The following is a 56,190-nucleotide window of genomic DNA, read 5'->3' on the forward strand; positions in this document are numbered from 1 at the left end:
CAAGGTTCGGATGGGTGGCTTTGCGCCGACGCTCGCCACGGTCCGTTAATTCGGCGGGCACACGCCGAGCGCTATCGGACGCGTTGCGCTATAAGGTGACAGACCGAGCCCTTGGCCGGTCTGTTTGGTTGTTCGCACCCCTCGAGGATCTGTTGTCGTGAATAAACCCACACCGTCCGATGCAGCCGCCGAACAGGCGACCGCCAAGCCGAAACTGATTACGTTCCATCGTATGATTCCAACCGCCCGGATGCCGCAACGGGCCGACCGCTCGGCTGCCGGATCGCTGCCGACGCGGGCGTTTCGGTACTGTGAAGCCGCTACCTCGGCCGCGGCTTTCGGCTACTACCTGTTTCCGCCCATTGGCTTTTCGGTCCAATGGGACGGGCATGACATCATGTGGACGTTCGAGGGGGCGGGCGACTGGTTTCCACTCAATTCAGCCGTCCAGTTTCCCGGGTTCCGCGATCATTTCGATTCGATCGCCCCGGACGAAATCAAGGAGTTTTCACCGCCGTTCCTGGGTGCGTTGCAGGAGCCCGGGCTGATCCAGCTTTGGATGGGACTGGTTGTCCGCACCGCGCCCGGGTGGAGCCTGTTGGTCAGAGCCCCCGCCAACCTTCCGCGCAGCGGCGGGTGGGAGCCGTTCGAAGGCATCATTGAGACCGATCGCTGGTTCGGTCCGCTGATCACCAACCTGCGGCTCACCAAGACCAACGTGCCGATCGACTTCAAGCCGGATTATCCGCTGCTGCAAGTGCAGCCGATCCCTCGGCATGTTTATGAGGACTCGACTCTCAACAACTACGAAATCGTGCCTGATCTGGCGCAATTCGGTCCCGAGGATTGGGACGATTACTATGACACGGTCGTCCGTCCGAACTCCCAGGTTGTTCGCCCGCGCGGTCAGTATGCGGCGGCGGCGCGGAAGCGGCGCAATGCCGAGGGTGCGCCGGGTGAGAAATCGTCTGGAAATTAATCCTGGACTCGCCGCTCGCTTTCGATCAAAAATCCGTGATGACAAAGCGCTTTCTGAAGGGCGGCCGAGGCGGACGCCGGTTTTTATCGATCGTTTGTTGTGCGGCCGGCCTGCTGCTGCCTGGCGCCAGCCAAGCGGCGCTTACGTGTCCGGCCGACCCGGTGATGGGCACGCTGCACTTGCCGCACCTGCACGCCGCCATCGGCACCCAAATCCAGGGGGTGATCGTTGCGCTTGGTTCTTCCTCGACCGCAGGTGCGATGGCGTCTGACAGTGCCCACACCTATCCCGCGGTCCTTCAGGTGGCATTGAACAAGGCGCTTCCCAGCGCGGATTTCGCCGTGATCAACCGTGGTATCGGCGGCCAGGATGCGCCGGAGGAATTGGCCCGTCTCGACACCGATGTCATCGCCATACGCCCGCAACTGGTGATCTGGCAGGTCGGGGCCAACGGGGCCATGCACCATGCCGATCCGATGGTGTTTCAAGCCATGGTGGAAGAGGGTGTGAAGCGGCTGCTGAAGGCCGGGATCGACGTGATCCTGATGGACAATCAGCGTTCCCCGAGGGTGTTGGCGGCCGCGGACCACAGCGCCCTGGAAGCTTCGCTGCGCGAGGTCGCCCAGGAAACCGGGGTGAACCTGTTTTCCCGTGGGCAACTGATGGATGCGTGGTCTGATGAGGGGGACAAGCCCAGCCTGTTCATCGCCGCCGACGGACTGCATCACAATGACCTGGGCTATCTGTGCGTCAGTCAGACGCTCGCCCGTGAAATCGCCTCCGCAGTCAGAGGACCGTTGGCCGTTTCGGCAAGTCGCTGAGCGGGGTCAGAGGGGCCTGGTCGCCGGCCCATGGTGGGGGTCGAGGGCCGGGGCCCTCGGCTTGCCTTACCGGAAGATCGTGTGTGGGCGCGATGACGTGAGCATCCCGCCGTTCAGTGGCCAACCGGCCGGGGTGGTATCTTCCCGCACCAGGCCGGCCGGGGCCGGTTTGCTGGCGGCACCCAGCGCCTGCGACAGTTTCGCCGCTGCTTCCATCACTTGCGGCAGCAGATTGCGCGGGCGCGGGGGGCGCATCCGCATGGAGGGCGAACTGATATACAGCACCGCGACGATCGCGCCGGCGGCATCCCGCACGGGGGCGGCGATGCCGACAGCACCGGCGACGACCTCATCCGAGGTGATCAGGTAGCCGCGGGTGCGGATGCGTTGCAGGTCGGCGGCGATCCATGTCGCGTCGATGCGGGTGGCGGGTGTGTAGCGGTTGAGGCGTTGGGCGAGGAGCTGGGTTTGCACCGCTTCCGGCGCGAAGGCGAGCAGGATGCGGCTGCTGCCGGCGTGCAGCGGGCCGCGTTTGCCGATTTCCGAATACATGCGGAGGGTCGGATCGGTCTGGTAGATGGCGACGGTCTCGCTCTCCATGCCGTCGCGGACCTTCAGATAGACGTTTTCGCCCGTTGCTTTCCCGAGTGCGGAGAGGAACGGCATTGCCGTTGCCGCCAATGCCCCTTGTTCCGACGCGGCTCGGCCGAGCGCGCTCCATCGCGCACCCAGGCGCCACAGGCCGCGGGCTTCGTCTTGGATGGTAAAACCGCGTCCTTGCAGCGTCCGCAACAGGCGGAAGGCCGCGGTGCGGGTACATCCCGCGCTCTCGGCCAGTGCGGCTAACGAGGCGGGACCGAGCCGGGACAGGGCTTCCAGCAGATCGAGGGTCCGGTCGACCGCGGCAATGTTGTAGTCCCGAGGGCCGGAACTGACGAATGGATCCGTGATGGTGGGAGGCGCCTTAAGCTTTGGCTTTGATGTTCCATTGCTGCTTTTGGCTAATCCCATTGTCCGATCCCTCTGCTCAAGATTGGGTACTCACCACAAGCGCGCGTGAATTTACGCGAATGCCGGATCGCCCCATCAAATTTACTTATCGGTAGAGTACACCCTCCAAACTCCGTCACAAAAGGCAGATGCGCATGGGTGCTATGCAAGACGGCATTCGTGATTAAAATAAATGCAAGGTTGGCGGCGGTGGTTTTGCCCGTCCGCTTGTCGGTTGGCGAAGCAAGGCGCAAATTACCTGCAAATAAAGGAGGAAGCGTGTGATGGCTGAGTTGTTGTCCCGTCCGCCGGAGCGTCTTCACCATCACGCCTATGTGGTGAAAGATCAGGAACGCAATCGTCAATTCTTCGAGGATGTTCTGGGTATTCCGCTGACCGCCACGTGGTGCGAGCGGCATTTCAGTCCTTGGGTCAAGCGCGAGGTGGCGTTCTGTCACACGTTCTACAGCCTGGGTGACGGCGGGGCGTTGGCGTTCTTCGCGTTCGCCGACGATGAGGTCTATCAGAAATGCCAGGCGGAGCGGCCGCCCGAGATACGCAGTTTCGACCACATCGCGTTCAAGGTGGATGACGGCGTGTATGACGAACTGATTGTTCGGGTGAAGGCGGCGGGCGAGGCGGTGCGGGAAACCGACCACGGTTATTGCCGCTCTATGTACTGCACGTCACCCGACGGGCTGATCGTCGAATTCACCGTCGATCTGCCGAATGCGGCCGAGATCGATGCGTTGCGCCGGGCCGACGCGCACTCGGAACTGGCTCGCTGGATGGCCGGGGATCACCGGACCAACAACGAGCTGCGGGACCGCGAAGCGGCCTGAGCCAGCCGCCGGGTCGGAAAATCCGGCGACCGGTGCGGGTGAACGTATCGCTTGTTGCTTGTCGTGCCGCGATGCCTGGGGTAAAGCGCCGCGTTCGGGTCGCGTCAGGCGGGATCCGAACCGTTGGCGCGCGGGCGTGGTGAAATGGTAGACACGCCAGATTTAGGTTCTGGTGGCGAAAGCCGTGGGGGTTCAAGTCCCTTCGCCCGCACCATGCCGCGTGCGTGTGCTTCCCGGGTTGATGCCCGGTGGGGGCTGGCTGGGTTTGAACGAGATTTTGTTAGGATTGGCTGGGACAATGCAGGTTACCGAGACGCTCTCTGACGGTCTGAAGCGTAATTACACGGTGGTTCTACCCGTCGCGGACCTGGAATCGCGCCGGACCGAGCGTCTGACGACTCTGGGGAAGACGCTGCGGTTGCCGGGGTTCCGTCCTGGCAAGGTGCCGATGCCGATCGTCAAGCAGCGCTACGGCAGTGCGGTGTCCGCGGAGGTACTGGAGGAGTCGGTCAACGAGGCCACCCAGAAAGTGCTGAGCGAGCGTGGCCTGCGCCCGGCGCAGCAGCCCAAGGTCGATCTGGTGACCGAAAATCCGACGGCGCTGACCAGCGACCTGGAATTCACCGTCGTGCTGGAACTGCTGCCCGACATCACCCTGCCGGATTTCGGCACGATCGAACTGACCCGCTTCAAGGCCGAGGTGACGCCGGACGCGGTGGACAAGGCGCTGGAACAGATCGCCAAGTACAACCATACGCTGGACCCGATTCCGGCGGAGGTTCTGGCGGCCAGGGAAACCGGCGCGATGGCCGGAGAGGTCCTGACGATCGATTATGCCGGCAAGATCGACGACGTGCTGTTCGAGGGTGGCACCGGGACCGATACGCCTGTTGAGATCGGCGGCACCGGGTTTATTCCGGGCTTCGCGGAACAGCTTGAGGGCGCTCGGCCCGGCGAGACGCGGACGATCAACGTCACCTTCCCGGAGAATTACGGCAAGGCGGAGCTATCGGGGAAGGCGGCGACGTTCGATATCACCGTCAAGCAGCTCAGCACGCAGATCATCCCGCCGATCGACGACGACCTGGCGAAGAAGCTGGGAGCCGACGATCTGGCCGCGGTGCGGGAGATGGTGACGAGCCGGCAGCAGCAGGAATTCGACGGCATGTCGCGTATCCGGCTGAAGAAGGAATTGCTGGACGCGTTGACCGGGCTGGCTGATTTCCCGGTGCCGGCGTCGATTGCCGATCAGGAATTCGAGCAGATTTGGCAGCAGTTCGAGGCGGCTCGCACGGCTGGCACGCAGGACGAGGAAGACAAGAGCAAGGACGACGAGACGCTGCGGCGGGAATACCGGGCGATTGCCGAACGGCGCGTCCGGTTGGGCCTGCTGTTGGCGGAAATCGGCCGGATCAACAACATCGTCGTCACCGACCAGGAACTGGACCGGGCGCTGTACCAGCGCGCGATGCAGTATCCGGGGCAGGAGGCGCAGATGCTGGAATTCTTCCGGAAGTACCCGCAACTGACCAACAGCGTCCGCGGTCCCCTGCTGGAGGACAAGGTCGTCGATTTCGTGCTGGAACTGGCGAAGGTCACCGATACGGTCGTGACTCCGGAGGAGCTGGCGAAGGAACCGGACGTCGAAGGGGCGGTTGCCTGAGCGGTTGCGCCCGTACTTGATGATTCCGACTGGCCGATCGTCCGGGTTGCTGGAATCCCTGAACGGCGCACTTACTTATGAACGGCTTCTTTCTTCGACCCTGAACCTTAGGTGATCACCATGTGGGACCGCGACCCTGTCGAGGTATACGGCAACAACCTTGTTCCGATGGTGGTGGAACAGTCCGCCCGTGGCGAGCGGGCGTACGACATCTATTCGCGCCTGTTGAAGGAGCGAATCATTTTCCTCACCGGGCAGGTCTACGATCAGGTCAGCGCGCTGATCTGCGCGCAGCTTTTGTTCCTGGAGTCGGAAAATCCGTCGAAGGACATCTCTTTCTACATCAACAGCCCGGGTGGCGTGGTGTCGGCTGGCCTCGCGATCTATGACACGATGCAGTACATCCGCAGCCCGGTCAGCACCGTGTGCATCGGCCAGGCGGCGTCCATGGGCAGCCTGCTCTTGACCGCCGGCGCCAAGGGCAAGCGTTACGCCCTGCCGAATGCGCGCGTGATGGTGCATCAGCCGTCCGGCGGCGCGCAGGGCCAGGCAACCGACATCGAGATCCAGGCGCGTGAGATCCTGACGCTGCGCAAGCGGCTGAACGAGATCTATGTGAAACACACGGGGCAGCCGATCGAAGCGATCGAGCGTAAGCTGGAGCGCGACACCTATATGTCCGCCGAGGAAAGCCGCGATTTCGGTTTGGTGGATGAAGTGGTGGACACCCGTCCGCTGCCCGAATCGGGTGAGTCGTCGAAGCCCTGATCGAGTTTTTTCCCATGGATCCACGGTGCGGGGCGGTTAATTGCCGTCCTGCAATCGTGTGTCCGTTCAATTCATTGTGGTCTGCGCGACACGGTTCACCGTATGATTTGACGCGTTTCCAGGGTCTGGCTACCGCGGTTCTTGTCCCTGCCGCCTATCGGGAGTTATCATTCCCCATTGTGCCCCTGTGTGCGGGGGAGGAGTACGTATGAGCAAGTCCGGCGATTCGAAAAATACCCTCTACTGCTCGTTCTGCGGCAAGTCGCAGCACGAGGTTCGAAAGCTCATCGCCGGTCCGACGGTCTTCATCTGCGACGAGTGCGTCGAGCTTTGCATGGATATCATCCGTGAGGAGCATAAGACCCACCTGGTGAAGTCCCGGGACGGGGTTCCGACCCCGCGAGAGATCTGCAAGGTGCTGGACGACTACGTGATCGGCCAGGATCATGCGAAGAAGGTTCTCTCGGTGGCGGTGCATAACCACTACAAGCGGTTGGCGCACGGTCAGAAGAACAACGACATCGAGATCGCGAAATCCAATATTTTGCTCGTTGGTCCCACCGGATCGGGCAAGACTTTATTGGCGCAGACCTTGGCGCGGATTCTGGACGTGCCCTTCACGATGGCCGATGCGACCACGCTGACCGAAGCCGGTTACGTGGGTGAGGATGTGGAGAACATCATCCTCAAGCTGCTGCAATCGGCCGACTACAATGTCGAGCGGGCGCAGCGCGGCATCGTCTACATCGACGAGGTGGATAAGATATCCCGCAAGTCGGACAATCCCTCGATCACCAGGGATGTATCGGGCGAAGGGGTCCAGCAGGCGCTGCTGAAGATCATGGAGGGCACGGTTGCCTCGGTGCCGCCGCAGGGCGGGCGGAAGCATCCGCAGCAGGAGTTCCTGCAGGTCGACACGACCAACATCCTGTTCATCTGCGGCGGTGCGTTCTCGGGCCTCGAGCGGATTATCGGCGCGCGTGGCAAGGGGTCGGGCATCGGCTACGGCGCCGAGGTACGTTCGCCGGATGAGCGGCGGATGGGTGCGATCCTGCGTGAAGTCGAGCCGGAAGATCTGCTGAAGTTCGGGTTGATCCCGGAGTTCATCGGCCGTCTGCCGGTGGTGGCGACGCTGGAGGATCTCGACGAAGGTGCCCTGATGGAAATCCTCACCAAGCCGAAAAACGCGCTGGTGAAGCAGTATGGGCGGCTGTTCGAGATGGAGGGCGTGAAGCTGTCCTTCACCGAGGACGCGCTGAAATCGGTCTCCACCCGAGCGATCGCGCGGAAAACGGGGGCTCGGGGTCTGCGGTCGATCATGGAGCAGATTTTGCTCACAACCATGTTCGACCTGCCGGGTCTGGATGGGGTGGAGGAGGTCGTTATCAACCGCGAAGTGGCGGAGGCGCGGGCCAATCCGCTGTATCTTTATGGGAAAGAAAGGGCGGAAAACTCCGCCTGATTTAAATGCAACCCGGAAATGCGGCTCGCGGGCGCGATCGCGGATTTCAAGGGCTTGCGGCACCCCGTTCGGCCGCCATATCGGAGCGAACGGGTTGTGACAGACCCGAGAAAGCGTTTTCCGTGCCGCTCGCGGGCGGAACTTTCCGCACGCTGTTGGGCGGAAATTGACGCTGACTGTCCTTTAGGAGGTCAATTATGACGGAACAGGATCGGCCCTCTGACAAATCGGGGCCTTCGGATAAAGCCCCAAGCGACGTGATGGCTGTGCTACCGCTGCGGGATATTGTGGTTTTCCCGCACATGATCGTCCCGCTGTTCGTCGGGCGCGAAAAGTCGGTGCGGGCGCTGGAAGCGGTGATGAAGGAAGACAAGCAGATTCTGCTGGTCGCCCAGAAGAACGCGTCCCAGGACGACCCATCGGTCGAGGATATTTTCCGGATCGGCACGGTGTCGACGATCCTGCAGTTGCTGAAGCTGCCGGACGGCACGGTGAAGGTGCTGGTGGAAGGCGGCCGGCGCGCGAAGATCGTCCGGTTCAAGGAAACCGAGGCGTATTTCGAGGCGGTCACCGAACCGCTGCCGGACGTAACGGGCGAGAAGAAGGACCTGGAGGCGCTGGGCCGGACCGTCGTCTCGCAGTTCGAGCAGTACATCAAGCTGAACAAGAAGATCGCCCCCGAGGTGCTGGTTTCGCTGAACCAGATCGAGGAGCCGTCGAAGCTGGCCGACACGGTCGCCAGCCATCTGAACCTGAAGATCCCCGAAAAGCAGGACCTGCTGGAGATTTCCAAGGTCAGTGAGCGGCTGGAACGCGTGTTTGGCCACATGGAGTCGGAAATCGGCGTCCTGCAGGTGGAAAAGCGCATCCGCAACCGCGTGAAGCGGCAGATGGAGAAGACGCAGCGCGAGTACTACCTGAATGAGCAGCTGAAGGCGATCCAGAAGGAGCTGGGCGAGGGCGAGGACGGCAAGGACGAGAACGCCGAACTCGAGGCTCGTATCAAGAAGACCAAGTTCTCCAAGGAAGCCCGCGAAAAGGCGATGGCGGAACTGAAGAAGCTGCGCACCATGAGCCCGATGAGCGCGGAAGCCACGGTGGTGCGCAACTACCTGGATTGGATGCTGTCCATCCCCTGGAAGAAGCGCAGCAAGATCAACAATGACGTGGTGGCGGCGGAGAAGATCCTCGAATCCGATCACTACGGCCTGGAGAAGGTCAAGGAGCGGATCATCGAGTACCTGGCGGTGCAAGCGCGTTCGCCGAAGGTGCGGGGACCGATCCTGTGCCTGGTTGGGCCTCCCGGTGTCGGCAAGACGTCGCTTGGAAAGTCGATCGCCAAGGCGACGGGGCGGAATTTCGTCCGGATGTCGCTGGGCGGCGTGCGGGATGAGGCCGAGGTGCGTGGCCATCGGCGGACCTATATCGGCTCCATGCCGGGCAAGGTCATCCAGGGCATGAAGAAGGCCAAGACCTCCAACCCGCTGTTCCTGCTGGATGAGGTGGACAAGTTGGGCCAGGACTGGCGCGGCGATCCGTCCTCGGCGCTGCTGGAGGTGCTGGATCCCGAACAGAACAGCACGTTCGCCGATCACTACCTGGAGGTCGATTACGATCTGTCGGACGTGATGTTCGTCACCACGGCCAACAGCCTGCGGATGCCGCAGCCGCTGCTGGACCGGATGGAGATCATCCGCATCCCCGGCTACACCGAGGATGAGAAGGTCGAGATCGCCAAGCGCCACCTGATCAACAAGCAGGGCGAGGCGCACGGGCTGAAGAAGGACGAGTGGAGCATCAGCGAAGATGCGGTGCGCGACCTGATTCGGTACTACTCGCGGGAAGCCGGTGTTCGGAATCTGGAGCGTGAACTCGCCAACCTGGCCCGGAAATCGGTGAAGGAGATCGTCACCAAGAAGGTCACCAAGATCGCGATCACGCGGAAGAACCTGGAAAAGTTCGCCGGGGTGAAGAAGTACCGCTATGGCGAGACGGAAGCCGAGGACATGGTCGGTGTCGTCACCGGTCTGGCCTGGACCGAGGTGGGCGGTGAAATCCTGACCATCGAGTCGGTGCTGCTGCCCGGCAAGGGCAACGTCAAGCAGACCGGTAAGCTGGGCGACGTGATGCAGGAGAGCGTATCGGCGGCATTGAGTTATGTGCGGAGCCGCAGCCTGCGGTTCGGCATCAAGCCAACGCTGTTCGAAAAGCGCGACATCCACGTGCATGTGCCGGAAGGGGCGACTCCGAAGGACGGGCCGTCGGCCGGCGTGGCGATGGCGACGTCGATCGTGTCGATCCTGACCGGCATCCCGGTGCGGCGCGACGTGGCGATGACTGGGGAGATCACGTTGCGCGGCCGTGTGCTACCGATCGGCGGGTTGAAGGAGAAGCTGCTGGCGGCGCTGCGGGCGGGTATCACGACGGTGTTCATCCCGAAGGAGAACGAGAAGGACCTCGCCGAAATCCCTGATAACGTGAAGAAGCATCTGAAGCTGATTCCCGTTGCCGAGGTAGATGAGGTCATCGCTCAGGCGCTGGCGCGTCGCCCGATCGCGATCGAGTGGGAAGAGCCGGCGGAGGCGCTGGTGCCAGCACCGGTGGCGCAGCCGGTGCAGGCGTCGCTGCCGCATTAAGGCGGTTGTTGCCGGGTCCCGGGGCTTAAGGCAGTCCCGGGGCCTGTCCTATGCGTCAGGCGCATCGTGGAAGGGGCGGATAGCCTCTTTTAACTTAGGTTTATCCTTGATTGTCAGGGTGCGCGGCGCTTGGCTGGGTGTCGGGGGTGTTTAGGCGCTCACTTATCGCGCAGCCGCCGCCTGTGAGGCCGGTTTTCCCCAGAAATCCGCGGTCTGAGCATTGACGGGGCGGAAATCACGCCAGTAGTGTCCGCCCGCTCTTCCGGGCACCTGTCCGGAAGACCTTCGATTCGTGATCTTCCACATTGAGAGGAAATGCCGTGAACAAATTGGACCTCGTCGCAGCGGTCGCTGACGGAACCGACCTCTCGCGCGCCAAGGCGGGTGAAGTTGTCGATGCCCTGTTCGGCGCCATCAGTGGCGCCCTGAAGAAGAAGGAAGAGGTCCGGCTTGTCGGCTTCGGCACCTTCGTCGCGGCGGTTCGGAAGGCCAGCACGGGCCGCAACCCGCGCACCGGCGAAGAGATGGCTATCCCTGAGTCGACCACTGTGCGCTTCAAGGCCGGCAAAGGCCTGAAGGACGCCGTGGGCTGATTTTGCCGCGGGTGGCGCCTTCGGGGGCCACCCGGTTGCCTGCCGGGCGGTTAGCTCAGCGGTAGAGCGTCTCGTTTACACCGAGAGGGCCGGCGGTTCGAATCCGTCACCGCCCACCATCCTGCTTCGCGCGCTGCGCTTCGCAGGACTTGTTTTGATCCTGAATTTGATAGGATGTTTCCCCTCTCTTCGAGGCTTCGGCGTTCAAGAGGGAGGAACTTCATGTGCGGTGTGTGTACGTGTCGGAGAGCGTCGGCGTAGCCGGCAAGCGTTGTGCCAGCACAACGTCGGACCCAAAGCGGCGGCTGGCCGAGCACAATGCGGGATAATCGCCCCATACGTCGAAATTCATGCCCTGGCGCGTCGTTAGCTACGTCGCCTTTTCCGATCCCGACAAGGCAGATGCCTTCGAGCGCTACTTGAAGTCCGGCTCAGGACACGCATTCGCAAACAAACACCTGAGATAATCCATCCTATTGCGCGCTACGCGCTTCGTAGGATCCGTCCTGTCTCGCGCGCCCGCGCTTCGCAGAATGCAGGGCCGCGGGTGAAACCCTTCGAAGCTTTAGCGAAGAAGGGTTGACGCCTGTTTCGCCCCAGCCTAAACGCTGCCCCCTGCCGCTGCGGGAGTAGCTCAGTTGGTTAGAGCGCCGGCCTGTCACGCCGGAGGTCGCGGGTTCGAGCCCCGTCTCTCGCGCCAGCAGCGGTTCCATCCATTTACAATCGTTTCGTCAAACTTAGGGCAGATTTCTGTTCCGTCCCCCTATGGCGGTGGTAGCGGGATGGGTTTAGTGTCTCCGGGTGCTGCATCGCGGGAGGGGACAGGCTGGCGCCAACGGCGTTGGCTGGTCCTATGCTGCGGTAGCAGCTACTCGACTTAGTGCGGATCCGTCATGCAGCCAGTTCTCTTTGGGTATCTGCCGATCCTGGTGTTCCTTGTGATCGCAGGGGGCATCGCCATCGCCATGGTGGCCGGATCACTCCTTGCCGCCCGCCAGAAGCCCTATCCAGAAAAATTGTCCGCCTACGAATGCGGGTTCGAGGCGTTTGACGATGCACGCCGCCGGTTCGATGTGCGGTATTACCTCGTCGCCATCCTTTTCATCATCTTCGATCTGGAGGTCGCGTTTCTGTTCCCCTGGGCGGTTGCCCTGAAGGGAATCGGCGCATTCGGCTTCTGGTCGATGATCGCGTTCCTTGGCGTTCTCACCGTGGGCTTCGTCTACGAGTGGTGCAAAGGCGCCCTCGAGTGGGAGTGATGGGGAGTGGGAGTAGCAGCATGAGCGACGTCACCGCATTGGCCTGGAACCGCGATCATCTGCCGCCGGGGCCGGAGCAGGATGCCGTCATCAAGGGCATCACCGGGGAAATCGCCGATAAAGGGTTTCTGGTCGCCAATCTCGACAAGGTGGTGAACTGGGCGCGAACCGGTAGCCTGTGGCCGATGACCTTCGGCTTGGCCTGCTGCGCGGTGGAGATGATCCACGCCTACATGCCTCGGTACGATCTGGACCGGCTGGGAATCATCCCGCGGGCGTCGCCTCGGCAGAGCGACGTGATGATCGTGGCCGGCACGCTGACCAACAAGATGGCCCCGGCGCTGCGCAAGGTCTACGACCAGATGCCGGAGCCGCGCTGGGTGATCAGCATGGGTAGCTGCGCCAATGGCGGCGGCTACTACCATTACTCCTACTCGATCGTGCGCGGCTGTGACCGCATCGTGCCGGTCGATATCTATGTCCCGGGTTGCCCGCCGACGGCGGAGGCCCTGGTTTACGGGATCATGCAGTTGCAGAAGAAGATTCGCCGCACGGGGACGATCCTCCGTGGCTGAGGAAGCGAAACCGGCGGAAGCCGTCCCACCGCCCCCTCCGTCCGCTCAGGAACTGCTGTCCCAGGCTGTCGGGTCGGTTCGTGGCGTCTATGGCAGCCGCGTCGAGGGCGGCGAAGTGGTGGCCCGAGCGGCACGCGACTCGCTGGTTGGGGTGATGACGGCGCTGCGCGACGATCCGCGCCTGGCGTTCGAGCAGATGATGGATCTGTGCGGTGTCGACTGGCCGGAGCGCGGCGAGCGGTTTGATGTCGTCTACAACCTGCTGTCTGTCTCGCTGAACCAGCGCGTGCGGGTGATCGTCACCACCGATGCCGTGACGCCGGTGCCGTCGATCCACACCGTATGGCCGGTGGCGACGTGGTGGGAGCGCGAGGCGTGGGATCTGTTCGGGATCGTGTTCTCCGGCCAGCCCGACCTGCGGCGCATCCTGACGGATTACGGGTTCGAGGGGCATCCGCTGCGTAAGGACTTTCCTCTGACCGGCTATGTCGAGGTCCGCTACGACGAGGACCGCAAGCAGGTGGTCAACGAGCCGGTGCGGCTGACCCAGGATTTCCGCAGCTTCGACTTCCTGTCGCCGTGGGAAGCCATGACGACATTGCCGGGCGACGAGAAGGTGTTCACCGAACGCGCCGCCGAACAGGCGAAAGGCTAGGATATGAGCGAGACGGTCGTTACCGAAATCACACCGTCCGGCCGGACGGTCGAGATCGACAGCCACTCGATCAATTTCGGTCCGCAGCATCCGGCCGCGCATGGTGTGCTGCGGCTGATCCTGGAGTTGGACGGGGAGATCGTGGAGCGAGCCGATCCGCATATCGGGTTGCTGCATCGCGGCACCGAGAAGCTGATCGAGTACAAGACGTATATGCAGGCGGTGCCGTATTTCGACCGGCTCGATTACGTGTCGCCGATGTGCGAGGAGCATGCGTTCGCGCTGGCGGTGGAAAAGCTGCTGGGTATCACCGCACCGGATCGGGCGCAGTGGATTCGGGTGCTGTTCGCGGAAATCACCCGCGTGCTCAATCATCTGCTGAACCTCACGACCTACGCGCTGGACGTCGGCGCGATCACACCGAGCCTTTGGGGGTTCGAGGAACGTGAGAAGCTGATGGAGTTTCATGAGGCGGCGTCGGGCGCGCGCCTGCATGCGAATTACTTCCGGCCGGGTGGGGTGGCGAAGGATCTGCCGGCGGGGCTGACCGACAAGATAGCGGCGTGGGCCGAGACGTTTCCGAAGTTCCTTGATGAGCTGGAAGAACTGCTGACCAACAACCGGATCTGGAAGCAGCGGACTGTCGATATCGGGGTATTCTCGGCGGAGCAGGCGCTGGCCTGGGGGTTCAGCGGGCCGCCGCTGCGGGCATCCGGCGTGCCGTGGGATCTGCGGCGGTCGCAGCCGTACGACAAATACGCCGAGGTGGATTTTCAAATTCCGGTGGGCCGCAATGGCGACTGTTACGACCGGTATCTGATGCGGATCTACGAGACTCGGGAAAGCGTGAAAATCATCAAGCAGGCTCTGGCGAAGATGAAGCCGGGGCCGGTGAAGGTGCAGGACCGCAAGTTCACGCCGCCGACGCGCGGCGAAATGAAACGCTCGATGGAGGCGTTGATCCATCACTTCAAGCTTTACACCGAGGGGTATCACGTGCCGGCCGGCGCGACCTATACGGCGGTGGAAAGCCCGAAGGGGGAATTCGGCGTGTATCTGGTCGCGGACGGCACCAACAAGCCGTATCGGTGCAAAATCCGCTCGACCGGGTTTGCCTTCCTGCAGGCGACGGATGTGATGACCAAACGGCACATGCTGGCGGATGTCTGCGCGATCGTCGGATCGCTGGATGTCGTGTTCGGCGAGATCGACAGGTAAGTGATGGCAGCCACCAACGGATCGGCGTTCGAACAGCCGGCCAGCTTCGCGTTCGATGCCGAAAGCGACGCTGAAATCGCGAAGATCGTGTCGAGGTATCCCGCGGGCAAGCAGGCCAGCGCGGTCATTCCGGTGTTGTACGTCGTGCAGCATCAGATGAAGCGGCAGACCGGCAGCGCCTGGGTGCCACTGAAGGGAATGGATGCGGTGGCGGAACGCCTGAGCATGGCGCCAATCCGCGTATACGAAGTCGCGACGTTCTATTTCATGTTCAACATGAAGCCGATCGGCAAATACCATTTGCAGGTCTGCACCACGACGCCGTGCTGGCTGCGCGGATCGGATGAAGTGACCGAGGCGTGTCGCAAGGCCACCGGCATCAAGGGCTGGGGCGAGACCAGCGAGGACAAGATGTTCAGCATGACCGAGGTCGAATGCCTCGGGGCCTGCGTGAATGCGCCGATCCTGCAAGTGGACGACGATTTTTACGAAGATATGGACGCCGAGAAGGTGACCGCCCTGCTGGCCGCGCTGCGGCGTGGCGAGCGGCCGACTCCGGGGTCCATGAGCGGGCGGCAGACCTCGGCGCCCGATGGCGGGCCGACGACGTTGACCACCCTGCAATTCGCTCCGGAGGGTTGAGATGCTGCAAGATAAGGACCGCATCTTCACCAATCTGTACGGCCAGCACGATCCGTTCCTGAACGGCGCTCGGGCGCGCGGTGATTGGGACAACACCGCGGCGATCCTGGCGCGCGGGCGTGATGCGATCGTGCAGGAGATGAAGGATTCCGGGCTGCGCGGGCGCGGCGGGGCGGGGTTTCCGACCGGGCTGAAATGGTCGTTCATGCCGAAGCAGGCGGATCGGCCGTGTTACCTAGTGGTGAACGCCGACGAGTCGGAGCCTGGCACCTGTAAGGATCGCGATATCCTGCGGCACGATCCGCACAAACTGGTGGAAGGGTGCCTGGTCGCCGGTTTCGCGATGGGCGCGACGGCCGCCTACATCTACGTCCGCGGTGAGTTCTACAACGAGACTGTAAACCTCAAACGGGCAATCGATGAGGCTTACGAGGCCGGGTTGATCGGCAAGAATGCGTGCGGGTCTGGTTACGACTACGATGTGTTTTTCCACCGTGGCGCCGGCGCGTATATCTGCGGCGAAGAAACGGCGCTGATCGAAAGCCTCGAAGGCAAGAAGGGGATGCCGCGGATGAAGCCGCCGTTCCCGGCCGGCGTCGGTCTGTACGGCTGCCCATCCACGGTGAACAATGTCGAATCGATTGCGGTGGCGCCGACGATCCTGCGGCGCGGGGCGTCGTGGTTCACCAGTCTCGGGCGGCAGAACAACACGGGGCAGAAACTGTTCTGCATCTCGGGCCACGTGAACAAGCCGTGCAATGTCGAGGAAGAACTCGGCATTCCGCTGAAGGAACTGATCGAGAAATATGCCGGCGGCGTGCGTGGCGGGTGGGACAACCTGCTGGCGGTCATTCCGGGCGGTGCGTCGGTGCCGCTGATCCCGAAATCGATCTGCGACACCGTGCTGATGGATTTCGACAGCCTGCGCGCGGTGACCAGCGGACTGGGCACGGCGGCCGTCATCGTCATGGACAAATCCACCGACGTGATCAAGGCGATCACCCGGTTGTCGAAGTTCTACATGCATGAAAGCTGTGGCCAGTGCACGCCGTGCCGTGAGGGTACCGGCTGGATGTGGCGCGTCATGACCCGCATGACCGAGGGGCGGGCGACGGTGGACGAAATCGATACGTTGCAGAAGGTCACCAAGCAGGTCGAAGGGCACACGATCTGTGCGCTGGGCGATGCGGCGGCGTGGCCGATCCAGGGCCTGATCCGGCATTTCCGCCCGGTGATGGAAGAACGTATCGCCGCGTATAAGAGAAGTGCGAAGTCCATGCCCATGGCGGCGGAGTAGGGGATGACCGAGACACTCAACTTACCGTCATGGCCGGGCTTGTTCCGCCCATCCGCGCACGAACGCCTGGGGGTGGATGGCCGGGACAAGCCGGGCCATGACGACGGACGTGTCATGCCGAACGCAGAGAAAGCCTAGACCATGGCCAAAGTCACCATCGACGGAATCGTTGTCGACGTCGCCAACGGGTCGACCATTCTGCAGGCGGCGGAGCAGGCCGGGATCGAAGTGCCTCGCTTCTGCTATCACGAGCGGCTGTCGATCGCCGGCAACTGCCGGATGTGCCTGGTGGAAGTCGAGAAGGCGCCGCCCAAGCCGATCGCCTCGTGCTCCTATCCTGTCGCCGACGGCATGATCGTCCATACCGACAGCCCGATGGTACGCAACGGCCGCCGTGGGGTGATGGAATTCCTGCTGATCAACCACCCGTTGGATTGCCCGATCTGCGACCAGGGCGGCGAGTGCGATCTGCAGGACCAGGCGATGGGGTTTGGCGCCGATCATTCGCGCTACGCGGAAAACAAGCGGGCGGTGCCGGACAAGAACCTGGGGCCGCTGGTGAAGACGTCGATGAACCGGTGCATTCACTGCACGCGGTGCATCCGGTTCATTACCGAAGTGGCTGGGGTGCCCGACCTGGGCGCCACGGCGCGCGGCGAGCACATGGAAGTCGGCACCTATGTCGAAAAGGCGCTGGGTTCGGAACTATCGGGCAACATCATCGATCTTTGCCCGGTCGGTGCGCTGACCTCGAAGCCCTACGCGTTCGTCGCTCGGCCGTGGGAACTGGCGAAGGTGGACAGCATCGACGTGCTGGACGCGGTTGGCGCGAATATCCGTATCGATGCGCGCGGCACCGAGGTTCTGCGCATCCTGCCGCGCATCAATGAGGACGTGAACGAGGAATGGCTGGGCGACAAGTCTCGCTTCGCCATTGATGGGTTGAAGCGGCGGCGGCTGGACCGGCCCTGGGTGCGGGAAAACGGCAAGCTGCGTGCGGCGACGTGGGATGAGGCGTTCGCAACGATCGCGGCGAAGCTGAAACCGCTGTCTGGCGACCGGATCGGCGCCGTCGCCGGCGATTTGGTTGATGCCGAGAGCGTCCTGGCTCTGAAGGACCTGTTGGCCAGTCTTGGGTCGGGGAATATCGATTGCCGGCAGGATGGCGCCAAGTTGGATGCCTCACGGCGCGATTTTTATTGCTTCAACACCTCGATCGTTGGGATCGAGGAGGCGGACGCGATCCTGATCGTGGGTGCCAACCCGCGCAAGGAAGCGCCGGTGCTGAATGCGCGCATCCGCAAGGCTCGGTTGGCGAGCGGACTGCCGATTGGGGTGATCGGCAGCGAAACGGACCTGACCTACGCGGTGACGCATCTGGGGACGTCGCCTTCGCTGCTGACGGATCTGCATGGCGACCAGCACGACTTTGCGAAAGTGCTGGCGGACGCGAAGAAGCCGATGATCATTGTCGGGCAGGGCGCCCTGGCGCGTCCCGATGGCAGCGCGATCCTGGCGGCGGCGTGGCGGTTGGCCGCGCATGTCGGAGCGTTGTCGGCTGACTGGCACGGCTTCAACGTGCTGCATACGGCGGCGGGGCGTGTGGGCGCACTGGACCTGGGTTTCGTGCCGGGGCCGCAGGACAAGACGGCCGATGTGATGCTGGGCGGCGGGGTCGACTTGCTGTGGCTGCTGGGTGCGGACGGGTTCGATCCGGCGCGCATCGCGGCGGGGACATTCGTCGTCTACCAGGGGCATCACGGTGATGCCGGCGCCCAGCGGGCGGATGTGATCCTGCCAGGCGCGGCCTACACGGAAAAGTCCGGCACCTACGTGAACACCGAAGGCCGCGTGCAGCGGGGCTTCCGGGCGGTGTATCCGCCCGGGGATGCTCGGGAGGACTGGACGATTTTGCGGGCGTTCAGCGCGGTGATCGGCAAGACCCTGCCGTATGACACGATTGAGGCGCTGCGCGCGCGTTTGGAGCAGGTCAATCCGGTGTTCGGCCGCGTCGGGCACCTGCCGCGGTTCGGTTGCTCCGACCACACCGGCCCCACAGGCGATCCGGCGGTGCTGAGCGACGAGCCGTTGGTGTCGGCGGTGGCGAACTACTACGTGACCGATCCGATCAGCCGGTCCAGCCCGACCATGGCGGCGTGCGTTGCCGCGCAAACCGAGCCCCTGATGGCGGCGGAGTAGGGTGATGGTCGATTTTCTCTACAACAACGACCTCGGCATCGTCATCCGGACGTTCCTGGAGGCGCTGGCGGTGCTGGTGCCGCTGCTGATCGGCGTCGCCTATCTGACCTATGCGGAACGTAAGGTCCTGGCCGCGATGCAGTTGCGCAGGGGGCCGAATGTCGTCGGGCCGTTCGGTCTGTGGCAGCCGTTCGCCGATGCGCTGAAGATGCTGATGAAGGAAACCATCATCCCGACGGGGTCGAACCGGCTGCTGTTCCTGATGGCGCCGATGCTGACCTTCGCCCTTGCGATGCTGGCCTGGGCGGTCATTCCGGTGGACCAGGGGTGGGTGGGCGCCGATATCAATGTCGGCATCCTGTACCTGTTCGCGATTTCCTCGCTTGGCGTCTACGGGATCATCATCGCGGGCTGGGCGTCGAACTCGAAATACGCGTTCCTCGGTGCGATGCGGTCGGCGGCGCAGATGGTCAGCTATGAAGTCTCGATGGGCTTCGTGCTGGTGACCGTGCTGCTGTGCGTCGGCAGCCTGAACCTGACGGATATCGTCAACGCGCAGCGGCATCTGTGGTTCTGCATCCCGCTGTTCCCGATGTTCATCGTGTTCTTCATCTCGGCGCTGGCGGAGACCAACCGGTCGCCGTTCGATTTGCCGGAAGGTGAGTCGGAGATCGTGGCCGGGTTCTTCGTCGAATACTCGTCGATGAGCTTCGCGCTGTTCTTCCTCGGCGAATACGCGAACATGATCCTGATGAGCGCGCTGACCACCATCTTGTTCCTGGGTGGTTGGCAGGCACCGTTCGGCGTGGAGCCGTTCACCTGGATACCGGGCGTGATCTGGTTCGTGCTGAAGATCTGCGCGGTGCTGTTCGTGTTCCTGTGGGTGCGTGCGACGTTCCCGCGCTATCGCTACGACCAGTTGATGCGCCTGGGCTGGAAGGTGTTCCTGCCGCTGTCGCTGCTGTGGCTGGTGATCACCGCCGGCGCGCTGATGGCCTTCGGATGGCTTCCCAATGTTTAATTCAATCCGCTCTGTCATAGCGGCCGGCTGGTCGCCGTTGTCTCTGATCACGGTGGGCGAAGGTCCACTATGTTCGGATATCGGTGCCGGGATCGGCCAAGGCGTGGATGGTGGGCCTTCGCCCACCATGACGCTTCGGAAGGAGTTCCCGTAGATGGCGTTCCTCGACCGTACCGCGCGCAACCTGCTGCTGGGCGAACTCGTCGCCGGGCTGGGGCTGACGCTGCGCTACTTCTTCCGCCCCAAGGTGACGATCAACTACCCTTACGAGAAGGGTCCGATCAGTCCGCGCTTCAAGGGAGAGCACGCGCTGCGCCGCTACCCCAACGGCGAGGAGCGCTGCATCGCCTGCAAGCTGTGCGAGGCGATCTGCCCGGCGCAGGCGATCACCATCGAGGCGGAGCCGCGGGACGACGGGTCCAGGCGCACCACCCGCTATGACATCGACATGACCAAGTGCATCTATTGCGGGCTGTGTGAGGAAGCCTGCCCGGTGGATGCGATCGTCGAAGGGCCGAACTTCGAGTTCGCCACCGAGACGCGCGAGGAACTGATGTACAACAAGGACAAGCTGCTGGCGAACGGCGACCGGTGGGAACCGGAACTCGCTCGGCGGCTGGAACTGGACGCGCCCTACAGATGATCACCGCGATCCTCTTTTACATTTTCGCCGCGATCCTGCTGGTGTCGGCCGCCATGGTGGTCAGTGCCCGCAATCCGGTGCACTCGGTGCTGTTCCTGATCCTGGCGTTCTTCAACGCCGCGGCGCTGTTCCTGATCGCGGGTGCCGAGTTCCTGGCGATGATCCTGGTCATCGTCTATGTCGGCGCCGTCGCAGTGCTGTTCCTGTTCGTCGTGATGATGCTGGATGTGGATTTTGCTCAGTTGCGCGGCGGAATCCAGCGCTACTGGCTGGTTGGCGCGGCAGTGGGCACGGTGTTGTTCATCGAACTGGCCGCGGTGGTGGGCGGTTGGACGCTGGCGCCGGCCGCGGTGAAGTTGCGGATGTCGCCGGTGCCCACAGGGGTGTCGAACACCGACGCGCTGGGGCGGATTCTCTACACGGATTACGTGTTCCTGTTCCAGACGGCCGGGCTGATCCTGATGGTGGCGATGATCGGCGCGATCGTGCTGACGCTGCGCGACCGGAAGACGTCGCGGCATCAGAATATCCGCCGGCAGACCGAACGGACGGTGGCCGAGACGCTGGAGATGATGTCGGTGTCGCTGGGCGCGGGGACGACTCAGTCGGGTGGGTATCTGCTGCCGAAGCCGCCGGAGGTCGAGCCGGTCGAGGAACATGCCGACGCGGGGGGGCATGGACATGGGCATTAGCAACTCCCCGTCGTGGCCGGGGCGGCACACTTTCACCGTCATGGCCGGGTGTGTCCCGGCCATCTTCGCACCGGCGGACGAAGCGCGGATGGCCGGGACAGGCCCGGCCATGACGGATGGGCTGCAGCCAACCTCTTATCCTGATGCCTGCACGCCCGACCACAAGGGTAGCGGCAAGGAGTGCCATCCATGATGGACGTCGGTCTGGGCCACTACCTGGTGGTCTCCGCCATCCTGCTCGTTCTGGGCATTTTCGGCATCTTCCTGAACCGCAAGAACGTCATCGTCATCCTGATGTCGATCGAGTTGATCCTGCTGGCCGTCAACCTGAACTTCGTCGCTTTTTCGGCCGCGCTGAATGATTTGGCGGGGCAGGTGATGGCGATGCTGGTGCTGACGGTCGCGGCGGCCGAGGCGGCGATCGGGCTGGCTATTGTCGTCATCTACTTCCGCAACCGCGGGTCGATTCAGGTTGAAGACGTCAACCTGATGAAGGGTTGAACATGCTGTTCGGAATTGCCGTTTTCGCGCCATTGGCGGGCGCCCTGGTGTCCGGCCTGCTGGGCAAGGCGATCGGCGACAAGGGCGCCATGGGCGCGTCCGTCCTGGGCATGGTGATCGCCGCCATCTGCGGGCCGGTGGCGTTCTTCCAGCTCACAGGCGGCGCCGATCCCGCGGTGCTGGACCTGGGCAGTTGGATCGAGTCCGGCCGGTTCCACGTCGACTGGGCACTGCGCTACGACACGCTGTCGGCCGTCATGGTGGCCATGGTCTCGTTTGTGTCGATGCTGATCCATGTCTACTCCATCGGCTACATGGGGCACGAGGCTCGGCCGCGGTACCGGTTCTTCGCGTACCTGTCGCTGTTCACCTTCGCCATGCTGATGTTGGTTACTGCCGACAACCTGACGCAGTTGTTCTTCGGCTGGGAAGGCGTCGGCCTGTGCTCCTATTTGCTGATCGGCTACTGGTATGACCGGCCGTCCGCCAACGCGGCGGCGATCAAGGCGTTCGTGGTCAACCGCGTCGCCGACCTGCCGTTCGCGGTTGGCCTCGCGCTGATCTTCTTCAAGTTCGGTTCGGTCGAGTTCTCCACCATCTTCCCGGCGGTGGCGCAGCACGGTGCGGACACCTATTCGCTGTTCGGCTCGACATTCTCTGCCATCGAGGTGATCGGCTTCCTGCTGTTCATCGGCGCCATGGGCAAGTCGGCGCAGCTTGGGTTCCATGTGTGGCTGCCGGACGCGATGGAGGGGCCGACGCCGGTCTCCGCACTGATCCATGCGGCGACGATGGTGACGGCGGGCGTGTTCCTGATGGCGCGGATGTCGCCGCTGATGGAATACGCGCCGTATGCGCTGGGGTTTGTGACGTTCGTTGGCGCCTCGACGGCGTTGTTCGCGGCGACGGTCGGGTGCTGCCAGACAGATATCAAGCGGGTGATCGCGTATTCAACGTGTTCGCAGCTTGGCTACATGTTCGCTGCGGCAGGCGTCGGCGCCTATCAGGCGTCGGTGTTCCATCTGATCACGCACGCCTTCTTCAAGGCGCTGCTGTTCCTGTCGGCCGGGTCGGTGATCCATGCGATGTCGGATGAGCAGGACATGCGCAAGATGGGCGGGCTGGCGAAGATTATCCCGATCACCTGCATCGTGATGTGGATCGGCAATCTGGCGCTGGCCGGTATTCCATGGTTCGCCGGGTACTACTCCAAGGACGCGATCATCTCCGCCACCTATGCGGCGGGGACGGGCATCGGCATGTATGCCTTCATCTGCACGGTGCTGGCCGCGTTCCTGACGGCATTCTACTCCTGGCGGCTGCTGTTCATGACCTTCCACGGCACGTCGCGGGCCGACCACCACGTGCTGGAGCACGCCCATGAAAGCCCGTGGGTGATGCTCGGGCCGCTGGTCGTGCTGGCCACGGGCGCGGTGTTTGCGGGCTGGGCGCTGCATGGCTGGTTCATCGGTTCGGATTGGCCGCATTTCTGGAACGGCGCGATCTTCAACGGGCCGCATAACCAGGTGATTGAACATCTCGAGGATGTTCCGGGTTGGGTTGAACTCGCCCCCTTGGTCGTCGGCCTGCTGGGGATTGGGGTGGCGTATGTGATGTATATCGCCAATCCGCTGCTGCCGATGCGCCTGGCGCAGCAGTTCGGGCCGATCTACCGGTTCGTGCTGAACAAGTGGTATTTCGACGAGCTGTACAACGTGATCTTCGTGCAGCCGGCAATCCGCCTGGCACGCCTGTTCTGGCAGGTCGGCGACGTCACCATCATCGACGGGGTGCCGAACGGGCTGGCGGAGCTGACCAGCGACGGGTCGCGCGAGGTCGTCAAAATCCAGACCGGCTCCCTGGCGGTCTATGCCTTTGCCATGCTGATCGGCGTCGTCGTGCTGATCGGCATCTTCATGCTGAGCCGGTGATAGAATGAACGCTGTAGCCAACGCCGCCGGTTTCCCGATCCTGTCGCTGATCACATGGCTGCCGCTGGTCGGCTGCCTGGTGATCATGATGGTGCGCGGCGACGAACAGACTGTCGCGTCCAATGCTCGGTGGACGGCGCTGTGGACCAGCCTGCTGGTGCTGGTGCTGTCGCTGGTCCTGTGGGTGAAGTTCGACCCGTCGGACGGCGGGTTCCAGTTCAACGAACACGTCACCTGGCTGCCGGAATACAAGGTTGGCTACAGCATGGGCGTGGACGGCATTTCCGTGCTGTTCGTTCTGCTGTCCACGGTGCTGACGCCGATCTGCATCCTGGCGAGCTGGGAAGCGATCCACACCCGCGTCCGGGAATTCATGATCAGCTTCCTGATCCTGGAAACCATGATGGTGGGCATGTTCTGCGCGACGGATTTCGTCGTGTTCTACATGTTCTTCGAGGGCGTGCTGATCCCGATGTACCTGATCATCGGCGTCTGGGGCGGGCCGCGCCGGGTCTATGCGGCGGTAAAATTCTTCCTCTACACGCTGACCGGGTCGGTGCTGATGCTGCTGGCGCTGATCGCCATGTGGGTGCATGCCGGCACCACCGATATCCCCGTGCTGATGCACACGATGTTTCCGGCGGGGATGCAGAACTGGCTGTTCCTGGCGTTTTTCGCCTCCTTCGCGGTGAAGGTTCCGATGTGGCCGGTGCATACCTGGCTGCCGGACGCGCATGTGGAGGCACCGACCGCGGGGTCCGTCATCCTGGCGGGCGTGCTGTTGAAAATGGGCGCGTACGGGTTCCTGCGGTTCTCGGTGCCGATGCTGCCGCAGGCGGCGGCGCATTTCGCGCCCTTCATGTTCACCCTGTCGGTGGTGGCGGTGATCTACACGTCACTGGTCGCGCTGGCGCAGGAGGATATGAAGAAGCTGATCGCCTATTCCTCGGTCGCCCATATGGGCGTCGTGACGATCGGCATTTTCACCTTCAACGTGCAGGGGATTTCCGGCGCGCTGTTCCAGATGCTGTCGCACGGGGTGGTGTCGGCTGCTTTGTTCCTTGTCGTCGGGGTGGTTTACGACCGGATCCATACGCGGGAGATCGCGCGTTACGGGGGTCTGGCCGACCGGATGCCTGGCTACTCGCTGGTGTTCATGCTGTTCATGATGGCCTCGATCGGGCTGCCCGGCACCGCTGGGTTCGTGGGTGAGTTCCTGGTCATCATCGGCTCTTTGCAGGTGAATTTCTGGCTGGCGCTGCTGGGCGGCATGGGGATGATCCTGGGGGCAGCCTATATGCTGTACATGTATCGCCGGGTTATCTTCGGCCGGATTACCAAGGACGATCTGCGGCACATTCTGGACCTGAGCCCGCGTGAATGGGCGGTGTTCGCGCCGCTGGTCGTGCTGACCCTGTGGATGGGGATCTACCCGTCCAGCTTCACCAGCTTCTTCGATGCCAGCGTGGGGGCGATGGTGCAGCAACATACCGCCGCACTTGCGGCCACAACCAAGCTCGCCGGGATCATGCACTGATGAACTGGACCCTCGCCCTTCCCGAGATCGTCCTGGCCTGCGTCGGCATGGCGACCTTGATTTTCGGCGTGCTGCGCAAGCAGGACAGCACCCTGCTGTGCTCGATGTTCGTGATCGGCGGCTTCCTGATCTCCGGGCTGCTGGTGCTGACGCGGGCCAACGGCTTCGGTTTCCATGGCCAGTTCGTGGCCGATCCTTTCAGCGCCTTCAACCAGATCCTCATCATCTCCGGCGCGACTCTGTCGTTGATCCTGGCATTGGATTGGAACCGTTCCCAAGGGATCGCCCGGTTCGAATTCCCGGTGCTGATGCTGTTCTCCACCGTCGGCATGATGATCATGGCCGGCGCGTCCAACCTGATGACGCTGTATCTGGGGTTGGAGCTGATGTCGCTGGCGCTTTACGTGCTGGCGGCGTTCGCTCGGGATGATCTGCGGTCGTCGGAAGCGGGGCTGAAGTATTTCGTGCTGAGCGGCCTGGCGTCCGGCCTGCTGCTGTATGGCATTTCGCTGGTGTACGGATTCTCCGGCACCATGGACCTCGGGTCGCTGCATGAATTGTTGCTGAAGCCGGAAAGCGCTTCGCCGGGCCTGGTTGTGGGCATCGTGTTCGTTCTGGTCGGACTGGCGTTCAAGGTTTCCGCCGTGCCGTTCCATATGTGGACGCCGGATGTGTATGAGGGCGCACCGACACCGGTGACGGTGTTCTTCGCAACCGGGCCGAAGGTGGCGGCAATGGCACTGCTGCTGCGGGTGATGGGCACGTCGTTCGCGTCCCTTGTGGGGGCGTGGCAGATCCTGGTGGTGATCGTGTCAATTGCGTCGATGGTGCTGGGTGCGTTCGCGGCGATCGGGCAGACCAACATCAAGCGGCTGATGGCGTATTCGTCGATCGGGCATATGGGCTACGCGCTGATCGGCCTGGCCGTGGGCACCGCCAGCGGGATACGCGGCACGCTGGTCTACATGGTGATCTACGTGTTCATGACGGCGGGCACTTTCGGCTGCATCCTGGCGATGCGGCGTAAGGGCAAGGCGGTGGAGCAGATTTCCGACCTGGCCGGCTTGGCGACGAACGATCCGGCGCTGGCATTGGTGTGGGCGCTGTTCCTGTTCAGCTTGGCCGGTATTCCGCCGATGTCCGGATTCTTCGGCAAGCTGTACATCTTCCTGGCGGCCGTGCAGGGCGGTTTGTGGACGCTGGCGATAATCGGCGTGCTGACCAGCGTGGTGGGTGCGTTCTATTATATCCGCGTCATCAAGGTCATGTACTTCGATGCGGCGACCGAACCCTTCGATGCCAAGCCGGCGTCGCTGTCGTTCGTGGTGGCGGCAACAGGGCTGTTCACCGGGTTCTTCTTTCTGTTCCCCGCCCCGATTGTCGCCGCGGCCCAGGCGGCGGCGGGCGTGCTGTTCCGCTAGCGTCATCGTTATTGGGTGGCGGCGTATCCGAACGGTATGACCGCACCATCCACTTGGAGCGAAGTCCGCTGAATGGACGCTGATCCGAACACCGCTTCCGCCCTGTCCGATGGCGAACTGGTGCTGCGGTTCGAAAGCATTGGCGACAACTGCGAACTCGGGCTGGTGCAACGGCGGGCGGGGGCGGAGCCGCTGGGCCTGCTGCGCTTTGCCGGCGTTCCGCTGCGCAATCTGGTCAGGGGCCTGAACGCCAGGTTCGCGAATATCGCCGATCCAAGCCATATCCGGATCAACGTCGAGCACGACGAGTATATGGTCAAGCTGACCAAATACGATTTCACCTTCCATGCGCAGGTGAAAGCCGGCGAAATCGCGCCGGAAGTGCTGCATCAGCAGCAAGTCCGCACGATCGGTTTTCTCGCCGGGAAGTTGATCGCCGACCTGGAGACTCCCGCCAAGATCCTGGTGTTCCGTCAGAACGAGCCGTTGCTGGCCGGCGATCTGATCGATCTGCGGGTCGCGCTGGCGGCCTATGGCCCGAACGTCCTGTTATGGGTGCGGGAGGCCTGTCCAGGTCATCCGCCGGGATCGGTGGTGGTGGCGGACGAGCGGATGATGGTGGGTTATGTGCGGCGCCTTGCCGAACGCGACTCGGTGCCGGACCTGGATTTCGGGTCCTGGATGCGGATGCTGCGCCGCGCCCATGCGATTTGGCTGCGGGCGAGTGGCGGGCGTTTGGTGAGTGGGGCGGCCGAACCGCCGGCTCGGACGGAACTGGCCTTCGGGATCGAGGGAAACGCTGGGCCGAACCTTGGGGTGGGCTGGTCGGGGCCGGAAGCCGGGTACCAGTGGACGGTTGGCGAGCGTAGCGTGCTGATTGTCGATGTTCCCGGCGAGGCAGACGAATACTGGCTGGAGATGGATGTCGCGCCCTACATCAAGCCGCCCTTGCTGCCGCGACAGCGGTTGGATGTGCTGATCGGCGGGACGCTGGTGCATAGCTTCGTCGCGTTGCCGCGCGGCGAGGTGGGGTGTGTGGTGCCGGGTCGTCTGGTGACGGGGCGCAAGCAGATCGAGATCATGCTGGATCATCCCAATGCGGCCAGCCCGATGCTGGTGGCGGGGGACAAGGATGACAGGCGGCTGGGGGTGTCGTTCCACCGGATTGCGCTGGTGTGTGCTTAGGCGGGAAGAGGGGTGATCGTTTCCCGGCCGTTTGTCGCTGTCGTTTCGGGTGATACCTGCTACGTCGTATTGGTGGCGACAAAGTCATCAAGCGCACACAGAGTTGCACCGAGTTTGCACAGAGTTTCACAGAGGAAGGAATATGGCGCTGCGCGCCGTTGATGTTTTCTTTCGAGGCTGATCGGTGTGCGCGGGTGATCCTGGTTTTCTGGGTGTACGCTTGGTGTGACCCTGTGGGTGCTTGATTGTTCTTCTGAAGCATAGATTGGGCGTGACGCACTGGCCGGGCTATCAGCCTGCCAGTGTTCTTATCAATTGAAACGACACTGTCGGGGTGCCGCCGCATCGCGGCCGTGGGTGGTCAGTCGGTGATCGCGGCGTAGACCATGTCGCGGAACAGTACCCGGTAGTGTTCCCGCTGGATCGGGGCCTGGATCATCAGCACGGCGTACAGCCGTTCCGTGGGATCGACCCAGAACGTGGTGCCGGCGGCGCCGCCCCAATAGTAGTTGCCGACCGATCCGGGGAACGGCGCCATGCCCGGCTGGGTCCGCACCGCGAAGCCCAGGCCGAAGCGGTGGCCGGGCGGCAGCAGGTCAGCCGGTCCAGTGATGGTCCCCAGATGGTCGGACGTCATCAACTCGATGGTCTTGCGACCGAGCAGGCGAGTGGCGGCGAGACGGCCGTTGCCGAGGAGCATGCCGAGGAAGCGGGCATAATCCATCGTGCTGGCCACCATGCCGCCGCCGCCGGATTCGAACAGCGCCGGCCGCCGGACATCCAGCAGGGCGACATCGGTGCTGTTCTCGGGGTCCTTGGCGAAGGGTTCGGCGATGCGGGACTGATCGGCGGCGGGGACCGAGAAGCCGCTGTCGGTCATGCCGAGGGGCGTCAGGACACGTTCGGAGAGGAAGGTTCCGAGGGTCTGGCCGGAGATGACCTCCACCAGACGGCCCAGCACATCGGTGGAGCGGCTGTATTCCCACCTCGTGCCCGGCTGGTGCAGCAGCGGCAGGGCGGCAAGGCCCTCGGCCTGGTCGGCGTTGGACTGTTTCAGCCGGGCGATGCGGGATTGCGCATAGGCTTTGTGAATTGGCGTGTTGCCGCGAAATTCGTAGGTCAGGCCGGAGGTGTGGCGCAGCAGGTCCTGGACGGTGATGGGGCTTTTCGGCGCCGTGGTGGTGTAGCCGTCGCCTGAGATGACTCCGACCTGGGTGCTGGCGAAGGCGGGGATGTATTTGCTGATCGGGTCGCCGAGGAGCAGGCGGCCTTCTTCCCACAGCATCATCACGCCGACGGACACGAGTGCCTTGGTCATGGAATAGATGCGGAAGATCGCATCCGTGCCCATGGGCTTGTCGGAAGCCGGATCCTGGCGGCCGAAACTTTGGTGGTAGGCGACCTTGCCGTGGCGGGCGACCAGCGCGACGGCGCCGGGGATGTGGCCGCTGGCGATGCGTTCATTCAGCGCCGCGGACAGCCGGTCGAGGGCGGCCTGGCTGAGGCCGACTTCCTCGGGCTTGGCGGTTGGCAAGGGGGCGGTCATCGGCGTGGTCCTTCCGGCGGTCTGGGTGGCGCAGTATGGCCCGGCGGGCGGCGGGATCAAGGCGGTCCGGATCGGCGGTGCCGACGGCTTCACTTTTCTTATGCGTTGCGATGGGATTAGCATGACCGTGCTTCGGGTACGCGAAGCCGTGCCCGTTTCGCCAATGCAGCAAACAGGCAGGAGGGACTCGGCCATGCTTTCACGTGACGAGAACGAACTGATTACCCGGGTGGCGTCCGGGACGCCGATGGGAAATGCCATGCGGCGCTATTGGATTCCGGCATTGCTGGCGCGCGAGATCGCCGAACCGGATGGTGAGCCGGTGCGGGTGCGGTTGCTGGGGGAGGATCTGCTGGCGTTCCGCGACAGTGTCGGGCGGGTCGGGCTGGTGGACGAATACTGTCCGCATCGCCGAGCGTCACTGTTTTTTGGACGTAATGAGGAGTGTGGGCTGCGGTGTGTGTATCACGGCTGGAAGTTCGATGTCAGCGGCGCGTGCGTCGACATGATGAACGAGCCGGAGGAGAACGACTTCAAGCATAAGGTGCAACTGACGGCGTATCCCACCTGTGAGCTGGGCGGTGTCGTATGGGCCTATCTGGGGCCGGTCGAGCACATGCCCCCGGTGCCGAAATTCGCCTGGACCGCGGCGCCGGAAACCCATCTGCACGTAACGAAAGTGATCCAGGAGTGCAACTGGCTGCAGGGGCTGGAGGGCGGCATCGACACGTCCCACGCACCGATCATGCACCGGCTGTTGAGTGAGAGTTCGACTCGCGGCGGGTTCAAGCCGTCCAATCCGTTCGTGCGTGGCAAGGCGCCCAAACTCGTCGTCGATATCACGGATTACGGCTATCAGTATGCTGGTTTGCGGCCGCTGGGCGATGCGGAAATGCACATTCGGACCTATCATTTCGTGCTGCCGTTCCATCAGATCCGGCCGTCCCGGGCCGAGAGTGGTGTACCGTTGGTCGCCGGGCACTCCTGGGTACCGATCGATGACGAAACGACGATGGTGTACAACTGGGCGTACAGTCCCGGTGAGGCGCTGACCGACCTGGACCGGCAGGAGCGGGGGCTGGGGAACGGGCCGGTGCATGTCGATCCCGCGACGTTCCGGTCGCACGCCAATCGCGCCAATAATTACATGCTTGATCGAAACGTGCAGCGTTCGGAGAGCTATACCGGTATCGACGGGATCAACGTGCAGGACCGGGCGATCCAGGAGAGCATGGGGCGGATCGTGGATCGCTCCAAAGAGCATCTGGGGCCGGCGGACAAGGCGATCATCCAGGCGCGCAAGCTGTTGCGTCAGGCGGTGAAGACGGTGGAGGCCGGTGGAACCCCCGACGGGACAGGCACGAGCTACTATGCCTTGCGCGCGCATGAGGCTGTGCTGCCGAGCGGTGCGGACTGGCGGCGGGAGGTGACGCCGGAGATGCGGGCGGAGGTGATCCTGCAGACGGTATAACGCCGCGCTGCCGTCAGGCGCGCTGGCTTTACGGTGGCGAGCCTCATGCCGGTGCGGCCTCGACCAACACGCCTGACCTCTCTCCGATTGGCCAGTTTACCTGAACAGATAGACTTTACAGTTTACCTGTTCATATGATAGCTGATCGGGCATGGCCAATGCACGGGACGATCAGGAAGTCATGCGGGCCTCAGCGTTGGCGCAGGACCTCCGCGCCTTGCTGGGCAAGCTGAAGCGCCGGCTGCGTGAACAGGCGCATGTCGGGGACCTCACACCCTCTCAGGTGGCGGTGCTGCTGCGTCTGGAGAAGGACGGCCCTGCAACGGCGTCGAGCTTGGCCCGAGCCGAGGGGATGCGTCCGCAATCGATGGCCCCGCTCATCGCCGCACTGGAAGGCGCGGGCCTGGTGAACGGCGCGCCGGACCCGGCGGACGGGCGGCGGACCCTTCTCTCGCTCACCGACGCCTGCCGCAAATGGGCCGAGGAGGGACGCGCGGCGCGCCAGGACTGGCTGACCCGGACGTTTCAGACGCGATTCTCGCCGCAGGAACAGGACGAACTTGCAAGGGCCGTCGAGCTGCTCAAGCGGCTTGTTGACGATTGATCGCGGCTGGACGGCCCCAGGCCCGATCGCATCCGCTTGAATTCCAGAGGAGCTTCCATGGCGTTGACTACCCTCGATCCGAACACCGCACTCATCGTCATCGACCTGCAGAAAGGGATCGCCGGTTCCCCGTTCATCCATACGATCGGCGAAGTGGTGGGTCAGACGCGTGTCTTGCTCGACGCCTTTCGTGGGCGCGGCCTTCCGGTCGTGCTCGTGAATGTAGCCGGACGGGCGCCGGGCCGGACGGAACAGGGATCGCGTGGCGGCGGCTCGTTTACCGACGGGTGGACCGACTTCCTGCCCGAACTCGATCAGCAGCCAAGCGATATTGTCGTGACGAAACGGACATGGGGGGCGTTTGCCAGCACCGATCTCGAAGCCCAACTGAAAGCGCGCGGCGTCACCCAGGTGGTGATCGCGGGCGTAGCCACCGGAACCGGCGTCGAGGCGACGGCGCGCCAAGCCTATGAGCAAGGATTCAACGTCACCCTCGCCATCGATGCGATGACCGACGCGCGTCCCGAGGCCAATGACTACAGCGTCAGGAACGTCTTTCCGCGGCTTGGTCAGACCGGCACCAGCCAAGAGATCATCGATCTCCTGTCAACGAGGAGCGCCTGAGATGCCCTGGCTTTCGTTCCTGTCCTATTTCCTTGGCGGCGTCTTCCTTGCGAACGCGATCCCCCATTTCGTCAGCGGCATGATGGGCAGGCCGTTTCAGAGTCCCTTCGCCAAACCGCCGGGGGAAGGGCTCTCCTCATCGACCGTCAACGTGCTTTGGGGCTTGTTCAACATCGTCATCGGCTACGTGCTCATCTGCCGCGTCGGTGATTTCAGCCTGAAGGATACGGCTGACGTCGCCGCGTTCGGCGCTGGCGCTCTCCTGATCGCGCTGTTTTCCGCGCGGCACTTTGGCCGCTTTCACGGCGGCAATCAGCCGGAGCATCCATGAAGGCTTCCGCTTCGGGCGCCTTCCGGTCTCTGCGAGGGGTCAACTATTGGGTCTGGGTCGGCGGTGCCTTCCGTGCTTCAGATTGTGTTTGCGGACGCCAGCTATCGGATATGCACAGTTGCTGGAGATTGGCGATCAACCCAGGTCCGGTCGGTTCCCATCGGAGCCTATTGCCGTGGCGCCATGGTGCGGTCGAGGAAGGTTCGGGTTCGAATGAAACTGTCCTCGGCCGAGTCGTGATTGTAGGCCAGGATATGGCCCTCGACCTTCTTGGCGGTGGATCGTTCGGCATCGAAGGCGTGGTAGGTGTCGGGGTAGGTGTGGACCTCGAACGGTTGGCCGGGGCGCAGTTTGGCGGCGAAGGCGTGGCAGGTCAGGGCCGAATTGCCCCAGTCGTCCGGATCGCCGGCGAGGGCCAGCAGCGGGACGTCGCCGTAGGTTTCGGGTGACCGGCAGGGGCCGTAGTAGTCCACGGATGCGCGCAGCAGGCCGGGGAAGCGGTCTGTGTAGCGGCGCTGGGTGACCCAGGCCGCGGTTGCGCCACCATGCGACAGGCCGAGGACGCCGATACGGCTGCCATCGATCTGGGGCAGCGAGCGCAGATAGACGGCGGTGCTCAGGACGTCGCCGGCTCGGTCGGCCGGGGTGACGAAATGTTGGGCGCTGGGCGCGCACACGGTGGTGACGCCGCGTGGACCGAAACTGTCCAGCAGCACCGCGGCGTAACCCCAGTTGTTCAGGCGGGTGGCCCACTCATTCATGCGGGCCGACGACAGGCCGCCGCAGCCGTGCAGGACGATGACGACGGGGAAGGGACCGGTGCCGGGCGGCAACGCAATCGTCGCGGTGAGCGGGTTGGACGGTTTGCGGGCGCCGGCGACATTGATGGGTGGGATCGATAGGGATGATCCCCCCATGCTGGCGCAGCCGGCCAGGAGGGAAGCCAGCACGAGCCACGCCCATCGCCGCATCGTTTTCCCCGTTTTCGACGCCTGTTACACCGCTCCCAATTCAGAGCGCACGAGTTGCACCCAGTATGCCGCGCCCAAGGTCAGGATGTCGTCGTTGAAGTCGTAGCCGGGGGTGTGGACGTGGTGCACCGATCCGTCCTTGCCGGTGCCGTTGCCGATCATGATGAAGCCGCCGGGGCGGGTTTGCAGCATGAAAGAGAAATCCTCCGACCCGGTGATGGGCGGGCAGTCGGTTTCGACGTTCTCGGCGCCGACCAGGGCGGTGGCGGCGGCGATCGAAACCGAAGTCGGTTCGGCGTGGGTGATCAGCGGCGGGTAGCGGCGCAGGTAGATGACCTCGGCCGAACAGCCGAATGCGGCGGCCTGGGTCTGTGCGAGTTCGCCCAGGCGCTTTTCCATCAGGTCGCGCACTTTGGGGCTGTACGAGCGGGCGGTGCCGGTGATGGTGACGCGGGATGGGATGATGTTGGGCGATCCGGCGTCGCCGCCGTTGATGGAGCCGACGCTGATCACCGCGGTTTCGGTGGCGGCGACGTTGCGGCTGACGATGGTTTGCAGCGCCATGATGAACTGCGCTGTCGGCAGGGTGGCATCTGTCGACAAGTGCGCGCCGGCGCCGCCGTGACCGCCGGTGCCGCTGAATACCACGGTCCAGGTGTCACTGGCGGCGAGGAACGCGCCGGTGCGGGTACGGAACGTCCCCGCTGGAATACCGGGCATATTGTGCATGCCGTACACGGCATCGACGGGGAAGCGGTCGAACAGGCCTTGCTCCACCATCTCGCGGCCGCCGCCGAGACCTTCCTCGGCCGGCTGGAAGATGAAGGTGGCGGTGCCGCCGAACTCGTCCGGATGCTCCGCCAGGTAGCGCGCGGCACCCAGCAGCATGGCGGTGTGGCCATCATGGCCGCAGGCATGCATCTTACCCGGCACGGTCGAGCCGTGGGGGCGGTCCGGTACCTCCTGGATGTGCAGCGCGTCGAGGTCGGCACGCAGGCCAACGGCGCGCTGGCCGGGCTGGCGTCCCTTCAGGGTGGCGACCACGCCGGTCCTGGCGATGCCCTCGGTGACGTCGAGGCCCCAGGCGCGCAGCCGGTCGGCGACCAGGGCGGCGGTGCGGGTTTCTTCGAACCCGACCTCGGGGTGGCGGTGGATGTCCTGCCGGATCGCGATCAGTTCCGGTTCATACACCTTCAATGCGGTGAGCAGATCGTCGGTGGCCATGAAAACTCCCGTTGATGATTTTGCTTGCTTGCACGGCCGGTGTCAGTCGAGCGTGATCCGTGTGGTTTACGCAATTTTACACGGTATAGTGGTGTTTGTGGTAGCGGTATTGGGTTACACGGTGAACTGTTCGGCGATGATCCGTTCCGACAGGCCCTGATCGGGGTCGAACAGGACGGTGACGGCGACGGTGCGGTCCTCGCTGACGGCGACGGAGACCACGTCGCGCACCTCGGTGAAGTCGGCCACGGCGGCGGTGGGGCGCTTGTCGGTCTCCAGCACCTCGAACAACACATCGGCGCTGCTGGGCAGCAGGGCGCCGCGCCAGCGCCGGGGGCGGAACGCACTGATCGGGGTCAGCGGCAGCAGATTGGCGGACAGCGGCACGATCGGACCGTGCGCCGACAGGTTATAGGCGCTGGAGCCAGCGGGGGTGGAGATCAGCACGCCGTCGCAGGACAGTTCCTCCAGCCGGACTCGGCCATCCACCGAGATGCGGATTTTCGAGGCCTGGCGAAGCTGGCGCAGCAGGCTGACCTCGTTGAACGCCAGTGCTTCTTCCACCGAACCGGTCGCGGTGATCGCGTGCATGCGCAGCGGATGCAGTTCCGCCGCCTGGGCGCGGGACACACGGGCGGGCAGGTCGTCCTCGCTGTAGGTGTTCATCAGGAAGCCGACCGATCCGCGGTTCATGCCATAGACGGGCACATTGAGGGTCAGGACCTGATGGATCGTTTCCAGCATGAACCCGTCGCCGCCCAGGGCGATCACAACAGCGGCTTGGGGCAGGGGGCATTCGCCATACCGGGCGACCAGGGCCTTGCGAGCATCACAGGCGATTGGGGTGGGGCCGGCGACGAAGGCGATCTGGCCGGCCAGGAACCCCCGATTCTCGCTGACCGGGGGGCCGGAGACCAGGTCGCTCAAACGCGCTTCCTGTGTTCCAGGACGGGCATGTCGCGACGCACCTTGGCGGTCAGATCCTGGTCGATGCGGGCGGTGGTCCAGCCGATGCCGTCCGAAACCTGGGCGACGAGATGGCCCCAGGGGTTGACCACCATGGAGTGGCCGTAGGTGAAGCGGGGTTCGCCCTTGCCCTCCAGGTGTTTGCCCCAGGTGGCGGGGGCGGCGAACCAGCACTGGGTTTCGATCGCTCTGCCGCGGATCAGTGCTTCCCAATGGTCCTTGCCGGTGGCGAGGGTGAAGGCGCTTGGCAGGAAGATCAGTTCGGCGCCCTGTTCGCGCAGCTTCCAGAACAGGTCGGGGAAGCGGATGTCGTAGCAGATGGCGCAGCCGACTTTGACGCCGTCGGCTTCATAGGTGACGACTTCGTCCCCGGCGCCGTAGCTGTTGCTTTCGCGGTAGCCGGTGCCGTCGGGGGCGACGATGTCGAACAGGTGCATCTTGCGGTAGCGCGCCAGTTCGGTGCCATCGGGGTTGAACACCACGGTGGTGTTGAACAGCTTCTCCGGCCCCTGTTCGATGATGGAGCCGCCGTGGACGTGGACTTTCGCCTGTCGGGCGGTCTCGCGGAGGAACTCGTAGGCCTCGCCGCCGGGTTCGTTGGACCCCTTGGCGGGCAGGATCTCGGCGTTGGCGGTGCGGGTGGCGCGGTCGCCGCCGAGGGAGTCCCAGACTTCCGGCAGGCTGACGATGTTGGGGCGGTCCTGCTCCACCGCCTGTTCGATCAGGCGGCGGGCCTGGGCGATGTTTTCCGTCTTGTTCGCGCCGGGATTCATCTGCATCACGCTGACGCGCATTGTCTGGCTCCGGTTTGGAATGGGGGGAGAGAAGCGTATCCGCCGGCTGGACGCAACTGGGCGTCGTAGGGGTATGGTGCGGCGCGTCATGGAAGGATGAGCGGATGCGGCGGATAAAGGTGTGGGATTTGCCGGTCAGGCTGTTCCATTGGCTGCTGGTGGCGCTGATCCTGGCGGCGTGGGTGACGCAGTATCTTAACCGGATGACCCTGCATGTGTGGATCGGCGAGTGGATCCTGACGCTGCTGCTGTTCCGCGTCGTTTGGGGCTTCATCGGCAGCGATACTGCCCGGTTTTCCTGGTTTCTGCGGAGTCCGTTGGCAGCGCTGCGGCACCTGGCGCATCTGGGACGGCGGGAGCCGGACCGGGAGATCGGGCACAATGCCGCCGGCGGGTGGATGGTGCTGGTGATGCTGGCGCTGATCGGCATCCAGGTGGGGACGGGCTTGTGTGCCAACGATCTCGACGATGGCGGCGACACCGAGGGGCCGCTGATGCACCTGGTTGGCAAGGACCGGAGCGACTGGCTGACCCATATCCACGGCCTGAACTTCACGGCGATCGAGGCGGTGATCGTTCTGCACGTGCTGGCGATCGTGGCCTATGCGGTGTTGAAGCGGCACAATCTGGTGCGGCCGATGGTGACGGGGACGAAGCTGCTGCCGGCGGATGTGGCGGCGCCTCGGGTGGTGAACCCGGTTTGGGCGCTGGTGGTGTTGGCGGCGGCGTTTGGGGCGGTGGTGTGGGTGGTGAAGTCGTAAGGTGTTGAAAAACCCATCACGACGGGTTATTTGAACAGGTGGTCACCGTATTCCGAGCCTATGGTCTGCGTGTGATCATTTTTGTGGACGATCATGTGCCTGCTCATGTCCATGTCTTTGGTGACGGCCAAGCCAAGATCAATCTAGTCGGCGCGGACGGTGCCCCCGAACTGATCTGGGCGGAAGGCATGACCCGTGTCGAAGTTCGGAAGGCGATGCGGATCGTGGTTGAGCAGCAAGCGATGTTGTTGGCGCGGTGGGAGGACATTCATGGCCGGATTGACTGACGCCGAGATCGATGTCGCCTTGGAGCATGGTCGTGTCGCTTCCGTGGTCGAGCCGCGTGCGGCCGGTGCGCGGTATGATCGTGGGCAGGGCCGCGTCATTATCGACCTGACCAATGGCTGCACGTTCAGTTTCCCGCCTCGGTTGGCGCAGGGATTGGAAACTGCGACCGAGGATCAATTGGCGAAGGTCGAGATCCTTGGATCGGGATATGGCTTGCATTGGGAAGCACTCGATGCCGACCTGTCCGTGCCGGGCCTGCTTGCGGGGTTGCTTGGGACGAAAGCCTATATGGCGCGACTGGCGGGGCAAGCGACATCACCCGCGAAAGCTGCCGCGGCGCGGGCAAATGGCGCAAGAGGTGGGCGGCCCAGGAAAGTGGTTGTGGGATGACAGTCAACCTTCATCGCCGGGTGACCGTCCACGGAACCAGCGCCGGGACCTCGGCGCGGTAGCGTGTGTAGGCGTCGCCGAACTGGGTGGTGAGGAAGCGTTCCTCGATGGTGAGTTTGCGTACGAACGACAGGGTGATCAGCACGAATGCGACCAGGCCGCGCCATTCTGCGTCGGCGATGGCGCTGCCCAGGACGGCGGTCAGTAGTCCCGTGTAGATGGGGTGCCGCACCAGCCGGTATGGTCCGGTGCGGGTCAGGCTGTGATCCTGCTTCAGGGTGACCGTCCCGCTCCAGTTGCCGGCAAGATGGATGCGGGCCCAGGCGGCGAAGCTCAGCCCGGCCGCGATCAGAGCGGTGCCGATCCAGAACGACCAGACCGTTTGTGGGTAGATTCGCATCGCCAGCCAGGGACCGCCGGCTTGGCGCACCATGAGCAGGGCGATGCCGAACAGAAGCGGGATCAGGTGCAGCAGGCGGGACGCGACGCCCTCCGCGCGGAGCACCGGCTTGGTACGAAGTCCGGAGATCGCCCAGCCGATTAGCCACACAAGCCACAGGCCGGGGATCAGGTCGTGGTAGATGGTTCGCACCCGGACAGCATAGGCGGGATCGGGGGGCCGTGAAGGCCCCCGTTTCAGCGCAGCCTCGCCACTTCCGCGTCGAGACGTTCCAGGCTCTGGGTCCAGCCCATTTCCATCCCTTCGAGATAGGCTCGCGCGTAACAGACCAGGGCGGTCGCGCCGGTGGAGACTGTCATCTTCGTCTTGCCGTTCATTGCGGCGAACGTGACCGTTGTCAGGCCCTCCAGAATCGGCTGCCCGGCCGCATCTGTTGCGATATTCGTGAACACCAGGCGCTCGGCGGGAACGATCTCCCGATAGACGCCACCGCATGGATAGTCGGTCCCGTCGGGGCCTCGCATGACGATGCGCCAGGTGCCGCCGATCCGGACGTCAAGCTCGCAGACTGGGTTGGTGAAGCTGTGCGGCCCCCACCAGCATGCCATGTGCTTCGGATCGGTCCAGCACTGAAACACCAGCGCCGGCGGTGCATCGACGATGCGTTCGATGACGATGTGCCGCTCATCGAAACCCATTGTCGGCAGGTGTTCGGCCAGGCGTTCGAGTGTTTGTTTCGCGCCCTCGAGGGCGCCGTATTCCTTGACGACCATGTCCCGCTGCGCTGCCGTTGGAAACACCATGTGGATGGTCACCAGCGTCTTGTCGTCCACCGCCTCGAACGTCCAGGTGCTGATGAAATTCACCTCCAGGCCGCCGCCCTCCCGATGGCCGCCATTCGCGAACACCAGCCGCTCCGGATACATCACCTCCTGGAACACACTGTGGTTCGGATAGTTGGCGCCATCCGGACCATGCATGACATGTGTCCACACGCCACCTGGCCGGACGTCCATTTCCTGGATCGTCGTGGTGAAGCCGCGTGGCCCCCACCACTGCACGACATGTTTAGGATCGGTCATCGCCTGCCAGGCGAGTTCCCGTGGGGCGTCGAACAAGCGGGTGACGAGGATCTCGCGGTCGGTGGTGTCGGTCATGGTTGCTTCCTTTCGTTGGCTTGCAGCATCCGCAGATGCTCATCGAGGCGATCGAGCCTTTCCTCCCAGAAGCGCCGATAGGGTTCGAGCCAGTCGGCGACATCCTTCAAGGCGGTCCCGTCGAGCTTGCAGGGGCGCCATTGCGCTTCCCGCCCGCGGGTGATCAGGCCGGCGCGTTCCAGCACTTTCAGGTGCTTGGAGATCGCTGGCTGGCTGATGCTGAAGGGTTCGACCAGTTGGTTGACGGAGGCCTCGCCCAAGGACAGCCGAGCGAGGATGGCTCGGCGGGTGGGGTCGGCGAGGGCGGCGAAGGTGGTGGTGAGTCGGTCTTGGGTCACTGGTCATAGCCATTTAGTTATATAACTAAATAGCTATATGAAGGGTGACAGTCTTGGCGTCAAGCCAGTTCGTGGTTTGTGGAGCTGCTATTTCGTGGCGGCGGCGCAAGCCCAGTTGGCGGCGTCGGTCAGCTTGCCGGTGCCAGTGTAGCGGGCCTGCTGGGGATAGGGGCACAGCGGCAGGCTGTGTGGCGCGGTGCTGTCGGACTTGGTGCTGGCGGGGATGGCGTCCGGTGCCTTGCCATGTTCCACCCAGGCTTCGATCGCCGATAGCGTGTCGAACTGATCGGGCCCGATGCCTCCGCTGCAATGCTGCATGCCGGGCACCAGGAACAGCCGCACGCTGGCCTGTGTTTTTGCCACGCCGTGCAGCGCCTGAGCCAGATCGTTATAGAATAGAATTGTGCGAGCGGCGGGAATCGCGGGGTCGCTGGTGCCGTGGTAGAAGATCAGCTTGCGGCCTTGCTGGATGAACGGCAGCAGTTTCGCGGGGTTTTTGGTTTCAGCCGGCCCGTATGTCTTGTCCAGCGCGGCGACCAGCTTGTCGCCCACTGTGTTCGTTTTGGGATCGACATCCAGCCCCAGCATCGATTGTTGCGGCCCCATACCCATCCAGAAGCTGAGTGCCTGGCGGGCGAAGGTCCAGCCGCGCGGGGCGGCGTTGGTGTCGTCGCCCCAGGGTGCCTCCGGCTGGGACAGGTTGGGGGCGGTTTCGCCCAGGCTCCAATAGCTGGCGCCGCGGGGGCCGGACAGGTTGGTGATTGCCCAGCCAGGATATAGGGCGTGGCCATGCCGGTCTCGTACCGCGCTGGTGTAGTCTTGCAGGACCTGCACCTGCTCGGGGCTGAGGCAGTCGGTGGTGTTGCCGGCGTGGCAGATCAGGTCGCTGGCCTTGATCGGGCAGGCGGTGGGGTTCTGCACAAGGCCGTCGGTGGCGCCGTCGATCGCGTCGCATTTGGCGGTGACGATCTTGTCGACCGTCCGTAGTGTCTCAGGCGACAGGTAGGCGGCTTGTGACGACAGCGCGGCCTTCTCCACGGCGAAGCGCAGCAGGGTGGAGTGATAGTCCATCGCCGGATCGCCGGCGATGATGCCGTCGAAATCGGTCGGGTAACGTTCGGCCTCCATCATCGCCATGCGGCCGCCGGTGGAGCAACCGTCGAAATAGGCGTGCTGGACGGGGGCGGCGTAGTAAGCCTGGACGAAGCGCTTGCCGGTGACCGTCACATCGTGCGCCGCGCGATACATGAAATCGACCATCTTCGCTCGATCGGGCTTGCCGTCGGGAGTGCGCAGCCAGCCGGCATCGGTGCCGTTGCCGACGTGGCCGGAGTCCTGGACGATGACGGCGTAACCCTTGCCCAGCGCCGATACGCGGTCCGTGGCGTTGACCGAGGGTGTCAGCGTGCCGGCGTTGCCGCCGACGCCCATCAGGAAGAAGCGTTGCTGCCAGGCGTCAGGTAGTTGCACCAGAAACCGAGCGGAGCCGGGCGGGGCGTTGTCGCCCTTGGTGTCGATGGTGCCTTGAACCGCGCAGTGGGCAGGTGTCGCCGCCGTCGCGGTAGTGGGGGTGGCTTCCGTCACGTGGACGCCGGCGACATGCAGGGCGTTCAGGGCGTCGACGGTGCAATCGGGTTTGGCCAAGGCGCAGGAAGCAGAGCCGGCCAGCAGCAGGGTGGCCAAGGTCACGGTCGTTTTCATGGTGCGCTCGCGTTTCCGGGTCGGGCGGTTTTTCGCCGTTACTGGTATCCCAGCATCTTCGCGGCTGGCCTGCAACGATCGGCCAGACCGGACTTGACAGTGTGGGGCCAATCCGGTTCGGATCGCTTGCTTTCGCATTCTGGAGGAAAACGAACATGGTGCGCGTCGAAATCGCGGTGAAAGGCCTGTTCGCGACGCCGGTCGCGGCGGTCGAGATGCCGGGGGCCGCGGAACTGAACGCCGAATTGGAGCGCACTATCCTGCTGCGGCGTGAACAGACCCGATCGGTGCAGGCATCCAATGCGGGCGGTTGGCATTCCGATCGCGACATCGTCACCTGGGGTGGTGCGCCGATCGCCGCCATCCTGGATGTGGCCAAGGGTGTGGCGACGCAGTTAACCGCCGATCGTCGTGGAGAGCCGGTACAGCCGGTCTGGACGGTGCAGGCGTGGGCCAACGTCAATGGCCCAGGCGACGGCAATATTTGCCATTACCATCCGGGGTCGTTCTGGTCCGGCACGTATTATGTCGCGGATGGCGGCTGCGCCGACGATCCCTCGCTTGGAGGAGAGTTCGAGATGCTGGACCCTCGCGGGCCGGGGCCGGGCATGTATGCGCCGGCGCTGAAATTCGCCGGTGAGGACGGCACGTCGGTGGGCAGCGCCGAGACGATCCGGCCGCGTCCGGGCCTGCTGATGCTGTTTCCATCCTGGCTGTATCATCAGGTGCGGCCCTATCGCGGCACTGGGCTGCGCATTTCGGTCGCTTTCAACCTCGGCATCGCGACACGGGATGCGTGAGGCCGTGGATGGTTCTGGTCACAATTTCTCCCGCCGTCAGAACGAGATCGTCGCCCTGCTGCGGGAAGCCGGGCGGGTCACGGTGGAGGATCTGGCGGCGCATTTCGATGTCTCGCCGCAGACGATCCGTCGCGATCTGAGCGAAATGAGCGAAGCACGGGTGATAACGCGCGTGCACGGCGGGGCGATCGTCGCGTCCAGTGTCGAGAACCTTGCCTATGATGCCCGCAAGCTGGTGGCGCAGCAGCACAAGCGGCTGATCGGAGAGGCGGCTGCTCGGTTAATTCCCGACAATTCCTCGTTGTTCATCAACATCGGCACCACGACGGAGGAGGTCGCCAAGGCTCTGGCCGGGCGGTCGGGGCTGCTGGTGATCACCAATAATCTGAATGTGGCGGCGGAACTTTACCGTAATCGCGCGATCGACGTGATCATCACCGGCGGCAGCGTGCGGCCGACCGATGGCGGGATTGTGGGCGCGACGACGGTGGACCTGATCCGTCAGTTCCGGGTGGACACGGCGGTGATCGGGATTTCAGCGATCGATGAAGATGGGACGCTGCTCGATTTCGATATTCGCGAGGTTCATGTGTCCCGCGCGATCATCGAGAACGCCCGGCGGGTGATCCTGGTGACTGACAGCAGCAAATTCGCCCGTTCCGCGCCGGCGCGCCTGGCCACGCTGGCCGATATCGACGTCCTGGTGACGGATCACCTGCCGTCCCCAGCAATTGCGGCGCTGTGCCGAGCGCGTGAGGTGGAGGTGGTGGAAACGGGCGGGCCGCGGGAGAGCGATATGGTCGGGCCTGATTGATCCAGCCGCCGGCGTTAAGTGGTTCGATAAAACAACACCCGCCCGGATGGCATGATCTGGTTCATCAGGTCGAAATCGCGCAGGTTCCGTGTCAGCACGACGTATCCGCGTTCGAGGGCATGCAGGTAGATCGTGGCGTCGTTCAGTGCCGCGACTTCCTGTCCGGGCTGGAAGCCGCCCAGACGAAAGACCAGTCCGGCCAGAATACCCGCCTCCATCACGACGCCGGCGCTGACGGAGTCCTCAATGCGATGGGGCGGAATGTCGCTGAGCACCCCGGTGAGTGCCGCGAGATGGGCGGATGTGTTCGGATGTGCGGGATTAAGACGTCCGAAGTTGTGCGATAATTCCCCCAGGACCACCGACAGATGCATCAGCCTGCGGGCTCTTAGAAGGTGCTCCACGGGCGGCGGCACGCTGCCTTCCAGCGTGTCCACATAAACGCAGGTGTCGAGGAGGAGCGCCGGTCCAAACCAGGCCGCTGAGTCGGCGAAATCGAGATCGGCGTCGTCTCGGCGCGGCAATGGACGGTCGAAGCGCTCCGGCTTGATCCGCCGCAGCGATCGCGCGAGATCAGTCCGCAGAGAATGTTCCTTTCGGCACCGTGCCCTTTCGCGCGAGCAGCTTTTCCCCGAAGTCGTCCTCCAGAGCGAGCTTGATCAGCGCGTAGGTCAGAAGGTCGGTGTTCACGGAGATACCGCTGACGCGCTTCGCCTGTTGAATCAGGGCTTCGGAGAACCGCCCAGCCATTGTCCGCTGCTTGGGGCCGAGCAATCCGCTCTCCTGGGCGGCTTGAAGGACAAGCGCCCGCTGGTCACCGTGGTCTGATGCGTCATCGGTCATGTCATCCTCCTGTGGGTGATGTATAACATTATTGGCATTCTGTCGAACGATATCAATCTCCGAGCCAATCGCTGTCGACCGACTGCTTGCATTTTCCTTTTATCTGCGCATACGATCAAAACGACCAAACAAATGCGCGAATGCGCATGGCGTGAGGAGACGAACGAACCCGATGGATGCGGCTGGCAGCAGTTCCGAGTACGACCTCGCCATCATTGGCGGCGGCATCAACGGCTGCGGCATCGCCCGTGATGCGGCGGGACGTGGCTGGCGGGTGTTTTTGTGCGATCGGGCGGATTTGGCGTCCGGCACGTCCAGCGCGTCCACAAAGCTGATCCATGGCGGTCTGCGTTACCTGGAGCACTACGAATTCCGCCTGGTGCGCGAGGCACTGATGGAGCGTGAGGTGCTGTGGGGTATCGCGCCACACATTGTCCGGCCGTTGCGCTTCGTCCTGCCGCACCACAAGAAGCTGCGGCCGGCCTGGCTGCTGCGGCTTGGCCTGTTCCTGTACGATCATCTGGGCGGGCGGAAGCGCCTGCCGCCGACACGCAGCTTGCGGCTGGCCACAGACCCGGTTGGTGCATTGCTGAAACCGGAATTCACCCGAGCGTTCGAATACTCCGATTGCTGGGTGGAGGATTCGCGGATGGTGGTGTTGAACGCGCGCGATGCGGCCGATCGCGGAGCGACGATCGCGACGCGCTCGGCGTGCATTTCAGCGGAACGGGTTGGCGGGGTGTGGAACGTTGCACTACGCGATGAGGCGACCGGTGCTGTTCGCACCATCCACGCCAAGGTACTGGTCAACGCCGCCGGCCCCTGGGTGGGCGAGGTGGCCGGTTCGGTCATACGGGCGAATGTTCCAGCCTCGGTGCGTCTGGTGCAGGGCAGCCATATCGTGGTGCGGCGGCTGTACGATCATGAGTCCTGCTACATTTTTCAGAACGCGGACGGACGCATCTTCTTCGTTATTCCGTATGAACGTGACTTTACACTGATCGGCACGACCGACCAGGATTTCACCGGCGATCTTGGCGACGTGCGGGCGAGTGCGGCCGAGATCCGCTATTTGTGCGACTCCACGGGTGCCTATCTGCGCAAGCCGGTCACTCCGGACATGGTGGTCTGGTCGTATTCCGGCGTTCGGCCGCTGTTCGACGATGGGTCCTCGGAACCGCAGGAAGCGACGCGCGACTACGTGCTGAAATTGGATGCGCCCACAGGCGAACCGGCGCTGCTGTCGGTGTTTGGCGGCAAGATCACGACCTACCGGCGGCTGGCGGAATCGGCGCTGGCGATGTTGCAACCGCATCTGCCGGTCGCGTCCGAACGGGCGGCGGGGTGGACTGGGCTGGTGACGCTGCCGGGCGGCAATTTTCCGGTGGATGGGTTCGAGGCCCAATTCACTGCCGCGGCGGCTCGCTATCCGTTCGTGCCGGAAGCGACCGTGCGGCGGTTGTCGCGAGCGTACGGCACCCGGATCGATGCCGTGCTGAGCGGCGCGACCAGCATGGCCGATCTGGGCCGTGTCTTCGGCGCCGATCTGACGGAAGCGGAACTGCGCTACCTGGTACGGGCTGAATGGGCGCGTACCGCCGAGGATGTGGTGTGGCGGCGCAGTAAACTTGGCCTGCGTCTGTCGGCGGAACAAATCGCCGCGGTCGACGACGCGATTCATTGGATGATGCAGGAAGGAATGGCCAGTATCCCATGAGTCTGGTGTTGGACAATATTGGCCTGACGGCTGGCCAGGACACGATCATCGACAGCGTCTCGCTGACCCTGCGGCGCGGGACGATGAACGTGCTGCTGGGTCCGACGCTGGCCGGCAAGACAACGCTGATGCGGCTGATGGCGGGCCTGGATCAGCCGACCAGCGGACGGTTGTTGCTGGACGGCAAGGACGTGACCGGGATTCCGGTGCGGAAGCGGTCCGTAGCCATGGTCTATCAGCAGTTCGTCAACTACCCCAGCTTGTCGGTTTTCGAAAACATCGCCTCGCCACTACGGGTTGCTCGGTTGCCGAAGGGTGAGATCAAGGCGCGGGTGCGGCATGCGGCCGGGCTGCTGCGGTTGGAGAACCTGCTGGATCGCATGCCGGCGCAGCTTTCCGGCGGCCAACAGCAGCGCACGGCCATCGCTCGCGCCCTGGTTAAACGCGCCGATCTGGTGCTGCTGGATGAGCCGCTGGCCAACCTCGATTACAAGCTGCGCGAGGAACTGCGGGAACAACTGCCGCCCATCTTCGCCGAAAGCAACGCGATCCTGGTCTATGCGACGACCGAACCGACCGAGGCGCTGCTGTTGGGAGGCGAGACGGCGACGGTGTGGGAAGGACGGGTGACGCAGCACGGTCCGACCTCGGAGGTTTATCGCCGGCCGGAGAACCTCACCGCGGCGCGGGTGTTTTCCGATCCGCCGTTGAACGAATTGTTCGTCATCAAGCGCGGCGCGGTGATCGAGACCTCGACCGGTCGGCAATTGCCGGCCATCGGTGTGTTGGCGAACCTGCCGGACGGGCGCTATCGGGTCGGGTTCCGTTGCGATGGCGCGACCGTCGGCGGCGGGGGAGCGGGGATGCTGGGATTTCCGGGCGTCGTTTCGGTCACCGAACTCAGCGGATCGGAGAGCTTTGTTCATGTCGATGTCGGCCTGGGCACCTGGGTGTGCTTGGTGCGCGGCGTGCACGACTGGCAACCGGGTGCGCCCGCCGAGGTATCCGTCGACATGCAGCGTTGCTTCGTCTTCGACACGTCGGAAACCCTGGCGGCGTCGCCCGCCATGGCAGCATCGGCCTGACCATGACACGCATCACCCTCGACGGCATCGCCCACGCCTACACACGACAACCGCGCAGTGAGAAGGACTATGCGCTGCGGCCGCTGCACCATGTGTGGGAGCAGGGGATGGCCTACGCCCTGCTGGGGCCGTCCGGCTGTGGCAAGACGACGCTGCTGAATATCATCTCCGGGCTGATCATTCCATCGGAAGGGCGGTTGCTGTTCGATGATCGCGATGTGACGCGGTTGCCGACCGAACAGCGTAATATTGCGCAGGTGTTTCAGTTTCCGGTGATCTACGACACGATGACGGTGGCTGAAAACCTCGCGTTTCCCCTACGGAATCGCAAAATGCCCGCTGCTGCTATCACCGCTCGGGTCGCGGAGATCGCCGCGATGCTGGAACTGACGGCGGACCTGAAGCGTCGGGCGCGCGGGCTGACGGCGGATGCGAAGCAGAAGATCTCCCTCGGTCGCGGCCTGGTGCGTTCCGACGTGTCGGCCGTGCTGTTCGATGAACCGCTGACGGTGATCGATCCGGCGCTGAAATGGGAGTTGCGGTCGAAGCTGAAGGCGGTGCATCGGGCGCTCGATCTGCTGATGATCTATGTGACGCACGACCAGACCGAGGCACTGACCTTTGCCGATCGGGTGGTGGTGATGAACGAGGGCCAGGCGGTGCAGATCGGCACGCCGGAGGAACTGTTCGAAAAGCCCGACCATACGTTTGTCGGCTATTTCATTGGGTCGCCGGGCATGAATTTCCTGCCGGCTCGGGTGGACGGCAACCGAGCCTATGCCGGCGGCGGGGAAATTGTGTTGGGCGCCGGGTATCCGGCGCTGTCCGAGGCGGTGCGGATCGGCGTGCGTCCGGACTTCGTGACGCTGACGCCGGGTGCTGGCCTGAAGGTCCAGGTGCGCCGGGTCGATGATTTCGGCCGTAAGCGCTTGGCGCATGTCAGCCTGGGCGGGGTGCCGCTGGTGGCGACCATTCCCGCCGATATGCAAAGTGTCGGCACCGAAGCCAACGTCAGCTTCGATGCCGCGCATGTGCTGGTCTACCAGAATGAGGTTCGTGTCGAGGGGATCGCGGCATGATGGATAAACCAACGAATAATCGTGCCTGGTTCTTTGTACTGCCGGTGCTGGCGCTGGTACTGTTCTCCTCCATCGTTCCGATGATGACGGTGGTGAACTATTCGGTTCAGGACTCGATGGGGGTGAACAACTTCTTCTGGAATGGCGACGCGTGGTTCCGCGATCTGCTGGATCCAACCAGCGAAATCGGCGCGCGCTTCGCCGGCGCGCTGATGCGGACGTTCGCGTTTTCCGCCGCCGCGCTGGCGGTCGAGGTGCCGTTGGGGATCGCGGTGGCGCTGTGCCTGCCCAGGCGCGGCTGGGCGGTCGGCCTGTCGCTGGTGGTCACCGCGCTGCCAATGCTGATCCCCTGGAACGTCGTTGGCATGATGTGGCAGATTTTTGCCAGGCAGGATATCGGCCTGTTCGGCGCCGTGCTGACGGGGATTGGGCTGCCATACAACGTCACGCAGGACCCGGTGTCCGCGTGGATCACGATCGTGGTCATCGATGTCTGGCACTGGACGCCGATGGTCATCCTGCTGAGTTATGCGGGTCTGCGCGCGATCCCGGACGCCTACTATCAGGCGGCTCGTATCGACGGTGCCAGCCGTTGGGCGGTGTTCGTCAACATCGAGTTGCCGAAGCTGCAGAAGGTGTTGGTGATCGCAGTACTGCTGCGCTTCATGCAGACCTTCATGATCTACACCGAACCGGTTGTCGTCACCGGTGGGGGACCCGGGAATGCAACCACATTCCTGTCGATCGACCTGGTGAAGATCGCCATCGGGCAGGTTGATGTGGGCAGCGCCGCCGCGATGTCTCTGGTGTATTACATCATCATCCTGACCGCCTGCTGGATATTCTTCACGGTCATGACGCAACTCGATCGCCGGAGGGACACCTGATGCGCTCGGTTGTCGGTCCCCGGATCGCGCTGATCATCTATCTGGTCGCGCTGATGCTGCCGGTTTACTGGCTGATCAACCTCAGCCTGCGCACAAATGCCGACATCATGTCGGGGATGGCGTTGTGGCCGCATCATCCGACGCTGGAGAAATACCGAGCGATTTTTGAGGACCGGACGTGGGTGCATGCGTTCGGTGTGTCGCTGACCTATGTCGCGATCAACACGGTGATTTCGGTGACCGTGGCGTTGCCCGCGGCGTATGCTTTCAACCGGTATCATTTCATCGGCGACAAGCACCTGTTCTTCTGGCTGCTGACCAACCTGATGGCGCCGTCGGCGGTGTTCGCGCTGCCGTTTTTCAACCTGTTCTATGCGGTGGGCCTGTTCGACACCGTTTGGGCGGTGGCGTTGGCGCATTGTCTGTTCAATGTGCCTCTGGCGGTATGGATTTTGGAGGGCTTCGTCGGCGGCGTGCCGCGCGAAATCGATGAGACGGCGGCGATCGACGGTTACTCGTTTCCGCGCTTCTTTATCAAGCTGTTCCTGCCGCTGATCGCCAACGGCATCGGTGTCACCGCGTTCTTTTGCTTCATGTTCTCCTGGGTGGAGCAATTGCTAGCCACGACGTTGACATCGGCCAATGCGCTGCCGTTCGCGGCGGTGATGACGCGCAGCTACTCGGCGTCCGGCATGGACTGGGCGCTGCTGTCCGCCGCCGGCGTGCTGACCATGGTGCCGGGTGCGGTGGTGATCTGGTTCGTGCGCAATCACATCGCCAAGGGCTTTGCCCTTGGCCGGGTCTAGGGAGGGACGCGATGTTCGCCTGGATGGCATGGACCTGGGCGACGGCGGCGTTTTTTGGCTGCGTCGCCGTGGCGCTAATCATTCTGACCTTGCTGGCGATCTATCGGCCGGAAACGCCGCGCTCAGGCATTCTCCGGTTTCCGACGACGCGAGGTGACCGGTTCTTCGTCAGCCTGCTGGGGTCGGCGTTCATCTTCATCATCTGGATGCGGCTGGGCGGGGGGGACCTTTGGTACCCGTTCGCCGGATCCATCGTTTACGGAATCGCGATGTTTCGTTTCGCGTGAAACTATCCCGAGCATGGGGCTGGGGAAATAGAGGGGAAACAGACATGGATACGACACGGCGTAGCGTATTGAAGGGAGCCGCCGCCACTGCTGGGACGGCCGCGGCGGTGGGTGGCGCAGCGATCCTGACCTCGACACCGTCCTACGCGCAGCAGGTGGATGCCGCGAAGAAGTGGGTGGACTCCGAATTCCAGCCGTCGACGCTGAACAAGGATCAGCAGATGGCGGAGATGGAATGGTTCATCAAGGTGTCCGCTCCGTTCAAGGGTATGAAACTGAGCTGTGTTTCAGAAATCCTGAGTATTCACGAGTATGAATCGAAGACGCTGACGAAGGCGTTCGCGGACATCACCGGCATTCAGGTCAACCATGAGCTGATGGACGAAGGCTTGCTGGTGGATAAGATCGAGGTCGAAATCCAGTCGGGTAAGCCGATCTACGACTTCTGGATGAACGATTCGGACTTTATCGGCACGCATCCTCGGTACAAGGACATCGTCGGCGGCTCGCTGACGGATTTCATGGCGAACGATGCCAAGGACATCACCAATCCGAACCTGGATCTGAACGATTTCATCGGGCTTTCGTTCGCGACGTTCACGGATGGCAAGTTGTATCAGTTGCCGGACCAGCAGTTCGCCAATCTGTACTGGTTCCGGTATGACTGGTTCCAGAAGCCGGAGCTGAAAGCGCAGTTCAAGCAGAAATACGGGTATGAACTGGGCGTGCCGGTCAACTGGTCGGCGTATGAGGACATCGCCGATTTCTTCACCAACCAGGTCAAGCAAATCGACGGCGTCCGCGTCTATGGCCACATGGACTACGGCAAGAAGGATCCGTCCCTGGGCTGGCGCTTTACCGACGCCTGGCTGTCGATGGCGGGTTCGGGCGATCGCGGCCTGCCGAACGGCAAGCCGGTGGACGAATGGGGCATCCGGATGGAGGACGGCATTCCGCGCGGTTCCTCGATCACGCGCGGCGGCGACGCCAACGGGCCGGCGGCCGTTTATGCAACGACCAAGTTCGTCGAGTGGCTGAAGAAGTATGCGCCGCCGGAAGCGGCCGGCATGGACTTCCTGGAAGCCGGTGCGGTGCCGGGCCAGGGCCATATCGCGCAACAGATCTTCTGGTACAGCGCGTTTACCCATGCCCTGTCCGATCCGAAGCTGCCGGTGATGAACGCCGACGGCACGCCGAAATGGCGCATGGCCCCCAGCCCGCATGGTGCGTATTGGAAGGAGGGCATGAAGCTGGGCTACCAGGACATGGGTTGCTGGACCATGCTGAAATACGCGCCGATGGAGCGTGTGAAGGCTGGCTGGCTGTATGCCCAGTTCTGCGTCTCCAAGACGGTGACGCTGAAGAAGGCGGTGACGTCGCTGCACGTGATCCGGGAAAGCGATATCTGGTCCGACGCGATGACTCAACTGGCGCCCAAGGTCGGCGGACTGGTGGAATTCTATCGCAGCCCGGCGCGCAAACTGTGGACTCCTACGGGTGTCAACGTGCCGGAATATGGCAAGCTGGCGCAGGTGTGGTGGCAGAACGTGTCGAAGGCGATCTCGGGGGAGGCGACGCCGCAGCAGGCGATGGATGGCCTGGCCCGCGATCAGGACGCGATCATGACGCGACTGGAGAAATCCGGCGCGCAGGGGGCACTGGGTCCGAAGATGAACCCGGAGAAGACCGCCGAGTACTGGTATGACCGAGCGGTGAAGGACGGCAACCTGGCGCCGCAGCGGAAGCTTGCCAATGAGAAGCCGAAAGGCGAGACCATCGACTACGACGAACTGATCAAGACCTGGGCAGCGTCGCCGCCGCCGAAGAAGGCCTGATACTGTCGTTGCGCCGTTGTGTCATTACCGGGCCAGCCTCGGTGATGACACAGGGTGCGGCTTTACGGGCAGCCTGCTTCCCGGTGTGATCGCCGGGTCAAGGTCCCTGGGCGTCAGGATAGCGAGGATAGGGAAAAGGATTTGGCCGGCCGGAACACTCTCACCGTCATGGCCGGGACAATGCCCGGCCATGTCGGTTAGGTCGGCGTCGGTTCGGCCAGGCAATTCTCGATCCACCGCCTACCCCGATGCTATGAGGCTTGGCCCGGCCATGACACGGGGGCTAGGCCGACACCTGGTCTTAGAGCCTATAGGGCACCGCCCTCCTAACCCCTGAAGGACCAACAACCATGCCCCGGCACATCCTTGTCATCGACCAGGGCACGACCTCGACAAGAAGCATCGTGTTCGACGCCGCGGTCGCGCCGGTGGCGACGGTCCAGCAGGAATTCAACCAGATTTATCCGCGGCCTGGCTGGGTTGAGCATGATCCGGAGGATATCTGGACCTCGGTGCTGGCGACCGCGCGGCGGGTGTTGGCTGATGCCGGTCTGACGGCGACGGATGTCGCGGCGCTGGGCATCACCAACCAGCGGGAAACGGTGGTGGTGTGGGATCGCCGGACCGGGCGAGCGATTCATAACGCCATCGTCTGGCAGGATCGCCGCACCGCGGATCTTTGCGAGCGACTGGAGCAGGCTGGGCACGGTGATATGGTCGCCGCCCGCACCGGCTTGCGGCTCGATCCGTATTTTTCGGCGACCAAGATCGCCTGGCTGCTGGATACGGTGGACGGCGCTCGGGCGGCGGCCGAGGCCGGGCATCTGGCGTTCGGCACGGTGGACAGTTTCCTGCTGTGGCGGCTGACCGAAGGCGCTGCGCATGCCACGGACGCTACGAACGCATCGCGCACGCTGCTGTTCGACATCCATCGCGGTGCCTGGGACGACGAACTGCTAGCGCTGTTCGACATTCCCCGCGCCATGCTGCCGGAGGTGCGGGATAGCGCCGGCACGTTCGGCACCGCCACGGCGGCGCAATTCGGGGGGCCGATCGCCATTCGCGGCGTCGCGGGGGATCAGCAGGCCGCTTTGATCGGCCAGGCATGTTTTCACCCGGGCATGGTCAAATCCACCTATGGCACCGGTTGTTTCGCACTGCTGAACACCGGACGGCAGGCGATCGTTAGTCGCCATCGGCTGGTCACGACCATCGCCTATCAGTTCGACGGGCAGCGTACCTACGCGCTGGAAGGGTCGATCTTCGTCGCCGGTGCGGCGGTGCAGTGGCTGCGCGACGGCATCGGACTGATTGCCTCCGCGGCCGAGACGGGGGCCTTGGCGGCCGAGGCCGACCCGGGGCAGGACGTCTATATGGTGCCTGCCTTTGTCGGTCTGGGCGCACCGCACTGGGACAGTGAAGCCCGAGCGCTGCTGACCGGCATGACTCGGGGGACGACGCGGAAGGAACTGGCGCGCGCGGTGCTGGAATGTGTCGGCTACCAGACCAAGGACCTATTGGATGCCATGCAGGCCGATCTGGGTGCCGATTGGTCCGGCACCCGGCCGGTGATCCGGGTCGATGGCGGCATGAGCGCGAGCGACTGGACCATGCAGTTTCTCGCCGACATCCTGGCCGCGCCGGTGGACCGGCCCACGTGCCTGGAAACCACGGCCCTGGGCGCCGCGTACCTGGCCGGGATGGCGGCGGGTCTCTATCCCGATGCCGATACATTCGCGGCGACGTGGTCCGGCGAGCGGCGGTTCGCGCCGATGATGGCGGCACCCGAACGCGACCGAAAATATCGCGGCTGGCGGGATGCGATGGCGCGTGCGCTGTTGCGGCCCTGACGCCGCCGGTGCATCACGCTGTCCATGCGTATCGTCTTCCGTTGCGATCCCGCGCTTGCCGATCATCTTCCGCGGCCTATCCCGGCTCGTGAAGCCCTGCCGGATTGGCTGCGCGCGATGCAGCCCCGTGCGCATTCGCCGACGCATGGGCAAGATGTGCGCACCGTCAAGCAATGCCCGCCCTTCGTCGACGCGATGACCTATGGCTTCGTCATCCCGTTGCCCTGCGACGTGACCGTGCGCGACGGGGCGCTATCCTGGGATTGGGATGTGCCGACGCCGTCGGTTCACGCCCATCCGCGTTCACCGATCAGCTTCCACGTCCCGGAACAGGTGCTGGGCACGCCGCTGCATCACCCCAATCGTGTTCTGGTCAAATTCAATAGTTTCTGGACGATCGAACTGGAGCCGGGTTGGTCGCTGTTCGCAACACATCCGGTCAATCGGGAGGACCTGCCGTTCCGCCTGGTGACCGGCTTGGTGGATGCCGACCGATTCAGCGATGTCGGCATCCTGTTTCCGGCGGTCTGGACCGATCCGACTTTCAGCGGAACATTGCCGCGCGGCACGCCGGTGGCGCAGTGCTTCGCGGTGCCTCGGGAAATACCCGAGATGGTGTTCGAGGCATTTTCGGCTGAGGCAGCCGCGCGCTACGACGCGACTGCGGAGACTCTGCTGAGCACGCCGGGCGTCTATCGCCGCCGGTTCCGTGCGCGGCGTCTACGCGCCAAGCGCCCGGCGGAAAGCAGTGGGATCGAGCCATAGCATGCCGGTGCGTGCCGCCGTGATCGCCTGGGCGACCCGGCTGAATGAGTCGGGGCGGATGCGGATGGCGGATCGGTAAGCGTCGATCGCGGCCGGCATGTCGCCCTGGCGCTGCAGGGCGATGCCGAGGTTGACGGCGGCCTCGGCGAAATCAGGCCGGTGCTGCAACGCTGCCTGATAGGCGGTGATCGCTGCCTTTTCATCGTTCAGGTCCTGGCAGGTAAGACCGAGCGCGAACCAGGCGCCCGCGGCGGTCGGGTCGAGGGTGACGGCTTGTTGCAGTGCCGTTCGTGCCTCGGTCATCCGGCCGGCGTCGCGCAGCAGCAGGCCGCGGCCGAATTGGGCGTCTGCCAGGGTGGGGTCTGCCAGCGCGGCTCGGGTGAAAGCGACGAGTGCGGCGGCGGGTTTTCGTGCGCGCTGTAGGGCGAGGCCAAGGTGCTGCCATTCGGCCGCCTGGGTCCGATGGCGCGCGGCCAGCAGATCCAGCATGGCGTCGAGCGACTTGTCGCCCAGATCGAGCAGTGTCCGGCACAGCAGGAACGCGGGTTCGGCAAGATCGGGTGCTCGTGCCACGGCTTCGCGCAACGGCGTCACCGCCTGATCTTGTGTGCCGGCGGCGATCGCTGCCCGGGCGGCGAGGACCAGCGAGGCCACGTGGCCGGGGCGTATGGTCAGGCTTTGGCGGATGCTGCTCAGTGCCTCGTTCGGGTTGCCGGTGCGCAGGGCAAGGGTGGCGTGCAGTTGCAATACCGCAGGATCGTCGGGCCGGGCGCGCCGCAGTTCGTTGCAGGCTAAAGCCGCTGCGTCGAGGTTTCCGGCATTTACGTGCGCGACGGCGGCACGGAAGATCTGCTCGAAGAGGGTGTGAGGTATAGGGTTCATCTCGGGTCGCCTGGGGCCATGGGCGACTTTAAGACAGATCATGCGGATTGGAAATGACCCGACGGTGCCGGCAGCAGGCTACGACCACTATTGTGGTGCCCAAAAATAAAATGTGGAGCCTATTCTATAAGGCCGGGGACTCTATTATAGACGCAATGAAGTGATCCGTTTTGGACAGTCTCCACCCGATAGAAAAGCAAAACGCATCGTCGTTACAGGTTTCGCCGTTGCGGCGACATCCATCGATAATAATATTTCGCCGCCACTTGCCCATCTACACGAGGGTCATGGAGGTGTATCGTCAATCGTCGGCCAGTTTCCACCAGACACAATTAAGCAGGATGAAAATCCTGCCCGACTGCCGCCAACGAAAACCACCGATAAAACAAACGAGAAACAGCCGCTATCGTGGCGGTTTCTGGCGTTTGCGGGTACATCTGTAACGACGATTCGCTACAAATGCAACTGGTGAACAGGGGATAACCACACATTTTTTTGATCGTCAGAAAACCTACCGTAAAGCCCCTGCCGGTTCAAGGCCCGAAGATGGCCGCGCGCAACATATTGCAATGCCGAGATTAGTGTTGGAAGTGGACAACCGATCACGGATTTGAGTAAGGTTAAAACGCACAGACAAAATCGGCTAGTATTTCCTGCCGATCATAGAGTGAGATTGCTCATGGGGCTCTACCAGCGGTTGCTCCGAACTGTCTCCCAACAAGCGTTATTTGCTCGCGGATACGATGGGGGTGGTGCGCCCGGCGGGTCCCGTGCCGGCAAGGCCACCGCTGATACCGCCGACCGGTTGCTGCGTACACCACTGGTATTCGAGACGCTTGAACCGCGCGTTCTGTTGTCGGGGGATCCGATCACCGCCGCCGCGCAGAATGCGTTGCTGGCGGGCCTGCAAAGCTTCGAAGCCTGGACTGCCACCCAACTGAACCACCAGGCGCAACTGGCGCAGCAGTTGCCGGTCGTCAGTACATCGGTTGGCGATCTGGTCGATCTGCCGGGACAGGTGCAGACGCATCTGGTGCAGCCGATCGAGGCTTATTTTGCCAGCAACGGCGCGGCGTCGACATATGAGGGTCTTGCCGCGGCATTGCAGGCCGATCCGGCGGATGCCGGCGGTGTGGTGGGCGTGTTCGCGCATGGCGAGTATCTGTTCACCCTCAGTACGTTCCAGACAAGCGCGCCCATTACGGCACCGCTCAACCTGACCTCCGGTACCGCGGGGATCAGTCTGCAAATCGGCACGCCGCCGACTTTGTCCGGGCAGGCGACAGTGTCGATGGCGCTGACCTTCGGCTACGATACCGGCAGCGTGACCGGCGCGGCGCCAGGCTTCTTTATTCAACCGGCGAAGATCACCGAGGGCGTTTCCCTCGCCGCGGCGGGCTTCAACACCACGGCGACCCTGGGGGCCGCCAATGCAACGGTGACG

General features: G+C 63.5%; 57 protein-coding genes and 3 tRNA genes (1 of these 60 only partly in view). 47 read left to right on the plus strand and 13 right to left on the minus strand.

The features are described 5' to 3' along the window. The first annotated feature begins 157 nt into the window (after positions 1-157). Both GSQ89_RS06155 and GSQ89_RS06160 read left to right on the plus strand, forming a co-directional pair. Complete coding sequence (locus tag GSQ89_RS06155) at positions 158-979, plus strand: DUF6065 family protein (protein WP_158923089.1); 822 nt, start codon at positions 158-160, stop codon at positions 977-979. 38 nt (positions 980-1,017) lie between these two features. Then, positions 1,018-1,800, plus strand: coding sequence for an SGNH/GDSL hydrolase family protein (locus GSQ89_RS06160; RefSeq protein ID WP_254073098.1), 783 nt, complete (start codon positions 1,018-1,020; stop codon positions 1,798-1,800). A 66-nt stretch (positions 1,801-1,866) separates the two neighbouring features. Here GSQ89_RS06160 and GSQ89_RS06165 read toward each other — a convergent pair whose 3' ends face one another. Beyond that, positions 1,867-2,811 carry an IclR family transcriptional regulator gene (locus GSQ89_RS06165; RefSeq protein WP_158923091.1) on the minus strand — a complete coding sequence of 315 codons (945 nt, stop codon included), beginning with the start codon at positions 2,809-2,811 and terminating at the stop codon, positions 1,867-1,869. A gap of 263 nt (positions 2,812-3,074) precedes the next feature. On the opposite strand from GSQ89_RS06165, the gene GSQ89_RS06170 reads away from it, so the two are divergent. From GSQ89_RS06170 to GSQ89_RS06285, 25 genes are all read left to right on the plus strand, one after another. Continuing rightward, positions 3,075-3,632: a VOC family protein gene (locus tag GSQ89_RS06170; protein ID WP_158923093.1), complete on the plus strand. Its 558-nt coding sequence runs from the start codon at positions 3,075-3,077 to the stop codon at positions 3,630-3,632. Positions 3,633-3,762: 130 nt separating this feature from the next. Further along, a tRNA-Leu gene (locus tag GSQ89_RS06175) sits at positions 3,763-3,846 on the plus strand. Positions 3,847-3,930: 84 nt separating this feature from the next. Then, positions 3,931-5,295, plus strand: a complete 1,365-nt coding sequence (gene tig, locus GSQ89_RS06180) for a trigger factor (RefSeq protein WP_158923095.1) — start codon at positions 3,931-3,933, stop codon at positions 5,293-5,295. A gap of 120 nt (positions 5,296-5,415) precedes the next feature. After that, a complete protein-coding gene (clpP, locus tag GSQ89_RS06185; RefSeq protein ID WP_158923097.1) occupies positions 5,416-6,063 on the plus strand; it encodes an ATP-dependent Clp endopeptidase proteolytic subunit ClpP in 648 nt (215 codons plus the stop codon). A 208-nt stretch (positions 6,064-6,271) separates the two neighbouring features. Further along, the gene (gene clpX, locus GSQ89_RS06190; protein ID WP_158923099.1) at positions 6,272-7,525 is read left to right on the plus strand and encodes an ATP-dependent Clp protease ATP-binding subunit ClpX; all 1,254 of its coding nucleotides are present in this window, start codon (positions 6,272-6,274) and stop codon (positions 7,523-7,525) included. A 197-nt stretch (positions 7,526-7,722) separates the two neighbouring features. Beyond that, entirely contained in the window at positions 7,723-10,161 is a 2,439-nt protein-coding gene (gene lon, locus GSQ89_RS06195) for an endopeptidase La (RefSeq protein WP_158923101.1), read from the plus strand. Between the two features lie 320 nt (positions 10,162-10,481). Continuing rightward, a complete protein-coding gene (locus tag GSQ89_RS06200) occupies positions 10,482-10,754 on the plus strand; it encodes an HU family DNA-binding protein (RefSeq protein WP_174254833.1) in 273 nt (90 codons plus the stop codon). 44 nt (positions 10,755-10,798) lie between these two features. Then, positions 10,799-10,873: transfer RNA gene (locus GSQ89_RS06205), tRNA-Val, on the plus strand. Positions 10,874-11,377: 504 nt separating this feature from the next. Then, positions 11,378-11,454, plus strand: a tRNA-Asp gene (locus tag GSQ89_RS06210). 193 nt (positions 11,455-11,647) lie between these two features. Next, positions 11,648-12,013 carry an NADH-quinone oxidoreductase subunit A gene (locus GSQ89_RS06215; RefSeq protein ID WP_158923103.1) on the plus strand — a complete coding sequence of 122 codons (366 nt, stop codon included), beginning with the start codon at positions 11,648-11,650 and terminating at the stop codon, positions 12,011-12,013. A 20-nt stretch (positions 12,014-12,033) separates the two neighbouring features. Next, positions 12,034-12,588 (plus strand): NADH-quinone oxidoreductase subunit B family protein, encoded by a 555-nt coding sequence (locus GSQ89_RS06220; protein WP_174254834.1) that lies wholly within the window; start codon positions 12,034-12,036, stop codon positions 12,586-12,588. A gap of 52 nt (positions 12,589-12,640) precedes the next feature. Continuing rightward, positions 12,641-13,243 (plus strand): NADH-quinone oxidoreductase subunit C, encoded by a 603-nt coding sequence (locus GSQ89_RS06225; protein ID WP_371734227.1) that lies wholly within the window; start codon positions 12,641-12,643, stop codon positions 13,241-13,243. Positions 13,244-13,246: 3 nt separating this feature from the next. Further along, on the plus strand, positions 13,247-14,461 hold the full coding sequence (locus GSQ89_RS06230) for an NADH-quinone oxidoreductase subunit D (RefSeq protein WP_158923109.1): 1,215 nt from the start codon (positions 13,247-13,249) through the stop codon (positions 14,459-14,461). A 3-nt stretch (positions 14,462-14,464) separates the two neighbouring features. Continuing rightward, on the plus strand, positions 14,465-15,103 hold the full coding sequence (locus tag GSQ89_RS06235) for an NAD(P)H-dependent oxidoreductase subunit E (protein ID WP_158923111.1): 639 nt from the start codon (positions 14,465-14,467) through the stop codon (positions 15,101-15,103). Position 15,104: 1 nt separating this feature from the next. Further along, positions 15,105-16,400 (plus strand): NADH-quinone oxidoreductase subunit NuoF, encoded by a 1,296-nt coding sequence (nuoF, locus tag GSQ89_RS06240; RefSeq protein ID WP_158923113.1) that lies wholly within the window; start codon positions 15,105-15,107, stop codon positions 16,398-16,400. 3 nt (positions 16,401-16,403) lie between these two features. Continuing rightward, positions 16,404-16,538, plus strand: coding sequence for a hypothetical protein (locus GSQ89_RS39745; RefSeq protein WP_256367302.1), 135 nt, complete (start codon positions 16,404-16,406; stop codon positions 16,536-16,538). Between the two features lie 3 nt (positions 16,539-16,541). Continuing rightward, entirely contained in the window at positions 16,542-18,599 is a 2,058-nt protein-coding gene (nuoG, locus tag GSQ89_RS06245) for an NADH-quinone oxidoreductase subunit NuoG (protein ID WP_158923115.1), read from the plus strand. 4 nt (positions 18,600-18,603) lie between these two features. Then, positions 18,604-19,620: an NADH-quinone oxidoreductase subunit NuoH gene (nuoH, locus tag GSQ89_RS06250; protein ID WP_158923117.1), complete on the plus strand. Its 1,017-nt coding sequence runs from the start codon at positions 18,604-18,606 to the stop codon at positions 19,618-19,620. A gap of 154 nt (positions 19,621-19,774) precedes the next feature. Then, on the plus strand, positions 19,775-20,263 hold the full coding sequence (gene nuoI / locus GSQ89_RS06255) for an NADH-quinone oxidoreductase subunit NuoI (protein ID WP_158923119.1): 489 nt from the start codon (positions 19,775-19,777) through the stop codon (positions 20,261-20,263). Then, complete coding sequence (locus GSQ89_RS06260) at positions 20,260-20,955, plus strand: NADH-quinone oxidoreductase subunit J (RefSeq protein ID WP_158923121.1); 696 nt, start codon at positions 20,260-20,262, stop codon at positions 20,953-20,955. Before nuoI ends, GSQ89_RS06260 begins: the two co-directional genes overlap by 4 nt. 189 nt (positions 20,956-21,144) lie before the next feature. Further along, positions 21,145-21,456, plus strand: coding sequence for an NADH-quinone oxidoreductase subunit NuoK (gene nuoK, locus GSQ89_RS06265; protein ID WP_371734218.1), 312 nt, complete (start codon positions 21,145-21,147; stop codon positions 21,454-21,456). Between the two features lie 2 nt (positions 21,457-21,458). Continuing rightward, positions 21,459-23,387 (plus strand): NADH-quinone oxidoreductase subunit L, encoded by a 1,929-nt coding sequence (nuoL, locus tag GSQ89_RS06270; protein ID WP_158923123.1) that lies wholly within the window; start codon positions 21,459-21,461, stop codon positions 23,385-23,387. 4 nt (positions 23,388-23,391) lie between these two features. Next, positions 23,392-24,924 carry an NADH-quinone oxidoreductase subunit M gene (locus GSQ89_RS06275; RefSeq protein ID WP_158923125.1) on the plus strand — a complete coding sequence of 511 codons (1,533 nt, stop codon included), beginning with the start codon at positions 23,392-23,394 and terminating at the stop codon, positions 24,922-24,924. Then, a complete protein-coding gene (nuoN, locus tag GSQ89_RS06280) occupies positions 24,924-26,345 on the plus strand; it encodes an NADH-quinone oxidoreductase subunit NuoN (RefSeq protein ID WP_158923127.1) in 1,422 nt (473 codons plus the stop codon). The genes GSQ89_RS06275 and nuoN overlap by 1 nt, the downstream gene beginning before the upstream one ends. Positions 26,346-26,417: 72 nt before the next feature. Further along, complete coding sequence (locus GSQ89_RS06285) at positions 26,418-27,530, plus strand: hypothetical protein (RefSeq protein WP_158923129.1); 1,113 nt, start codon at positions 26,418-26,420, stop codon at positions 27,528-27,530. A 361-nt stretch (positions 27,531-27,891) separates the two neighbouring features. Here the strand turns inward: GSQ89_RS06285 and GSQ89_RS06290 are convergent, their stop codons facing one another. Then, positions 27,892-29,076 (minus strand): serine hydrolase, encoded by a 1,185-nt coding sequence (locus tag GSQ89_RS06290; RefSeq protein ID WP_158923131.1) that lies wholly within the window; start codon positions 29,074-29,076, stop codon positions 27,892-27,894. Between the two features lie 193 nt (positions 29,077-29,269). Between GSQ89_RS06290 and GSQ89_RS06295 the strand changes: the two genes are divergently transcribed. From GSQ89_RS06295 to GSQ89_RS06310, 4 genes are all read left to right on the plus strand, one after another. Beyond that, the gene (locus GSQ89_RS06295; protein ID WP_158923133.1) at positions 29,270-30,547 is read left to right on the plus strand and encodes a Rieske 2Fe-2S domain-containing protein; all 1,278 of its coding nucleotides are present in this window, start codon (positions 29,270-29,272) and stop codon (positions 30,545-30,547) included. Positions 30,548-30,698: 151 nt separating this feature from the next. Next, a complete protein-coding gene (locus GSQ89_RS06300) occupies positions 30,699-31,151 on the plus strand; it encodes a MarR family winged helix-turn-helix transcriptional regulator (protein ID WP_158923135.1) in 453 nt (150 codons plus the stop codon). 57 nt (positions 31,152-31,208) lie between these two features. Continuing rightward, the gene (locus GSQ89_RS06305; protein WP_158923137.1) at positions 31,209-31,775 is read left to right on the plus strand and encodes an isochorismatase family protein; all 567 of its coding nucleotides are present in this window, start codon (positions 31,209-31,211) and stop codon (positions 31,773-31,775) included. Between the two features lies 1 nt (position 31,776). Next, entirely contained in the window at positions 31,777-32,106 is a 330-nt protein-coding gene (locus GSQ89_RS06310) for a hypothetical protein (protein WP_158923139.1), read from the plus strand. A gap of 167 nt (positions 32,107-32,273) precedes the next feature. On the opposite strand, the gene GSQ89_RS06315 is transcribed toward GSQ89_RS06310, so the two are convergent. The 4 genes from GSQ89_RS06315 to GSQ89_RS06330 all read right to left on the minus strand — a co-directional run bounded on the left by GSQ89_RS06315 (position 32,274) and on the right by GSQ89_RS06330 (position 36,061). Then, entirely contained in the window at positions 32,274-33,056 is a 783-nt protein-coding gene (locus GSQ89_RS06315; RefSeq protein ID WP_158923141.1) for a dienelactone hydrolase family protein, read from the minus strand. A gap of 45 nt (positions 33,057-33,101) precedes the next feature. Then, positions 33,102-34,301, minus strand: coding sequence for a M20 aminoacylase family protein (locus GSQ89_RS06320; protein WP_158923143.1), 1,200 nt, complete (start codon positions 34,299-34,301; stop codon positions 33,102-33,104). A 114-nt stretch (positions 34,302-34,415) separates the two neighbouring features. Next, positions 34,416-35,228: an NAD kinase gene (locus tag GSQ89_RS06325; RefSeq protein ID WP_158923145.1), complete on the minus strand. Its 813-nt coding sequence runs from the start codon at positions 35,226-35,228 to the stop codon at positions 34,416-34,418. After that, complete coding sequence (locus GSQ89_RS06330; protein WP_158923147.1) at positions 35,225-36,061, minus strand: carbon-nitrogen hydrolase family protein; 837 nt, start codon at positions 36,059-36,061, stop codon at positions 35,225-35,227. The genes GSQ89_RS06325 and GSQ89_RS06330 overlap by 4 nt, the downstream gene beginning before the upstream one ends. A gap of 104 nt (positions 36,062-36,165) precedes the next feature. Between GSQ89_RS06330 and GSQ89_RS06335 the strand changes: the two genes are divergently transcribed. The 3 genes from GSQ89_RS06335 (at position 36,166) to GSQ89_RS06345 (ending at position 37,500) form a co-directional block, all read left to right on the plus strand. Continuing rightward, entirely contained in the window at positions 36,166-36,822 is a 657-nt protein-coding gene (locus GSQ89_RS06335; RefSeq protein ID WP_158923149.1) for a cytochrome b/b6 domain-containing protein, read from the plus strand. A 71-nt stretch (positions 36,823-36,893) separates the two neighbouring features. Beyond that, the gene (locus GSQ89_RS06340; protein WP_256367303.1) at positions 36,894-37,109 is read left to right on the plus strand and encodes a DUF4160 domain-containing protein; all 216 of its coding nucleotides are present in this window, start codon (positions 36,894-36,896) and stop codon (positions 37,107-37,109) included. After that, entirely contained in the window at positions 37,093-37,500 is a 408-nt protein-coding gene (locus GSQ89_RS06345) for a DUF2442 domain-containing protein (RefSeq protein ID WP_158923153.1), read from the plus strand. The genes GSQ89_RS06340 and GSQ89_RS06345 overlap by 17 nt, the downstream gene beginning before the upstream one ends. Before the next feature lie 10 nt (positions 37,501-37,510). Here the strand turns inward: GSQ89_RS06345 and GSQ89_RS06350 are convergent, their stop codons facing one another. From GSQ89_RS06350 to GSQ89_RS06365, 4 genes are all read right to left on the minus strand, one after another. Next, positions 37,511-38,092, minus strand: a complete 582-nt coding sequence (locus GSQ89_RS06350; RefSeq protein WP_158923155.1) for an isoprenylcysteine carboxylmethyltransferase family protein — start codon at positions 38,090-38,092, stop codon at positions 37,511-37,513. Between the two features lie 44 nt (positions 38,093-38,136). Further along, complete coding sequence (locus GSQ89_RS06355) at positions 38,137-39,057, minus strand: SRPBCC domain-containing protein (RefSeq protein WP_158923157.1); 921 nt, start codon at positions 39,055-39,057, stop codon at positions 38,137-38,139. After that, complete coding sequence (locus tag GSQ89_RS06360; protein WP_158923159.1) at positions 39,054-39,395, minus strand: helix-turn-helix transcriptional regulator; 342 nt, start codon at positions 39,393-39,395, stop codon at positions 39,054-39,056. The genes GSQ89_RS06355 and GSQ89_RS06360 overlap by 4 nt, the downstream gene beginning before the upstream one ends. Before the next feature lie 87 nt (positions 39,396-39,482). Next, positions 39,483-41,096: a tannase/feruloyl esterase family alpha/beta hydrolase gene (locus GSQ89_RS06365; RefSeq protein WP_158923161.1), complete on the minus strand. Its 1,614-nt coding sequence runs from the start codon at positions 41,094-41,096 to the stop codon at positions 39,483-39,485. A 155-nt stretch (positions 41,097-41,251) separates the two neighbouring features. On the opposite strand from GSQ89_RS06365, the gene GSQ89_RS06370 reads away from it, so the two are divergent. Both GSQ89_RS06370 and GSQ89_RS06375 read left to right on the plus strand, forming a co-directional pair. After that, positions 41,252-41,896 (plus strand): 2OG-Fe(II) oxygenase family protein, encoded by a 645-nt coding sequence (locus GSQ89_RS06370; protein WP_158923163.1) that lies wholly within the window; start codon positions 41,252-41,254, stop codon positions 41,894-41,896. Between the two features lie 4 nt (positions 41,897-41,900). Then, positions 41,901-42,710 (plus strand): DeoR/GlpR family DNA-binding transcription regulator, encoded by an 810-nt coding sequence (locus tag GSQ89_RS06375; RefSeq protein ID WP_254073100.1) that lies wholly within the window; start codon positions 41,901-41,903, stop codon positions 42,708-42,710. Positions 42,711-42,724: 14 nt separating this feature from the next. Here GSQ89_RS06375 and GSQ89_RS06380 read toward each other — a convergent pair whose 3' ends face one another. Both GSQ89_RS06380 and GSQ89_RS06385 read right to left on the minus strand, forming a co-directional pair. Continuing rightward, positions 42,725-43,234 carry a type II toxin-antitoxin system VapC family toxin gene (locus GSQ89_RS06380; protein WP_254073101.1) on the minus strand — a complete coding sequence of 170 codons (510 nt, stop codon included), beginning with the start codon at positions 43,232-43,234 and terminating at the stop codon, positions 42,725-42,727. 49 nt (positions 43,235-43,283) lie between these two features. After that, positions 43,284-43,553, minus strand: coding sequence for a hypothetical protein (locus GSQ89_RS06385; protein ID WP_158923167.1), 270 nt, complete (start codon positions 43,551-43,553; stop codon positions 43,284-43,286). Between the two features lie 172 nt (positions 43,554-43,725). Here GSQ89_RS06385 and glpD point away from each other — a divergent pair, with 172 nt between their 5' ends. The 9 genes from glpD to GSQ89_RS06430 all read left to right on the plus strand — a co-directional run bounded on the left by glpD (position 43,726) and on the right by GSQ89_RS06430 (position 53,864). Then, positions 43,726-45,270, plus strand: a complete 1,545-nt coding sequence (glpD, locus tag GSQ89_RS06390; protein WP_158923169.1) for a glycerol-3-phosphate dehydrogenase — start codon at positions 43,726-43,728, stop codon at positions 45,268-45,270. Continuing rightward, positions 45,267-46,355: an ABC transporter ATP-binding protein gene (locus GSQ89_RS06395; protein WP_158923171.1), complete on the plus strand. Its 1,089-nt coding sequence runs from the start codon at positions 45,267-45,269 to the stop codon at positions 46,353-46,355. Before glpD ends, GSQ89_RS06395 begins: the two co-directional genes overlap by 4 nt. Before the next feature lie 2 nt (positions 46,356-46,357). Next, complete coding sequence (locus tag GSQ89_RS06400; RefSeq protein WP_158923173.1) at positions 46,358-47,434, plus strand: ABC transporter ATP-binding protein; 1,077 nt, start codon at positions 46,358-46,360, stop codon at positions 47,432-47,434. Continuing rightward, positions 47,431-48,321, plus strand: coding sequence for a carbohydrate ABC transporter permease (locus GSQ89_RS06405; protein ID WP_371734219.1), 891 nt, complete (start codon positions 47,431-47,433; stop codon positions 48,319-48,321). The genes GSQ89_RS06400 and GSQ89_RS06405 overlap by 4 nt, the downstream gene beginning before the upstream one ends. Next, positions 48,321-49,127, plus strand: coding sequence for a carbohydrate ABC transporter permease (locus tag GSQ89_RS06410; RefSeq protein ID WP_158923177.1), 807 nt, complete (start codon positions 48,321-48,323; stop codon positions 49,125-49,127). The genes GSQ89_RS06405 and GSQ89_RS06410 overlap by 1 nt, the downstream gene beginning before the upstream one ends. Positions 49,128-49,138: 11 nt before the next feature. Continuing rightward, positions 49,139-49,414, plus strand: a complete 276-nt coding sequence (locus GSQ89_RS06415; RefSeq protein WP_158923179.1) for a DUF2160 domain-containing protein — start codon at positions 49,139-49,141, stop codon at positions 49,412-49,414. Positions 49,415-49,458: 44 nt separating this feature from the next. Next, positions 49,459-51,249 (plus strand): ABC transporter substrate-binding protein, encoded by a 1,791-nt coding sequence (locus GSQ89_RS06420; protein WP_158923181.1) that lies wholly within the window; start codon positions 49,459-49,461, stop codon positions 51,247-51,249. Positions 51,250-51,599: 350 nt separating this feature from the next. After that, positions 51,600-53,099, plus strand: coding sequence for a glycerol kinase GlpK (gene glpK / locus GSQ89_RS06425; protein WP_158923182.1), 1,500 nt, complete (start codon positions 51,600-51,602; stop codon positions 53,097-53,099). A gap of 24 nt (positions 53,100-53,123) precedes the next feature. Then, positions 53,124-53,864, plus strand: a complete 741-nt coding sequence (locus GSQ89_RS06430) for a hypothetical protein (RefSeq protein WP_158923184.1) — start codon at positions 53,124-53,126, stop codon at positions 53,862-53,864. Here GSQ89_RS06430 and GSQ89_RS06435 read toward each other — a convergent pair. Continuing rightward, entirely contained in the window at positions 53,820-54,746 is a 927-nt protein-coding gene (locus GSQ89_RS06435; RefSeq protein WP_158923186.1) for a tetratricopeptide repeat protein, read from the minus strand. The two genes, GSQ89_RS06430 and GSQ89_RS06435, sit on opposite strands and share 45 nt — an antisense overlap. 160 nt (positions 54,747-54,906) lie before the next feature. Between GSQ89_RS06435 and GSQ89_RS06440 the strand changes: the two genes are divergently transcribed. Both GSQ89_RS06440 and GSQ89_RS06445 read left to right on the plus strand, forming a co-directional pair. Further along, positions 54,907-55,218 (plus strand): hypothetical protein, encoded by a 312-nt coding sequence (locus GSQ89_RS06440; RefSeq protein WP_158923188.1) that lies wholly within the window; start codon positions 54,907-54,909, stop codon positions 55,216-55,218. Positions 55,219-55,425: 207 nt separating this feature from the next. Further along, positions 55,426-56,190, plus strand: the beginning of a protein-coding gene (locus GSQ89_RS06445; RefSeq protein ID WP_158923190.1) for a right-handed parallel beta-helix repeat-containing protein. Its footprint extends 27,498 nt past the window's final position; the window shows 765 of its 28,263 coding nt (coding positions 1-765); the start codon lies at positions 55,426-55,428; the stop codon falls past the right edge of the window.

Origin of the sequence: Acidisphaera sp. S103 (assembly GCF_009765975.1) — a bacterium.
GTDB lineage: Bacteria > Pseudomonadota > Alphaproteobacteria > Acetobacterales > Acetobacteraceae > Rhodopila.

Bases quoted from the DNA above. Each gene is read 5' to 3' on its own strand.
- GSQ89_RS06330 (WP_158923147.1), bottom strand. From the start codon at position 36,061: ATGCGCGTCAGCGTGATGCAGATGAATCCCGGCGCGAACAAGACGGAA.
- lon (WP_158923101.1), top strand. From the start codon at position 7,723: ATGACGGAACAGGATCGGCCCTCTGACAAATCGGGGCCTTCGGATAAA.
- GSQ89_RS06165 (WP_158923091.1), bottom strand. From the start codon at position 2,811: ATGGGATTAGCCAAAAGCAGCAATGGAACATCAAAGCCAAAGCTTAAG.
- GSQ89_RS06405 (WP_371734219.1), top strand. From the start codon at position 47,431: ATGATGGATAAACCAACGAATAATCGTGCCTGGTTCTTTGTACTGCCG.
- GSQ89_RS06355 (WP_158923157.1), bottom strand. From the start codon at position 39,057: ATGACCGACACCACCGACCGCGAGATCCTCGTCACCCGCTTGTTCGAC.
- GSQ89_RS06285 (WP_158923129.1), top strand. From the start codon at position 26,418: ATGGACGCTGATCCGAACACCGCTTCCGCCCTGTCCGATGGCGAACTG.
- GSQ89_RS06345 (WP_158923153.1), top strand. From the start codon at position 37,093: ATGGCCGGATTGACTGACGCCGAGATCGATGTCGCCTTGGAGCATGGT.
- GSQ89_RS06215 (WP_158923103.1), top strand. From the start codon at position 11,648: ATGCAGCCAGTTCTCTTTGGGTATCTGCCGATCCTGGTGTTCCTTGTG.
- GSQ89_RS06415 (WP_158923179.1), top strand. From the start codon at position 49,139: ATGTTCGCCTGGATGGCATGGACCTGGGCGACGGCGGCGTTTTTTGGC.
- GSQ89_RS06300 (WP_158923135.1), top strand. From the start codon at position 30,699: ATGGCCAATGCACGGGACGATCAGGAAGTCATGCGGGCCTCAGCGTTG.
- GSQ89_RS06305 (WP_158923137.1), top strand. From the start codon at position 31,209: ATGGCGTTGACTACCCTCGATCCGAACACCGCACTCATCGTCATCGAC.
- GSQ89_RS06430 (WP_158923184.1), top strand. From the start codon at position 53,124: ATGCGTATCGTCTTCCGTTGCGATCCCGCGCTTGCCGATCATCTTCCG.
- GSQ89_RS06370 (WP_158923163.1), top strand. From the start codon at position 41,252: ATGGTGCGCGTCGAAATCGCGGTGAAAGGCCTGTTCGCGACGCCGGTC.
- GSQ89_RS39745 (WP_256367302.1), top strand. From the start codon at position 16,404: ATGACCGAGACACTCAACTTACCGTCATGGCCGGGCTTGTTCCGCCCA.
- clpP (WP_158923097.1), top strand. From the start codon at position 5,416: ATGTGGGACCGCGACCCTGTCGAGGTATACGGCAACAACCTTGTTCCG.
- nuoG (WP_158923115.1), top strand. From the start codon at position 16,542: ATGGCCAAAGTCACCATCGACGGAATCGTTGTCGACGTCGCCAACGGG.
- GSQ89_RS06170 (WP_158923093.1), top strand. From the start codon at position 3,075: ATGGCTGAGTTGTTGTCCCGTCCGCCGGAGCGTCTTCACCATCACGCC.
- nuoI (WP_158923119.1), top strand. From the start codon at position 19,775: ATGGCGTTCCTCGACCGTACCGCGCGCAACCTGCTGCTGGGCGAACTC.
- GSQ89_RS06230 (WP_158923109.1), top strand. From the start codon at position 13,247: ATGAGCGAGACGGTCGTTACCGAAATCACACCGTCCGGCCGGACGGTC.
- GSQ89_RS06395 (WP_158923171.1), top strand. From the start codon at position 45,267: ATGAGTCTGGTGTTGGACAATATTGGCCTGACGGCTGGCCAGGACACG.
- GSQ89_RS06290 (WP_158923131.1), bottom strand. From the start codon at position 29,076: ATGACCGCCCCCTTGCCAACCGCCAAGCCCGAGGAAGTCGGCCTCAGC.
- GSQ89_RS06260 (WP_158923121.1), top strand. From the start codon at position 20,260: ATGATCACCGCGATCCTCTTTTACATTTTCGCCGCGATCCTGCTGGTG.
- GSQ89_RS06420 (WP_158923181.1), top strand. From the start codon at position 49,459: ATGGATACGACACGGCGTAGCGTATTGAAGGGAGCCGCCGCCACTGCT.
- GSQ89_RS06295 (WP_158923133.1), top strand. From the start codon at position 29,270: ATGCTTTCACGTGACGAGAACGAACTGATTACCCGGGTGGCGTCCGGG.
- nuoH (WP_158923117.1), top strand. From the start codon at position 18,604: ATGGTCGATTTTCTCTACAACAACGACCTCGGCATCGTCATCCGGACG.
- GSQ89_RS06365 (WP_158923161.1), bottom strand. From the start codon at position 41,096: ATGAAAACGACCGTGACCTTGGCCACCCTGCTGCTGGCCGGCTCTGCT.
- GSQ89_RS06435 (WP_158923186.1), bottom strand. From the start codon at position 54,746: ATGAACCCTATACCTCACACCCTCTTCGAGCAGATCTTCCGTGCCGCC.
- clpX (WP_158923099.1), top strand. From the start codon at position 6,272: ATGAGCAAGTCCGGCGATTCGAAAAATACCCTCTACTGCTCGTTCTGC.
- GSQ89_RS06385 (WP_158923167.1), bottom strand. From the start codon at position 43,553: ATGACCGATGACGCATCAGACCACGGTGACCAGCGGGCGCTTGTCCTT.
- nuoK (WP_371734218.1), top strand. From the start codon at position 21,145: ATGATGGACGTCGGTCTGGGCCACTACCTGGTGGTCTCCGCCATCCTG.
- glpD (WP_158923169.1), top strand. From the start codon at position 43,726: ATGGATGCGGCTGGCAGCAGTTCCGAGTACGACCTCGCCATCATTGGC.
- GSQ89_RS06310 (WP_158923139.1), top strand. From the start codon at position 31,777: ATGCCCTGGCTTTCGTTCCTGTCCTATTTCCTTGGCGGCGTCTTCCTT.
- nuoN (WP_158923127.1), top strand. From the start codon at position 24,924: ATGAACTGGACCCTCGCCCTTCCCGAGATCGTCCTGGCCTGCGTCGGC.
- GSQ89_RS06320 (WP_158923143.1), bottom strand. From the start codon at position 34,301: ATGGCCACCGACGATCTGCTCACCGCATTGAAGGTGTATGAACCGGAA.
- GSQ89_RS06400 (WP_158923173.1), top strand. From the start codon at position 46,358: ATGACACGCATCACCCTCGACGGCATCGCCCACGCCTACACACGACAA.
- nuoL (WP_158923123.1), top strand. From the start codon at position 21,459: ATGCTGTTCGGAATTGCCGTTTTCGCGCCATTGGCGGGCGCCCTGGTG.
- GSQ89_RS06410 (WP_158923177.1), top strand. From the start codon at position 48,321: ATGCGCTCGGTTGTCGGTCCCCGGATCGCGCTGATCATCTATCTGGTC.
- glpK (WP_158923182.1), top strand. From the start codon at position 51,600: ATGCCCCGGCACATCCTTGTCATCGACCAGGGCACGACCTCGACAAGA.
- GSQ89_RS06220 (WP_174254834.1), top strand. From the start codon at position 12,034: ATGAGCGACGTCACCGCATTGGCCTGGAACCGCGATCATCTGCCGCCG.
- GSQ89_RS06160 (WP_254073098.1), top strand. From the start codon at position 1,018: ATGACAAAGCGCTTTCTGAAGGGCGGCCGAGGCGGACGCCGGTTTTTA.
- nuoF (WP_158923113.1), top strand. From the start codon at position 15,105: ATGCTGCAAGATAAGGACCGCATCTTCACCAATCTGTACGGCCAGCAC.
- GSQ89_RS06275 (WP_158923125.1), top strand. From the start codon at position 23,392: ATGAACGCTGTAGCCAACGCCGCCGGTTTCCCGATCCTGTCGCTGATC.
- tig (WP_158923095.1), top strand. From the start codon at position 3,931: ATGCAGGTTACCGAGACGCTCTCTGACGGTCTGAAGCGTAATTACACG.
- GSQ89_RS06235 (WP_158923111.1), top strand. From the start codon at position 14,465: ATGGCAGCCACCAACGGATCGGCGTTCGAACAGCCGGCCAGCTTCGCG.
- GSQ89_RS06335 (WP_158923149.1), top strand. From the start codon at position 36,166: ATGCGGCGGATAAAGGTGTGGGATTTGCCGGTCAGGCTGTTCCATTGG.